Source organism: [Actinomadura] parvosata subsp. kistnae, from assembly GCF_900323885.1.
In the GTDB taxonomy this organism is placed as follows: domain Bacteria; phylum Actinomycetota; class Actinomycetes; order Streptosporangiales; family Streptosporangiaceae; genus Nonomuraea; species Nonomuraea composti.
Map to the genome: position 1 here is coordinate 281,190 of NZ_OOHJ01000005.1, position 56,980 is coordinate 338,169.

The 56,980-nt window shown below is 74.2% G+C and carries 49 protein-coding genes and 4 pseudogenes (2 of these 53 only partly in view); 28 read left to right on the plus strand and 25 right to left on the minus strand.

Annotated features, from left to right (window positions below):
* Together KIS93_RS02645 and KIS93_RS02650 are read right to left on the minus strand one after the other, a co-directional pair.
* Positions 1–754 carry the 5' portion of a 6-phosphogluconolactonase gene (locus tag KIS93_RS02645; RefSeq protein WP_222107184.1) on the minus strand. 68 nt of this gene lie to the left of the window's left edge, so 754 of the gene's 822 nt are visible here — the first part of the coding sequence; its start codon is at positions 752–754; its stop codon lies beyond the left edge, outside the window.
* An 80-nt stretch (positions 755–834) separates the two neighbouring features.
* Entirely contained in the window at positions 835–2,073 is a 1,239-nt protein-coding gene (locus KIS93_RS02650) for an RNA polymerase sigma factor (protein ID WP_080037900.1), read from the minus strand.
* A 232-nt stretch (positions 2,074–2,305) separates the two neighbouring features.
* On the opposite strand from KIS93_RS02650, the gene KIS93_RS02655 reads away from it, so the two are divergent.
* Positions 2,306–2,764, plus strand: coding sequence for a cupin domain-containing protein (locus tag KIS93_RS02655; protein WP_080037901.1), 459 nt, complete (start codon positions 2,306–2,308; stop codon positions 2,762–2,764).
* Here the strand turns inward: KIS93_RS02655 and KIS93_RS02660 are convergent.
* Entirely contained in the window at positions 2,761–2,988 is a 228-nt protein-coding gene (locus KIS93_RS02660) for a hypothetical protein (RefSeq protein WP_080037902.1), read from the minus strand. The two genes, KIS93_RS02655 and KIS93_RS02660, sit on opposite strands and share 4 nt — an antisense overlap.
* 158 nt (positions 2,989–3,146) lie before the next feature.
* On the opposite strand from KIS93_RS02660, the gene uppS reads away from it, so the two are divergent.
* From uppS to KIS93_RS02675, 3 genes and pseudogenes are all read left to right on the plus strand, one after another.
* The gene (gene uppS / locus KIS93_RS02665; RefSeq protein ID WP_240974106.1) at positions 3,147–3,866 is read left to right on the plus strand and encodes a polyprenyl diphosphate synthase; all 720 of its coding nucleotides are present in this window, start codon (positions 3,147–3,149) and stop codon (positions 3,864–3,866) included.
* A 67-nt stretch (positions 3,867–3,933) separates the two neighbouring features.
* Positions 3,934–4,704 carry a GNAT family protein gene (locus KIS93_RS02670; RefSeq protein ID WP_080037904.1) on the plus strand — a complete coding sequence of 257 codons (771 nt, stop codon included), beginning with the start codon at positions 3,934–3,936 and terminating at the stop codon, positions 4,702–4,704.
* A 69-nt stretch (positions 4,705–4,773) separates the two neighbouring features.
* Positions 4,774–5,550 (plus strand): annotated as a pseudogene (locus tag KIS93_RS02675) (pentapeptide repeat-containing protein); the annotation flags it as partial.
* Between the two features lie 432 nt (positions 5,551–5,982).
* On the opposite strand, the gene KIS93_RS02680 reads toward KIS93_RS02675, so the two are convergent.
* Positions 5,983–6,486: a MarR family winged helix-turn-helix transcriptional regulator gene (locus tag KIS93_RS02680; protein ID WP_155126826.1), complete on the minus strand. Its 504-nt coding sequence runs from the start codon at positions 6,484–6,486 to the stop codon at positions 5,983–5,985.
* Positions 6,487–6,577: 91 nt separating this feature from the next.
* Between KIS93_RS02680 and KIS93_RS02685 the strand changes: the two genes are divergently transcribed.
* Positions 6,578–7,540 (plus strand): EamA family transporter, encoded by a 963-nt coding sequence (locus tag KIS93_RS02685; RefSeq protein WP_080037906.1) that lies wholly within the window; start codon positions 6,578–6,580, stop codon positions 7,538–7,540.
* 3 nt (positions 7,541–7,543) lie between these two features.
* Here KIS93_RS02685 and KIS93_RS02690 read toward each other — a convergent pair whose 3' ends face one another.
* From KIS93_RS02690 to KIS93_RS02705, 4 genes are all read right to left on the minus strand, one after another.
* Positions 7,544–8,860, minus strand: a complete 1,317-nt coding sequence (locus tag KIS93_RS02690) for a family 43 glycosylhydrolase (RefSeq protein WP_080037907.1) — start codon at positions 8,858–8,860, stop codon at positions 7,544–7,546.
* Positions 8,861–9,156: 296 nt separating this feature from the next.
* Positions 9,157–9,705 carry a nucleoside deaminase gene (locus tag KIS93_RS02695; RefSeq protein WP_230466086.1) on the minus strand — a complete coding sequence of 183 codons (549 nt, stop codon included), beginning with the start codon at positions 9,703–9,705 and terminating at the stop codon, positions 9,157–9,159.
* Between the two features lie 285 nt (positions 9,706–9,990).
* Positions 9,991–10,710: a hypothetical protein gene (locus KIS93_RS02700; protein WP_155126829.1), complete on the minus strand. Its 720-nt coding sequence runs from the start codon at positions 10,708–10,710 to the stop codon at positions 9,991–9,993.
* On the minus strand, positions 10,688–10,951 hold the full coding sequence (locus tag KIS93_RS02705; protein ID WP_155126832.1) for a hypothetical protein: 264 nt from the start codon (positions 10,949–10,951) through the stop codon (positions 10,688–10,690). Before KIS93_RS02705 ends, KIS93_RS02700 begins: the two co-directional genes overlap by 23 nt.
* Before the next feature lie 177 nt (positions 10,952–11,128).
* On the opposite strand from KIS93_RS02705, the gene KIS93_RS02710 reads away from it, so the two are divergent.
* The 4 genes and pseudogenes from KIS93_RS02710 to KIS93_RS02725 all read left to right on the plus strand — a co-directional run bounded on the left by KIS93_RS02710 (position 11,129) and on the right by KIS93_RS02725 (position 16,845).
* Entirely contained in the window at positions 11,129–11,821 is a 693-nt protein-coding gene (locus tag KIS93_RS02710; protein ID WP_206068859.1) for a response regulator transcription factor, read from the plus strand.
* A gap of 50 nt (positions 11,822–11,871) precedes the next feature.
* Positions 11,872–12,255, plus strand: a complete 384-nt coding sequence (locus tag KIS93_RS02715; protein ID WP_186403547.1) for a response regulator — start codon at positions 11,872–11,874, stop codon at positions 12,253–12,255.
* Positions 12,225–14,732, plus strand: coding sequence for a sensor histidine kinase (locus KIS93_RS02720; protein ID WP_080037911.1), 2,508 nt, complete (start codon positions 12,225–12,227; stop codon positions 14,730–14,732). Before KIS93_RS02715 ends, KIS93_RS02720 begins: the two co-directional genes overlap by 31 nt.
* A 434-nt stretch (positions 14,733–15,166) precedes the next feature.
* Positions 15,167–16,845: pseudogene (locus KIS93_RS02725) on the plus strand (SpoIIE family protein phosphatase).
* A gap of 122 nt (positions 16,846–16,967) precedes the next feature.
* Here KIS93_RS02725 and KIS93_RS67225 read toward each other — a convergent pair.
* Complete coding sequence (locus KIS93_RS67225) at positions 16,968–19,688, minus strand: helix-turn-helix transcriptional regulator (RefSeq protein WP_080037913.1); 2,721 nt, start codon at positions 19,686–19,688, stop codon at positions 16,968–16,970.
* Between the two features lie 188 nt (positions 19,689–19,876).
* Here KIS93_RS67225 and KIS93_RS02735 point away from each other — a divergent pair, with 188 nt between their 5' ends.
* Complete coding sequence (locus KIS93_RS02735; protein WP_155126835.1) at positions 19,877–22,828, plus strand: ATP-binding protein; 2,952 nt, start codon at positions 19,877–19,879, stop codon at positions 22,826–22,828.
* Between the two features lie 6 nt (positions 22,829–22,834).
* Here KIS93_RS02735 and KIS93_RS02740 read toward each other — a convergent pair whose 3' ends face one another.
* A complete protein-coding gene (locus KIS93_RS02740) occupies positions 22,835–23,590 on the minus strand; it encodes an SDR family oxidoreductase (RefSeq protein WP_080037915.1) in 756 nt (251 codons plus the stop codon).
* 199 nt (positions 23,591–23,789) lie between these two features.
* Between KIS93_RS02740 and KIS93_RS02745 the strand changes: the two genes are divergently transcribed.
* From KIS93_RS02745 to KIS93_RS02760, 4 genes are all read left to right on the plus strand, one after another.
* Complete coding sequence (locus KIS93_RS02745; RefSeq protein WP_080037916.1) at positions 23,790–24,545, plus strand: SDR family oxidoreductase; 756 nt, start codon at positions 23,790–23,792, stop codon at positions 24,543–24,545.
* 49 nt (positions 24,546–24,594) lie between these two features.
* Entirely contained in the window at positions 24,595–25,491 is an 897-nt protein-coding gene (locus tag KIS93_RS02750) for an SDR family oxidoreductase (RefSeq protein WP_080037917.1), read from the plus strand.
* Between the two features lie 19 nt (positions 25,492–25,510).
* Complete coding sequence (locus KIS93_RS02755) at positions 25,511–26,533, plus strand: DUF4331 family protein (protein WP_080037918.1); 1,023 nt, start codon at positions 25,511–25,513, stop codon at positions 26,531–26,533.
* A gap of 116 nt (positions 26,534–26,649) precedes the next feature.
* Complete coding sequence (locus tag KIS93_RS02760; protein ID WP_080037919.1) at positions 26,650–27,561, plus strand: dioxygenase family protein; 912 nt, start codon at positions 26,650–26,652, stop codon at positions 27,559–27,561.
* A 13-nt stretch (positions 27,562–27,574) separates the two neighbouring features.
* Here the strand turns inward: KIS93_RS02760 and KIS93_RS02765 are convergent, their stop codons facing one another.
* A complete protein-coding gene (locus tag KIS93_RS02765; protein ID WP_080037920.1) occupies positions 27,575–28,588 on the minus strand; it encodes a zinc-dependent alcohol dehydrogenase in 1,014 nt (337 codons plus the stop codon).
* A gap of 202 nt (positions 28,589–28,790) precedes the next feature.
* Here KIS93_RS02765 and KIS93_RS02770 point away from each other — a divergent pair, with 202 nt between their 5' ends.
* Entirely contained in the window at positions 28,791–30,500 is a 1,710-nt protein-coding gene (locus tag KIS93_RS02770) for an IlvD/Edd family dehydratase (protein WP_080046625.1), read from the plus strand.
* 10 nt (positions 30,501–30,510) lie between these two features.
* On the plus strand, positions 30,511–31,053 hold the full coding sequence (locus tag KIS93_RS02775) for an SDR family oxidoreductase (RefSeq protein ID WP_080037921.1): 543 nt from the start codon (positions 30,511–30,513) through the stop codon (positions 31,051–31,053).
* Between the two features lie 28 nt (positions 31,054–31,081).
* On the opposite strand, the gene KIS93_RS02780 is transcribed toward KIS93_RS02775, so the two are convergent.
* Positions 31,082–31,663 carry a helix-turn-helix domain-containing protein gene (locus tag KIS93_RS02780; RefSeq protein ID WP_080037922.1) on the minus strand — a complete coding sequence of 194 codons (582 nt, stop codon included), beginning with the start codon at positions 31,661–31,663 and terminating at the stop codon, positions 31,082–31,084.
* 118 nt (positions 31,664–31,781) lie between these two features.
* Here KIS93_RS02780 and KIS93_RS02785 point away from each other — a divergent pair, with 118 nt between their 5' ends.
* From KIS93_RS02785 to KIS93_RS02815, 7 genes and pseudogenes are all read left to right on the plus strand, one after another.
* Positions 31,782–32,618 carry an EamA family transporter gene (locus KIS93_RS02785; protein WP_080037923.1) on the plus strand — a complete coding sequence of 279 codons (837 nt, stop codon included), beginning with the start codon at positions 31,782–31,784 and terminating at the stop codon, positions 32,616–32,618.
* Between the two features lie 238 nt (positions 32,619–32,856).
* Positions 32,857–33,525: a TetR/AcrR family transcriptional regulator gene (locus KIS93_RS02790; protein WP_230466087.1), complete on the plus strand. Its 669-nt coding sequence runs from the start codon at positions 32,857–32,859 to the stop codon at positions 33,523–33,525.
* Positions 33,525–34,340, plus strand: a complete 816-nt coding sequence (locus KIS93_RS02795; RefSeq protein ID WP_080037925.1) for an SDR family NAD(P)-dependent oxidoreductase — start codon at positions 33,525–33,527, stop codon at positions 34,338–34,340. The genes KIS93_RS02790 and KIS93_RS02795 overlap by 1 nt, the downstream gene beginning before the upstream one ends.
* A gap of 135 nt (positions 34,341–34,475) precedes the next feature.
* Positions 34,476–35,330, plus strand: a complete 855-nt coding sequence (locus KIS93_RS02800; protein ID WP_080037926.1) for a universal stress protein — start codon at positions 34,476–34,478, stop codon at positions 35,328–35,330.
* A gap of 37 nt (positions 35,331–35,367) precedes the next feature.
* Positions 35,368–36,195: a universal stress protein gene (locus KIS93_RS02805; protein WP_080037927.1), complete on the plus strand. Its 828-nt coding sequence runs from the start codon at positions 35,368–35,370 to the stop codon at positions 36,193–36,195.
* A gap of 10 nt (positions 36,196–36,205) precedes the next feature.
* Entirely contained in the window at positions 36,206–36,994 is a 789-nt protein-coding gene (locus tag KIS93_RS02810) for an SAM-dependent methyltransferase (protein WP_080046626.1), read from the plus strand.
* A 21-nt stretch (positions 36,995–37,015) separates the two neighbouring features.
* Positions 37,016–37,415 (plus strand): annotated as a pseudogene (locus KIS93_RS02815) (aldehyde dehydrogenase family protein); the annotation flags it as partial.
* A gap of 63 nt (positions 37,416–37,478) precedes the next feature.
* Here KIS93_RS02815 and KIS93_RS02820 read toward each other — a convergent pair.
* Positions 37,479–39,518 carry a SpoIIE family protein phosphatase gene (locus KIS93_RS02820; RefSeq protein ID WP_186403548.1) on the minus strand — a complete coding sequence of 680 codons (2,040 nt, stop codon included), beginning with the start codon at positions 39,516–39,518 and terminating at the stop codon, positions 37,479–37,481.
* A gap of 352 nt (positions 39,519–39,870) precedes the next feature.
* Here KIS93_RS02820 and KIS93_RS02825 point away from each other — a divergent pair, with 352 nt between their 5' ends.
* Complete coding sequence (locus KIS93_RS02825) at positions 39,871–41,262, plus strand: sensor histidine kinase (RefSeq protein WP_080037929.1); 1,392 nt, start codon at positions 39,871–39,873, stop codon at positions 41,260–41,262.
* A gap of 54 nt (positions 41,263–41,316) precedes the next feature.
* Positions 41,317–41,607, plus strand: coding sequence for a winged helix-turn-helix transcriptional regulator (locus tag KIS93_RS67230; RefSeq protein ID WP_268966944.1), 291 nt, complete (start codon positions 41,317–41,319; stop codon positions 41,605–41,607).
* A gap of 41 nt (positions 41,608–41,648) precedes the next feature.
* On the opposite strand, the gene KIS93_RS02835 is transcribed toward KIS93_RS67230, so the two are convergent.
* From KIS93_RS02835 to KIS93_RS02855, 5 genes and pseudogenes are all read right to left on the minus strand, one after another.
* Positions 41,649–42,278: a response regulator gene (locus tag KIS93_RS02835; protein ID WP_080037931.1), complete on the minus strand. Its 630-nt coding sequence runs from the start codon at positions 42,276–42,278 to the stop codon at positions 41,649–41,651.
* Positions 42,275–43,630: a sensor histidine kinase gene (locus tag KIS93_RS02840; RefSeq protein WP_080037932.1), complete on the minus strand. Its 1,356-nt coding sequence runs from the start codon at positions 43,628–43,630 to the stop codon at positions 42,275–42,277. Before KIS93_RS02840 ends, KIS93_RS02835 begins: the two co-directional genes overlap by 4 nt.
* A gap of 3 nt (positions 43,631–43,633) precedes the next feature.
* The gene (locus KIS93_RS02845) at positions 43,634–44,374 is read right to left on the minus strand and encodes an ABC transporter permease (RefSeq protein ID WP_080037933.1); all 741 of its coding nucleotides are present in this window, start codon (positions 44,372–44,374) and stop codon (positions 43,634–43,636) included.
* A 73-nt stretch (positions 44,375–44,447) separates the two neighbouring features.
* A pseudogene (locus tag KIS93_RS02850) lies at positions 44,448–45,355 on the minus strand (ABC transporter ATP-binding protein).
* Positions 45,356–45,713: 358 nt separating this feature from the next.
* Positions 45,714–46,478 carry an HAD family hydrolase gene (locus KIS93_RS02855; RefSeq protein ID WP_080037935.1) on the minus strand — a complete coding sequence of 255 codons (765 nt, stop codon included), beginning with the start codon at positions 46,476–46,478 and terminating at the stop codon, positions 45,714–45,716.
* A 427-nt stretch (positions 46,479–46,905) separates the two neighbouring features.
* Here KIS93_RS02855 and KIS93_RS02860 point away from each other — a divergent pair, with 427 nt between their 5' ends.
* On the plus strand, positions 46,906–47,679 hold the full coding sequence (locus KIS93_RS02860) for a DUF6544 family protein (protein ID WP_080037936.1): 774 nt from the start codon (positions 46,906–46,908) through the stop codon (positions 47,677–47,679).
* Positions 47,680–47,894: 215 nt separating this feature from the next.
* On the opposite strand, the gene KIS93_RS02865 is transcribed toward KIS93_RS02860, so the two are convergent.
* From KIS93_RS02865 to KIS93_RS02875, 3 genes are all read right to left on the minus strand, one after another.
* Positions 47,895–48,920: a hemolysin family protein gene (locus tag KIS93_RS02865; protein ID WP_080037937.1), complete on the minus strand. Its 1,026-nt coding sequence runs from the start codon at positions 48,918–48,920 to the stop codon at positions 47,895–47,897.
* A complete protein-coding gene (locus KIS93_RS02870) occupies positions 48,917–50,257 on the minus strand; it encodes a hemolysin family protein (protein ID WP_080037938.1) in 1,341 nt (446 codons plus the stop codon). The genes KIS93_RS02865 and KIS93_RS02870 overlap by 4 nt, the downstream gene beginning before the upstream one ends.
* Positions 50,258–50,417: 160 nt before the next feature.
* Positions 50,418–51,701, minus strand: a complete 1,284-nt coding sequence (locus tag KIS93_RS02875; protein ID WP_080037939.1) for a hemolysin family protein — start codon at positions 51,699–51,701, stop codon at positions 50,418–50,420.
* A gap of 351 nt (positions 51,702–52,052) precedes the next feature.
* Between KIS93_RS02875 and KIS93_RS02880 the strand changes: the two genes are divergently transcribed.
* A complete protein-coding gene (locus KIS93_RS02880; protein ID WP_080037940.1) occupies positions 52,053–52,502 on the plus strand; it encodes a hypothetical protein in 450 nt (149 codons plus the stop codon).
* Between the two features lie 116 nt (positions 52,503–52,618).
* Here the strand turns inward: KIS93_RS02880 and KIS93_RS02885 are convergent, their stop codons facing one another.
* The 4 genes from KIS93_RS02885 to KIS93_RS02900 all read right to left on the minus strand — a co-directional run bounded on the left by KIS93_RS02885 (position 52,619) and on the right by KIS93_RS02900 (position 56,235).
* Positions 52,619–53,485, minus strand: coding sequence for a TauD/TfdA dioxygenase family protein (locus KIS93_RS02885; protein WP_080037941.1), 867 nt, complete (start codon positions 53,483–53,485; stop codon positions 52,619–52,621).
* Positions 53,486–53,560: 75 nt separating this feature from the next.
* Positions 53,561–54,340: an ABC transporter ATP-binding protein gene (locus KIS93_RS02890; RefSeq protein WP_080037942.1), complete on the minus strand. Its 780-nt coding sequence runs from the start codon at positions 54,338–54,340 to the stop codon at positions 53,561–53,563.
* Positions 54,324–55,352, minus strand: a complete 1,029-nt coding sequence (locus tag KIS93_RS02895; RefSeq protein WP_080037943.1) for a taurine ABC transporter substrate-binding protein — start codon at positions 55,350–55,352, stop codon at positions 54,324–54,326. The genes KIS93_RS02890 and KIS93_RS02895 overlap by 17 nt, the downstream gene beginning before the upstream one ends.
* Before the next feature lie 31 nt (positions 55,353–55,383).
* Complete coding sequence (locus KIS93_RS02900) at positions 55,384–56,235, minus strand: ABC transporter permease (protein WP_230466088.1); 852 nt, start codon at positions 56,233–56,235, stop codon at positions 55,384–55,386.
* Positions 56,236–56,401: 166 nt separating this feature from the next.
* Here KIS93_RS02900 and KIS93_RS02905 point away from each other — a divergent pair, with 166 nt between their 5' ends.
* Positions 56,402–56,980: the 5' portion of a hypothetical protein gene (locus tag KIS93_RS02905; RefSeq protein ID WP_080037945.1), read on the plus strand. Its footprint extends 411 nt past the window's final position; 579 of the gene's 990 nt are visible here — the first part of the coding sequence; its start codon is at positions 56,402–56,404; the stop codon falls past the right edge of the window.

Below are 56,980 nucleotides of genomic sequence, written 5' to 3' on the forward strand. Positions count from 1 at the left end.
CGGCGCAGTCGCTGAGGACGGTGGCGGGCCAGCCGGGGTCGTAGCGGTCGGCGGCGGCGAGGCGGCGCGCTGTCGCGGCCTTGTCCGCGCCGTGCACCACCATCACCACCTGCTTCGACAGGTCGCGGATGGTCGCCACGCCCACGGTCACGCCATGGCCGGGCACCTCCTCCAGCCCGCCGAACGTCGGGAAGGTGGCGAGGTTGTCGCGGCGGGTGCGCTCGGCGAGCGCCACCACGCGGGTGCGGGCGTCCGCCGGGGTGCCGGCGGGGTTGAACGCGATGTGGCCGTCGCCGGCGCCCGAGGCCAGGATGAACAGGTCGACGCCGCCGATGCCGGCGATCCGGCGGTCGTACTCGCCGGGATCGGCGGGGTCGGGCACCCAGAACCGGTCGGGGGTGATGCCGCGGCCGGGGCCGGCCGCGGCGTTCAGCGGCTCCACGATCTCGGCCCGGCCGAAGCGCACGCAGCTGTGGGGCAGGTCGGGGTCGATGCGGCGGAACCGGCCGGTTTCGGGCGCGCGCACGACGTACTCGTCCATCATGACGATCACGACGTGGCCCAGGCTCAGCCTCCTGGCCGCGACCTCGCGGGCGAGCGCCGCGTACGTGCTGCGCGCGCTGCGCCCGCCGGGGCAGCCCAGGACGTACGGCCGGCCGTCGCGGGCGGCGTCCGCGATCTCCGTCGCGATCCGTGCGGCGAGGACGTGTCCCAGGGCTTCGGGATCGGGGAAGACGGTGGGCCGCACGCGCACGGGCAGACTCCTCTGCAGACCAGTTGTACCAGTCAGCGTAATCGGGTGCTGCCGGCTCGGGCAATGCCCGTCCGCGGGCGCTACCCCAGCTCGTCGCGGCGGCGGGTCAGGTAGGCGGTCTCGGCGGTGTTGCCCGCCAGCTCGATGGCCCGCTCGTACGCCGCACGCGCCTCCTGCCCCCGGCCCAGGCGGCGCAGCAGGTCGGCGCGGGTGGCGTGGTAGGCGTGATAGCCGGACAGCGTCTCGGCCAGCCGGTCCACGACGGCCAGCGCCACCTCCGGGCCGTCGAGCTCGGCCACGGCGACGGCCCGGTTGAGCGCGATGATCGGGGAGGGGTCGAGGCGGGCGAGCCGGTCGTACAGGGCGAGGATCTGCGACCAGTCGGTGTCGCGGATGTCGCGGGCGGAGGTGTGCACGGCGTTGATCGCCGCGAGGATCTGGTAGCGGCCGGGGACGGCCCCGGCCACGGCGGCGGCCAGCCGCTCGCGTACCAGCCGGTGGCCCTCGGCGATCAGCTCCGCGTCCCAGGCGGCGCGGTCCTGCTCGGCCAGGGGCACCAGCTCGCCGCCGGCCGAGACGCGCGCGGCCCGGCGCGCCTCGGTGAGCAGCATCAGCGCCAGCAGCCCGGCCACCTCGCCGTCGTCCGGCAGGAGGGCGCGGATCAGGCGGGTGAGCCGGATCGCCTCGCCGGTCAGGTCGTGCCGCACGGGGTCGGTGCCGGGCCCGGTGGCCAGGTAACCCTCGTTGAAGACGAGATAGAGGACGGCGAGGACACCCGAGACGCGCGCCGGCAGGTCGCCGGCGGACGGCATCCGATAGGGGATGCGCGCCGCCTTGATCTTGGCCTTCGCGCGGGTGATGCGCTGCCCCATCGCGCTCTCGGCCACCAGGAACGCGCGCGCGATCTCCGGCATGGTCAGCCCGGCCACCATGCGCAGCGTCAGCGCCACCCGCGCCTCCATCGCCAGCGCCGGATGGCAGCAGATGAAGATCAGGCGGAGCCGGTCGTCGTCGATGACGCCCAGAGACTCGGGCGGGTCGTCGTAGGACATCAGCGCCTTCCTGTGCTTGTCGTCGCGTTTGCTCTCGCGCCTGATCCGGTCGATGGCCAGACGGGTGGCGGTGGTGGTCAGCCAGCCGCCCGGGTTCGGCGGCACGCCGTCGGCCGGCCACCGCTGCACGGCGGTCGCGAACGCCTCGGCCGCCGCCTCCTCGGCGATGTCGAGATCGCCGAACCGCCTGGTCAGGGCCGCGACCACGCGGGCCCACTCGTCCCGGTGCGCCCGGGTGACGGCCTCATGGGCGTCGATCGTGCTCACCGGACCGCCCGCACCTCGACGGTGGCGCCGTCGGCCTGGTGGTGAATGACGGAAATCAGATACCGCATCCGAGGATCATCTCCTGGGGTGTCAAGGCGGTGCGCGAGGATCGCGGGCGCGCGTCCCCACCTCTGCTACGAACACCCCCGCCCCGATCCGACACCACTTCCCGAAAACCTCGGCCCGGGACGCCCTGCTGCGAGATATGGCCTGTTCAGGGTAGGGGCCCGGCATGATTCGAGCACGATTCGCCGGCAGCCTCCTGGTTGCGGGCCTGCTGGCCGCGTCCACCTCCTGCGCCCCCGCGGCCCCACAGGCCGCCGGCCGGATACCGGTGACCGCCGTCACGGCCTCGCAACCACCGTCCGAGACGCTGTCACCTCTCCTGGAACAAGCGCTCCCGAACGTCAAGGGCAAGACGTTCACCTCGGCGATCGTCAGCTTCCCGCCCGCCGCCCGCGCCGCCCCGCACCGCCACGGCGACGCCTTCGTCTACGCGTACGTCCTCGCGGGCACCGTACGCAGCCGCCTCGGCGGCGAACCGGTGCGCACGTACCGGCAGGGCGAGAACTGGGTGGAGCTCCCGGGCGCCCATCACGTGCTCACCGAGAACACCAGCCGCACACAACCGGCGAAACTGCTGGTCATCTTCGTCTCCGACACGGGAGCCCAGCTCAAGGTCGACGATTAGGGGTTCACCGTCTCGGAAGCGGGCAGACGACGTCCGGCAGCCCGCGGGGGAGGGCCCGGCGCTCGTCTCGGCGAGGTCGCCGCCATGAAGTACTGTTCGCGGGCGAAGGTGTAGGTGGTCACGTCCACCTGGCCCGAGTCGTTCACGCGCAGGAAGCGCGCAGAATGCCCGAAGGCGAGGCGCACGGCGCGCAAGGTGCGATCGGCGGTCAGCGTGACCTGCACGTAGCCGCGTCATGGCTCGGCAGGGAAGAGGCCGGAGAGCTTATGGGTCAGAAATCGGGAAAGATCAGGTTCCGGGCCGCCGTCCGCGCCATCCTTGGAACGTGCAGACGATCGACCTCCTTCACTCCCTCTACGCCCGGCGGTTGCGCCGTCAGGTGATGGCGGGCCCCCTGCCCCGCCACGTCGGCCTGATCATGGACGGCAACCGGCGCTGGGCCAAGCAGATGGGCATGGCCAACCCGAGCATGGGCCACAAGTACGGCGCCGACCACATCGAACACGTGCTGACCTGGTGCGAAGGGCTCGGCATCCAGCATCTGACCGTGTTCCTGTGCTCGACCGAGAACCTGCAGCGGCGCGGCGACGAGGAGGTGGCGTTCCTGCTGAGGGTCATCGAGCAGATGGTCGCCGACCACTTCGACCGGCCCGACGCGCGCTGGCGGGTGCACGTGGCCGGGATGCTCGACATCCTGCCCGACACCACCGCCCGCGCGCTCAAGAGCGCCGTCGAGGCCACCCGTACCTGCGACACCGGCTTCCACCTCACGCTGGCCATCGGGTACGGCGGCCGGCAGGAGGTCATCGAGGCGCTGCGCGAGCTGCTGTACGAGCGGGCCGAGGCCGGCCAGTCCATGGTGGAGCTGGCCTCCACGCTGACGGTGGACGACGTGGCCCGCCACCTCTACACGGCCGGGCAGCCGGACCCCGACCTGGTCATCAGGACCAGCGGCGAGCAGCGCATGTCGAACTTCCTGCTCTGGCAGTCCGCCTACTCCGAGCTGTACTTCTGCGAGGCGTTCTGGCCGGCGTTCCGGGAGATCGACTTCCTGCGCGCGTTGCGCAGCTTCGCGGCCCGGCAGCGGCGTTACGGGAGCTGAGAGGCGAGCCCCTCACAAGCGACAAAACCGGTTGCCGGGGGAGTGGCGCCGGTGGTGGGGTGTCCCGGTGAATCGTGATGAGGTGCTGGCCGCGTTCGATCGGGAGCTGCGGCGCGAGGCCGTCGCGGGCGAGCCGGGGGCGGCGATCGAGCGTGACGGGGGCGTGGTCCGGCAGGTGGGGCCCGAGGACGGCTGGAACGGCGTCCTCTGGTCCGGCCTGAGCACCGGGCAGGACGCCGACGCCGCCATCGCCGCGCAGGTGCGGCGGTTCGGGGCGCTGGGGCGTTCGTTCGAGTGGAAGCTGTACGGGCACGACCGGCCCGCCGACCTCGGCGACCGCCTGCTGGCCGCCGGGTTCGTCCCCGAGCCGGCCGAGACGCTCATGGTGGCCAGGGCGGCCGACCTGCCCGCCGCGCCCGCCCTCGACGGGATCCGGCTCGTCCCGGTGACCGATCAGGACGGCGTCGAGCTGGTCGCCGACGTGCACGACGCGGCCTTCGGGGGCGCCGCCCGCGTCCGCATCAGGGAGCGGCTGCTCGCCCAGCTCGCCGCCGGGACCGTCGTCGCGGTCGTCGCCATGGCCGGCGACGTGCCCGTCAGCGCCGCCCGCATGGACCTGCACCCGGGCACCCGGTTCGCCGGCTTGTGGGGCGGTGGCACCGTGCCGGAATGGCGCGGCCGGGGCGTCTACCGGGCGCTGGTCGCCTACCGGGCCCGCGAGGCGGTGGCGCGCGGCTACGAGTATCTGCAGGTGGACGCCTCCGACCAGAGCCGCCCCATCCTGCTGCGGCTGGGCTTCGCCGAGCTCACCACGACGACGCCGTACGTGCATCCTTGAGTACCCTTGGTCTGCCCGTCCGCGCGAAGGAGCGAGAAGGAGTACGTCACGAACCCGCGAGAGCTCGGCCTGCTGGCCGACTGTGAGAGCTGCTTCGGCCTGTGCTGCGTCGCGCTGCCGTTCGCGGCCTCGGCCGACTTCGCCGTGGACAAGGCCGGCGGGCAGCCCTGCCACAACCTGCGTGACGACTTCCGCTGCTCCATCCACGCGCAGCTCAGGGAGCGCGGGTTCCCCGGCTGCACCGTCTTCGACTGCTTCGGGGCCGGGCAGAAGGTCTCGCAGATCACGTACGAGGGGCGGAGCTGGCGCGAGGAGCCGGCGACGGCGCGGCAGATGTACGCCGTCTTCCCCGTCATGCGGCAGCTCCACGAGCTGCTGTGGTACCTCGCCGAGGCGCTGACCCTCGAGGCGGCGCGGCCGTTGCACGACGCGCTGCGGGGTGCGCTCGACGAGACCGAGCGGCTCACCCGGCAGGGCGCCGACGCGCTGGAGAAGCTCGACGTCGCCGCCCACCGGGGCGAGGTCAACGAACTGCTGCTGCGGGCGAGCGAGCTGGCGCGGGCGGGGCTCAAGGGCAAGGAACGCCGGGGGGCCGACCTGATCGGCGCCCGGCTGAAGGGGGCCGACCTGCGCGGGGCCAACCTGCGCGGGGCGTACCTCATCGGGGCCGACCTGCGGGGCGCCGACCTGCGGCAGGCCGACCTCATCGGGGCCGACCTGCGCGGCGCGGACCTGTCGGGGGCCGATCTGACGGGCTCCGTCTTCCTGACGCAGGCGCAGGTCAACGCGGCCCGTGGCGACTCCGCCACCCGGCTGCCCGGCTCGCTGTCCCGGCCCGCCCATTGGACGGACGGCGCCGGAGGAGCGGGGGAACGCCGACCGGCCGGCACCGGACGGCCCACCCAAGGCGCGAGCCGAGGCAAGGCCGCGAGCGGGGGCAAGGGCGCGAGCGGGGCCGGGGTCAGGGGCGGGCCGAGGCCAGGGCGGAGGCCAGGGCCGGGGTACGGGCCGTCGGCCGCGCTGACGTCGCGTCGCCTAACGCGGCGCCACGGGCTGCCCACCGCGCTGACGCCACGTCGCCGACCTGCGACGCCACGGGCCGTCGGGCGCGCTGACGCCACGTCGCCGACCACGTCAGGGGCCGCCGGCCGCGCTGACGCCACGCCGCTGACCCGCGACGCCAGGGGCCGCCGGCCGCGCTGACGCCACCTTGCCGAGCGCGGCGCCACCGGCAGCGCCCTCGCGGCGCCTCCGGCCCGTCGCCCGGCATGCGGCGCGTCAGATCGGGTCCGTCGTGTCGCCCAGGGATTCCAGCAGGTCGCGCAGCGTTCCGGCGAGGGCTTCGCGTCGTTCCGGGGCCAGCGCGGCCAGGACCCGGTGCTCGGTCTCGATGTGATCGGGGAGCACGCGTTCGATCAGCGCGTACCCCTCCTCGGTCAGCGTCACGTGGACGACGCGCTTGTCCGACGCGCTGGGGCTGCGCGTCACCAGGCCGCGCGCCTCCAGCCGGTCGAGGCGTTGCGTGACCGCGCCCGAAGTGATCATGGAGGCGCGCATCAGCTCGGCGGGCGTCAGCCGGTGCGGCGGGTGGCTGCGGCGCAGCGTGGCCAGGACGTCGAACGAGGCCCGGTCGAGGCCGTGCGCCGCGAACGTCCGGGACAGCTCGGCGTCGATGAGCCGGTGCAGCCGCGACAGCCGCCCGATCACTCCCATGGGGGAGACGTCGAGGTCGGGGCGCTGGTCGTGCCACTGCTTCAGGACGAGTTCGACATGATCGGCCACCACCCCAGCCTACCGATGTCTTAGCGGTGAGGTAAATCGCGTGACAAATACCTTAGCGTTGAGATATTTTGTCTTAGTGCTAAGAAATCGCATGGGCCTCGTCCTCGTGACCGCGCTGACCCCCGCCATCTGGGGCACCACCTACCTCGTCACCACCGAGCTGCTGCCGCCCGGCCGCCCCCTCCTGGCGGCGGTGCTCCGGGCACTGCCCGCCGGCCTGCTGCTCGTCGCCCTCACCCGCCGCCTGCCGCAGGGCGTCTGGTGGTGGCGGGCGCCGGTGCTGGGCGCGCTCAACATCGGGGTGTTCTTCGCGTTGCTGTTCGTGGGGGCGTACCGGCTGCCCGGAGGGGTGGCGGCCACCGTCGGCGCCGTGCAGCCGCTGCTGGTCGCCCTGCTGTCGGCCGGGCTGCTCGGCGAGCGGCTGACGGTGCGGACCATGGTGGCCGCGGTGGCTGGCGTGGCCGGGGTGAGCCTGCTCGTGCTGCGCGCGGACGCCCGGCTGGACGTGCTCGGCGTGGCCGCCGCGCTCGGCGGCGCCGCCGTCATGGCGGCCGGGGTCGTGCTGAGCAAGCGGTGGCAGTCGCCCGCGCCGCTGCTGGCCACCACCGGTTGGCAGCTCGTCGCCGGCGGGCTGCTGCTGGTGCCCGTCGCGCTCGCCGTCGAAGGGGCGCCGCCCGCGACGCTGAGCGGCGCGAACCTCGGCGGGTACGCCTACCTCTCGCTCGTCGGGGCGGCGCTGGCCTACGCCCTGTGGTTCAGGGGGCTGCGGGTGCTGTCGGCGACCAAGGTCACCTTCCTCGGCCTGCTCAGCCCGGTCGTGGCGACCGCGCTGGGGTGGATCGTGCTCGGCCAGGAGCTGACCGCCGCGCAGGCGCTCGGCGCGCTCGTCGTGCTGGCCGCCCTGGTCGCCGCCCAGCTCCAGCCCTCCCGGCGACGGCGGGCCGCAGCCGCGCCGCCCGTACCGGCGAAGGAGCGACAGCGGGCCGCCACAGCCGCGCCGCCCGAGCAGCCCGAGCAGCCCGAGCAGCCCGAGCTCGCCGGGAAGGCGACCTGAGCGTTACTTCCGGCGCTGCACGTACAGGCGGTTGCCCTGCGGGCCGGTCCACTCCAGCCGCACCACGCCCGCCACGGCGGCGTCGCCGACGCGCGCCGGATCCGCCCAGTAGCCGAAGTTCGGGTTGCGGAAGAACGTGGCCCACAGGTGGCCGCTGTGGTCGACGAAGAAGTTGTTGTGTCCGGCGCCGACGCCCGCGGTCCAGCGCTCGGAGTACGGCCCCTCGAACGTGTCCGACACGGCCACGACGGCGTCGTACTGGTACTGCGTCCGGCCCGCGCCGGCCGGGTCGTAGGCGTAGCGCGTGCTGCCGTCGGCGTTGACCGACGACCGGTTCCAGGCGGCGTGCAGCAGGTAGTACTTGCCGCCGTACTTGAAGACATAAGCCCCTTCGAGGTACGGCTCGGGCGCGTACGGCGTCTGCCGGAACGTCGGCAGGTTCGTCGCCGGGACGATGTCCTCCATGTCGTCCCTGAACTTGGCGTACAGGTTGTTGTGCAGCACCAGCCACGCGTCGTCGCCCTCGGTGTAGAGGCTGCCGTCGATGTGGTGGTAGGCGCCCGGCTTGATCCAGCCGGGCCCGCCGATGAACGGGTCGCCGAACGGCTTGTCGTGGTTGCCCTCCACCAGCCGGTACGGGCCCTCCACCCCGCCCTCGCTCACCAGCATGAACGAGCCCACCTTCTGCGAGTGGTCGCCCATGCAGGCCACGATGTACCACTTGCCGCGGAAGTAGTGCACCTCGGGCGCCCACGCGTTGCCGCGCTTGCCGAACTGGCCCTCGTCGGTCCAGTACTCCTGCCACGGCGCCACGACCACCCGCCCCGGCCGGTTCTCGCCGGCGAACTCGGGCGACCACACCTTGCCCTTGGCGGCGTCCGGCCGGATCCGGGTGGTGTCGGCCAGCCGCCACGGCCCGCGCAGGGACCTGGCCGTCCACACGTAGATGCCGTCGTTCCAGGGCCCGGCGGCGGGGAGCCCGGCGACGCGGGTGGTGCCGGTGGCGACGTAGAGCGGTCGGCCGCCGACGCGGAAGCAGTTGACGTAGGTGTCGCGCATCCAGACCCGGCCCAGCTCCTCGTCCTGCGGGCGCAGCTCCAGCGGCAGGACGAAGGAGTTGTCGTCGCGCGGCCACAGGTCCTGCCGGGTGTCGGCGAGCCCGTACGGCTCCGGCTCGGGCCAGTTGGCCGGATAGCGCCCCGCCGTCTCTGACGTGGCGGCCTGGGCGGCGCCCGCGGGCAACGCCGCCGCTCCCAGGAGGCCCGCCACGCCGGTCAGCAGGGATCGCCGGTCGAACGACCCGTTGTCGGAACCCGTCATCGATCATGTCCTTCCACGTCGGCGCAGCCCGGCGCGCCCCAGGGCAGGACGGAGCGTCCCTGCCAACGGCTGGGGGGTCGCCGTTGTGCGGCAATGCGGAGAGTCTGCCCAGGCGGCTTTATTTCGTCAATAACCCGGAAGAAATCTCCCGCCGACCCCGCGAGCAGGCATGGAAAGGTGAAAGCGCAGGTCAAGTGGTCGTGAACGCGTTCGGCGCCGTGTACTCGCCGTAACGTTCCGGTAACGGGCTTGCCAGAGCGGGCGGCCGCGCGGTCAGATGGCGTCCGTGATCAGGCTCACTGGTAGTAGCCCTCAACCGGTACGCGTGCCTCCTCCCACAGGGCTGGCCCCTCCGCCGGCACCCGCGGGAAGCCCGAGCCGGCCGGCTTGAGCGTGTTGAGCTGCTCGGACGACAGCGCGAACACCACCCGCCCGAGCCCCGACCGCTCGATCGCCCCCGTGCACATGCCGCAGGGCTGGCAGCTCGTGTACATGGTGGTCCGCGCCGCCGTGTCCTGATCCAGCTCGCGGGCCGCCCAGCGGGCCAGCTTCAGCTCCGGGTGCGCGGTGATCTCGTCGTCGGTGAGGCTGGTGTTGCCCGCCTCGGCCGGCACCGTCCCGTCCGGGCCCACCAGGAGCGAGCCGAACGGCGGGTTGCCGCCCGCCCGCGCCTTGGCGGCGGGGCGCGGCCAGGGAGGGTTGGCGGGGGGCGACGCCCAGCAATCGCGGCGGACGGGAAGGGCCGTCCGCGGCGTCAGCCGGCTCCTGCGCCACCGCGGCTCACCCCGTGAGGCGAGCGGCGGGCGGGACACTGGCGTGAACGTCGCCCATAGCTTGGACAGCACATCCCCACCCGCCGGTTCCATCCACAGCCGACCTCTTCGCCCGGAAACGCCGGGCTCTGCCTCTGCCCTGGAACGCCGGGCTCTGTCCCGGGCGCGTCGGCGACCCGTCCGGGAAACGCCTGCCACCTCTCCGGAAACGCCGGCCACCCGGACGGGACCGCACCCGTCCGGGTGGCCGGAGCCTCAGGGCCCGGGGCGGCCCGGTGGCCCCGGAGTGCCCTGAGGCTGGGAGCGGCGGGAGGCTCGGGTGGCGTGAGCCCCTCCGCCGCGAGTGATGGGGCGGGGTCAGCCCGGCAGCCGCTCCAGCGGGCGCTTCCCGCCCTGCTCGCCGTCGTCGCCCCACGTCCCCGCCCCAGGCCCTGACATGTCTCCAGCCTCCGGGCCCGTCACGCCGTCCACCAAACCCGAGCCCGGCGCGCCGTCCACAAAACCCGTGCCCGGCGCGCTCTCCATCGCGCCCGCGTCCGGCGCGGCGCCCCGCCGCACGATGTCCACCGTGACGAACTGCGCCCGGTGCGGGTGCCGCCGCACCCGCACGGAAGCCGCGCAGCACGCCGCCGCTATTTCCGCCCCGAACGCCTCGAAGTCGTCCGCGCAAATCCCGGCCCGGAGCAGAATGTAGGCCCTTTCCCCGAACGCGGTCGGCGTTATCCAGAGGATCAGCGGAATTCGCCCCGCCCGCGTGTGCATGGACGTCTCCGAGCACACCCGCTGCAGCCGGTGCCGCGAGAACAGGCACCAGAAGTGCCGCAGAATCCATTTCCGCCCGGCCGGCACGGTGGCGGGCACGGAGACGGTGCCCGCCAGCGCGGCCGTGGCCCACCACATGCCCTGCCCCGCCGCCGTGACGATCGTGACCGCGGCCCCCACCGCGAGCACGAGCAGCACGATCTCCGTACGCCACCGCCACAGCCGTGTGAGCGGCCCCGGCCCCGGCTCCAGGAGCAGGTCGTCGACCGGCAGGTACGGGTTGTGGCGCGGATTACGCGGGAACATGGCGATCATCTCCCACCCCTGCCGGCTCGCCGGCGGCCCGCAGCTCGGCGAGCCGGGCCGCCTTGAGCGCGTCGAAGCGCGGGTCGCGGTAGCGCCGCGAGCCGAACCCCGTCTTGGTGACCGTCCACCCGTACTGGCGGGCCCGCTCGTCCTGGTCCGCGCACAACGCCCGGTCGGCGCGCGCCAGCCAGCCGCTGACGCAGGACCTGATTCGCGATACTCGCTCGGTGACGTGAAGCATTTCGGCCACCACTCCCCCTCCGTTTTTGTTCTTGTGAAACCCCTCATATCCGTTCGCAGGTTCGCTGCCGATAGGGCCAGTTTGCGCCGCCCCCGGCATTGCGGCGATAAAGCTGGCTCCCGAGTCGTTGGTTCGGTTTTCCGCACCCGTTGAGCGGGCGTGGGGCGGCGGGCTACCGTTTGCCACGTGACGTCCTTCCGGGTGGTGATCGCCGAGGATCACCTGCTGGTACGGGCCGGGATCGAGGCACTGATCGCGACCGAGTCCGGGGCCGAGGTGGTCGGCGTCTGCTCGGGTTACGAGGCGCTGATGGAGTGCGTCGACCAGGAGAAGCCCGACGTCGTCGTCACCGACATCCGCATGCCGCCGACGATGAGCGACGAGGGCATCAGGGCGGCCACGGCGTTGCGGGCCGGCCATCCGGACGTGGCGGTGCTGGTGCTGTCGCAGTTCCTCGACCCGACGTACCTGCTGGCCCTGATCGAGCAGGGCAGCAGCAGGCGCGGCTACCTGCTCAAGGAGCGCATCGCGGCGCCCGGCGAGCTGATCTCGGCGGTGCGCACGGTGGCGTCGGGCGGCTCGTTCATCGACCCGGTGGTGGTCGAGTCGCTGGTGGCGGCCAAGGCCCGCAACGACGCCGGCCTGCTGCGGCACCTGACGCCGCGCGAGCGCGAGACGCTGGCGGAGGTGGCCGCGGGCCGGTCGAACCTGGCGATCGCGACCGCGTTCAACGTCTCGGAGCGGGCGGTGGAGAAGTACATCAACTCGATCTTCGTCAAGCTCGGCCTGCGCGGCGACCGCGACACCAACCGGAGGGTCAAGGCGGTCCTCATGTTCCTCGACTCGGGCCCGGGAGGAGGAGAAATCCGCCCGCGATAGTGATGGTGGCACCACCGACACGGCGCCGGTCGAGTGCGACGATCAGCGGTGTGGAGCAACACCTCGTGCGCGTTCTGGTGGTGGACGACCTGCCCTCGTTCCGCCGGGCCGTGACCGGCGTGATCGCGGTGGTGGACGGCTTCGAGCTGGCGGGGGAGGCGGCCAGCGGCGAGGAGGCGCTCGACTTCCTCCGGGACCACGCCGTCGGGATGGTGCTGATGGACGTGAACATGCCCGGCATGGGTGGGCTGGAGGCGGCCAGGACGATCAGGTTCCGCCATCCGGACGTGAAGGTGGTGCTGCTGTCGGTCAACAACACAGAGGATCTGCCTCGTGACGCGATGGTGATGGGCGCTCATTATCGGCACAAGGACCGCTTCGGCCCCGACGAACTGGAGGCGTTGTGGAGCGACGGGGGGCCCGCGGGCTCGTAGCCGGCCTGCGGGGGCACGAGATCATCGAGATCGGCGCGCCGGAGTGGGAGCGGCTGCGCACCTACATCCAGGCGGACCTGGTCGGCGTCGTGGTGGCCGCCGTCTGGATGGCGGTCCTGTGGGCGGGGGTCCGGAGGGAGGGGTGGCTGCTCGCCATCGCCGCGCTGCTGCTCACGCTGGCGGCGTTCCTGCTGCGCGCCATCCACCTCATCCACCGCTACCGGCGCTTCGCCGCCGTCGTCGTCTTCGCGCTGGCGAACTGGATCGTGGCCGTGGCGGTCACCTCGGCGGTGCCGTTCGCGCTGGGCACGCTGGCGCTGGCGGTGCTGCTGCCGGTGCTGGTGGCCGTGCAGCACATGAACCACGAGCGGCTGTCGGCCATGCTCGGCGCGACGATGCTGGTCGGCACGGTGCTGGTGGTCGTGGGCAGCGTGACGCCGGGGGTCGGGCTGGAGCGGCTGATGCCGAAGTCGGTGACGGACGCGCTGGCGATCGCGTTCATCCCGTTCATCACGATTTTGGTGTCTCTGGCCGCCTGGCAGAACCACGGCATGCTCGTCGCCAGGACGGAGGCGCTGCGCGAGTCGCGCGCCCGGCTGGTCGCCGCCGCCGACCGCGAGCGCTGCCAGATCGAGCGCAACCTGCACGAGGGCGCCCAGCAGCGCCTGGCCGCGGCCGCCGAGCAGGCGCGCGAGGCCCGCCGGCTCCTGGACGACGACCCGCGGCGGGCCGGCCCGCTGCTGGCCCGCCTGTCGGACGACCTCCAGGAGGCCAGCGCCGAGCTGCGCGGCCTGGCGCACGGCATCTACCCGCCCCAGCTCGGCCAGTACGGCCTGGAGACGGCGCTGCGCGCGGCCGCCCAGCACGCCCCGATCCCCGCCACCGTGCACGCCAGCGGCATCGGCCGCTACCCGCCCGAGATCGAGATCAACATCTACTTCTGCCTGCTGGAGGCCCTGCGCAACGCCGTCAAGCACGCGGGGGAGCGGGCCACCGTCGTCATCACCCTCCAGGACCGCAACGGCCTGTCGTTCGACTTCCGCGACACCGGCGCCGGCTGCGACCCCCGCCTCGTCCACACCGGCGCCGGCATGATCAACATGAACGACCGTCTCGGCGCCATCGGCGGCACCCTCACCGTCGACACCAGGCCGGGCGGCGGGCTGCGCCTGCACGGGCACCTGCCGCGGTCGGTGCTGGAGAGCGCCGGCGTGGAGCGCTCCAGCCAGGAGCCCGGCAGCGCGCTGCGCGGCGCGCTGCACGCCGTCTGGCACCTCATCGCCCGCCTCTACACGATCCTGCAGCGCAGCACCCACCCGCACCCCCAGCAGTACATCGTCACCGGCCTGCTGGCGATCATGGGCGTCGCGCTCGGCGCCGGCGCGGTCGCCGCCGCCGTCTACGCCGGCGCGCACCGCATCTGGCTGCTCGCCCTGGCCGGCGGCTGCGGCCTGGTGACCGCCCTCGTCGTGGCGGCGCTGCGGGTCGTGCGCCGCCACCGCATCGAGCACGCCATCGGCCTGTCGGCCGCGATCACCTGGTGCTACGCGCTGACGCTGACCGCGATGGTGCCGGCCGCGCTGCCGTACGCGACGCTGGTGAGCGTGTCGCCGGTGCTGCTGTCGGTGGCGTTCCTGCCGCGCCGGCGCTTCAAGGTCGTCATGGCCGGTACGGTCGCCGTCGCCGTGGCCGTCACGCTCGCCGGCCGCCTGAGCCCCGGCATCGGCCTCACCCCCACGTGGCCGGTCACCGCCGTCGTCGCCGCCCTGGTGCTGCTGGCCCTGACGCGGGCCTCGTACCTGGCCTGGCACAACCACGTGATGCTGGTGGCCAGGGCGGAGGCGCTGCAGGAGTCGCGGGCCCGCCTGGTGGCGGCGGCCGACCGGGAGCGCCGCCAGATCGAGCGGAACCTGCACGACGGCGCCCAGCAGCGGCTCGTCGCCGCGGCCGTGCAGTCGAGGGTCGCCCAGCGGCTGATCGACGGCGACCCCGGCCAGGCGGTCCCCGTGCTCGCGCAGCTCTCGTCCGACCTGAGCGAGGCGCAGGCCGAGCTGCGCGACCTGGCGCACGGCATCTACCCGCCGCAGCTCGCCGAATCCGGGCTGGAGGCGGCGCTGCGGGCCGCCACCCGGCACTCGCCGCTGCCGACCGAGATCCGCGCCGCCGGCCTCGGCCGGTACCCGCCCGAGATCGAGATCAACGTCTACTTCTGCCTGCTGGAAGCGCTGCAGAACGCCAGCAAGCACGCCGGCGAGCAGGCCACCGTGACCATCGACCTGCACGAGCGGGACGGGCTCTGCTTCGACTTCGCCGACACCGGCATCGGCTGCCACCCCGGCCTGATCCCCACCGGGCACGGCATCACCAACATGTACGACCGCGTGGGCGCCATCGGCGGCACCCTCACCATCGAGACCAGCCCCGGCGCGGGGCTGCGCCTGCACGGCCGCGTCCCGGCCGCGGCCCACCGCCCCTGAAGGCGGCTCCGAGTTCGTGCCACACCATCCCTGGGTAGGCCAGAGAGAGCTTGTGACCGTCGGGGGAGGTCACGATGGAGGTCGCAGATCGCGGGAGCAGCGGGCTCACGTTCGGCATGCTCGATCCGGCGCCGGTGGCGGTGGCCGTGACACAGGGCCCGGAGCACCGGCTGATCTACAGCAACGCGCTGTACCGGTCGATGGTCAGCGACCCACGCGGCGGGGCGCCCGTCGAGGAGGCGTTCACGGAAAGCGTGCTGCCGCACTACCGCGCCCTGTTCGACCACGTGTACGCCACGGGCGAGCCGGCCACCAGCAGCGCCCAGCCGTCCATGCCCATCCCCGGCAGCCGCGCGCCGGGAGAGCGGTTCTTCTCCTTCAGCCTGTCGCGGGTCGTCCTCGGCCCCGGCGAGCACGGCGTGCTCGTGGTCGTGATGGACGTCACCGAGCAGACCCACGCCGCCCGCCGGCTGACGGCCGTCGCCGAGGAACGCCTGCGCATCCTGCGCCGCTACGAGAGCCTCATCCGCGTCAGCGCCGACATCGTCTGGGTGACCAGCGGGGACGGCTTCGTGTCCGAGCCCAGCCCGAGCTGGGAGCGGGTCACCGGGATGCCGTGGGAGAAGTACCAGGGGCAGGGCTGGCTGCGGGCGGTCCACCCCGAGGACCGCCCGGCCACCGTGAGGTCGTGGGCGCGGGCCGTCAAACGGGTCACCGAGATGTGGGAGCACGTCTACCGGCTGCGCACCGCCGACGGCAGCTACCGGCACTTCCAGCTCCGCGCCGTACCGATCTGCGAGGACGACCAGGTGGTCGAGTGGGTCGGCGCCAGCATCGACATCGAGCAGCAGTGGCAGGAGCAGCGGCGCCAGCGCCTGCTCGACCGCGCCGCCACCGCCACCGCGCAGCTGCGCGGCCTCGACGAGATGCTCGGCGCGCTGACCGGCGTCATCGTGCCCGAGCTGGCCGACGGCTGCGGCGTCTACCTCGTCACCGACCTCACCGACGAGCGGCACAGCGGCGCGCCGTTCATCGTCGAACGCCTGGCCACCGCCGCCCGCCCCGGCCTGAAACGGCTGCCCCCCTACAGCGAGGAGCAGCTGCGGGCCGGCAACACCTTCGTCAAGGCCGTGCGGCGCCGCCGCCCCGTCCAGAAGAGGTTCCCGGCCGGGTCGCCGCCGCCGGACGTCGCCCCCGCCGGCACGCTGCCGTGGCTGACGGCCAACGACGCCAACAGCGTGCTGGTGCTGCCGGTCGTGGTCGACGGCACCGTGCCCGCCGTCGTCTGCGCGGTGACGTGCGGCGACCGGCCGCCGATCAGCCAGGCCGACATCGGCCTGCTGAACCGCATGTTCGACCACGCCCACGACGCCCTCAGCCGGGCCATCCGCTACCAGCGCGCCCAGCAGATCGCGCTCGCCCTGCAGTACAGCCTGCTCGCCGAGCCGCCCCGCCTGCCCGGCCCGCGCATCGTGGCCCGCTACCGCGCCAGCCCCGCCGCCGCCGAGGTCGGCGGCGACTGGTACGACTCCTTCGTCCTGCCCGACGGCGTCCCCGTGATGGTCGTCGGCGACGTCGCCGGGCACGACCTCGGCGCCGCCGTGGCCATGAGCCAGCTGCGCAACATGCTGCGCGCCCTCGCGATGGACCGCCGCGAACCGCCCGGCGAGATCCTCACCCGCCTCAACATCGCCATGGAGTCCCTGTCGGACGACGTGACCGCCACCTGCGTGTACGCCCGCGTGGAAGCGGTCGGCGACGGCTACCGCCTCGAGTACGCCACCGCCGGCCACCCGCCGCCCCTGCTCGTCACCCCCGGCGACGGGGCCGCTTCCTGGAGGGCGGCGTCAGCCCGCTGCTCGGCTTCCCCCACTCCGGGGCGCGCCTGTCGGCGGTGGAGCCGCTGCCACCGGGCAGCACGCTCCTCCTCTACACCGACGGCCTCGTCGAACGGCCCGGCGAGCACCTCGACGAGGGCCTCGGCCGGCTGCTGCACCTGGCGGAGTCGCTGGCCGGCGAGCCGGTGGACCGCTTCTGCGACACGGTGGTCAGCGGCCTGCCCACCAGCGGCCTGGACGACATCGCCGTGATGGCCCTGCGCGTGCCGTCGTGAAACCCGCCCTCGCCGAACGCGCTCGCCGAACGCGCCCTTGCCGAGCCCCGCGCGCCCTCGCCGACCCGCCCCTGCCGAGCCCACCCTCGTCGAGGCCGCCCTCGCCGCCCTGACCTGGCGCGTCAGCCGAGCGCGTTGTGCAGCTGGACCCGGGACGTGGCGCCCAGCTTGGCGTAGATCTTCGCCAGGTGGGCGCCCACCGTCCGGTGCGAGATGTACAACCGCTTGCCGATCTCCCTGTTGGTCAGCCCCTCGGCCGCCATCTGCGCGATCTGCAGCTCCTGCGCGGTCAGCAGCTCGCTCGTGGCCGCCTGCCGCTCGCTGCTGCGCTCGCCGGCCGCGCGCAGCTCCCGCCGGGCCCGCTCGCCCCACGGCGAGGTGCCGAGCGCGTCGAACAGGTCACGGGCCGCGCGCAGGTGCTCGCGGGACTCCGTGGCCCGCCGCTGCCGGCGCAGCCACTCGCCGTACGCCAGTGCCGTGCGCGCCCGCATGAACGGCCGCCGCGTCAGGTCCGCGGCCAGCGCCGTACGGAACAGCTCCTCGGCCTCGTCGTGGCCCGCCAGCACCGCCCTGGCCAGCCGCAGCCCGTCGTGCAGGGACGGTGACGTCGTGGCCAGCGCCGCCGCCTCCAGCCGGGCCAGCACGCCCGCCACGTCCCCGGGCCGCTCGCTGTGCAGGGCCGCGTCCGCCAGGTCGGCGACCGTGTGGCAGCTCAGCGCGAGCTGGTAGGCGGGGTCGGTGACGTCGTGCATGCGCAGGAGCCGGGCGAGCGCCTGCGGATGGTCGCCCTCCGCCAGCGCCGCCAGGGCGCGCGCGTGCTGCGCGGTGGCCAGCACGTTGCGCGCCCCGACCCGCGTGCCCAGCCGCTCCGCCTCCGCCGCCAGCTCGCCGGCCCGGTCGACCTGGCCGCGCAGCGCGGCGATCTTCGCCTGCGTGGCCAGCACCAGGCCGAGCAGGAACGGCTGCCCCGTCTCTTCGGCCAGCCGGCCCGCCTCCTCCGCCGCCGGCAGCGCCACCGTCAGATCGGCCAGCTGCGCCGCCGCCCACGCCTGCGCCGCCAGCGCGCGGGCCAGCAGCTGCAGGCGGCCCTGGTCGCGCAGCCCCGCCAGGGACGCCGCCGACTGCTCGATCGCCACGTCGAACGTGCCGACGAGCACCGCGACGCTGCCCACCAGCCGCGCCGTCCGCGAGTCGAGGACGGCCCGCGCGAGCAGCCGCCGCGAACGCTCGATGACCACCGCCCCCCGGGCGACCGGAGCCGCGTACCCCAGGATGGCGATCAGCCGCGCGTCCAGCGGATCGAGCGGCAGCCGCTCCGCCACGTCCACGATCCGGTCCCTGGCCGGCATCCCCGGCTCCGTCCAGAAGCACCGCAGCGCCGCGCTCCACAGGATGCGGACCGCGAGATCGACGTCCCCGTCCCCGGCGACGGACTCGGCCAGGTCCGCGAGGGCCGAGGCGTCCATGCCGCCGCCCCGCAGCCCGTCGTCGAACGCCGCCCGCACCCACGCCAGCCGGGCCCGCCGCCGGCGCGACAGCTCCAGCTTGCCCGCCTCGCCGAGCAGCCGGTCGACGATCTCCGGACGGCCCAGCTCGACCGCGCCGTCCGCGGCCCGCAGCAGCCGGTCGGCCCGCCGGTCCGGATCCTCGCTCAGCCGCGCCGCCTGCTCCAGCGCCGCCACCACCGCCTCGCCGCTGCCCCGGCGCTGCGCCCGCGCCGCCACCGCTTCCAGCGCGGTCGCGATGCCCTCGTCCGGCCGGTCGCCGGCCGCCGCCAGATGCCACGTCCGCCGATCCGGCCGCTCGGCCAGCACCGCCGCCAGCGCCCGATGCACCTCACGCCGCCGCACGGGACCGGCCGCCTGGTGGATGGCGGAGCGGATGAGCGGATGATGGAACGCCAACCGGCTCTCGCTCACGGTCACCAGGCGAGCATCGACGGCCGGCACGAGCTCGGCGGCCGTCACGGGCCGGCCCACGAGCGCCTGCGCGGCCGCCAGCGCCTCGTGCGGATCGGCGCTGTCGTTCAACGCGGCCACCTCCAGCACCGCCCTCGTGACCGGGGGCAGCACGGCGAACCGCCGCGTGAACGCCTCCTCCAGCCTGGCGGTCAACGGCAACCACGACCCGGCCACGACGTCCGGCCCGGTCACGACATCCGGCCCGGCCGCAGGCAGCTCGATCAGGGCCAGGGGGTTGCCTCGCGCCTCCGACAGCAGCCGCCGGCGCACCGCCGCCGGCAGGTTCTTGGCGTGGGCGTCGAGCAGCGCGGCCGCGTCCTGCTCCGACAGCGGCGGCACCACCAGGTCCGGCAGGCCCGCCCCGTCCAGCCACGTCGCCATGCCGGTGCGGGCCGAGGCCAGCAGCAGGATCGGTTCCGACTCCAGCCGCCGCCCCAGGAACGCCAGCACCCCGGCCGTGGACGGGTCGAGCCAGTGCGCGTCCTCGGCGATCAGCACGATCGGGCCGTGCTCGGCGGTCTCGGCCAGCAGGTTCAGCACGGCCAGGGCGACCAGGTAGTTGTCCGGCCCGCTCGACTCGACGAGGCCGAGCGCGGCCCGCAACGCCTGGCGCTGGCTGGGCGGCAGCACGTCGAAGTGGTCGCGGATCGGCCGCAGGAGCTGGTGCAGCCCGGCGTACGGAAGGTGTGCCTCGGCCTCCACCCCGGCCGTCGCCAGCACCCGCAGACCGGACCGGCGGGCGATCGCGGCGGCCTGCCCGAGCAGGGCCGACTTGCCGATCCCCGGCTCACCCAGCAGCACCAGCGCCGCACCACGCTCCGGGAGCGCCCCGATCAGCCCTTCGAGCCGGCCGATCTCCCGGTCCCTTCCGATCAGTCCCACAGTGCACAGGCTAACGAGCCGCCCCGATCCGCCCTGACCTGGCCCGATACGGGGCCGCGTCTGCCGGTGCGGCCCAGGCATGGTCACATGACCGATGCCTTGGAGGCCCGCCCGGCCGTAGCGTCGATGCCATGTCCGGGACCGCGCATTCCGGCACATTCCTGGCAGGGCGGAAGAGGAGGACTGCGATGCCCGCGACCACCGGCACGACCACCGCCACCCCGGACGGCCCCGCGCCGCGTCCCGGAACCTCGACCCCGCCCACGCCTGCCTCGCGTGCCACGGTCCCGCCCGCCACGGCCCCGGCCGCTCCTGGTGGCGCGTCGTCTTCGCACGTCGCCGACCTGGTCGCGCACGGCGGCGGGCCGGGTGCGGGCGGGCCGGATGCGGGCGGGGCGGGGGAGGGTCGGCGGCTCTACGGGCGGGACGCCGAGCTGGGCGTGCTGGCGGACCTCGTCGCCCGCGGCCTGGCCGGCGCAGGGGGCGCGCTGCTGCTGCGCGGCGAGGCCGGCATGGGCAAGACCGCCCTGCTCGGCGCGGCCAGGGACGCCGCCGTCGCGCAGGGGGCACGCGCGCTGTCGGCGGTCGGCGTGCAGTCGGAGGCGTCGGTGCCGTTCGCCGGCCTGCACCAGCTGCTCCGGCCGGTGCTCGACCGCGCCTCGGCCCTGACGACCCGGCAACGGCGGGCGCTGCTCGCGGCGTTCGGCATGGGGGAGGACACCGCGCCGGAGCTGTTCGCGGTCGGGCTGGCCTCGCTGGAGCTGGTCAGCGGCCTGGCCGAGAGCGCGCCGGTCGTCCTGGTCATCGACGACGCCCAGTGGATCGACCGGCCGAGCGGCGAGGTCCTGACCTTCGTCGCCAGGCGGCTGGGCGCCGAGCGGGCGGTCATGCTCCTCGCGGCGCGCGACGGCCACGACGGCGTGCTGGGTGACGTGGGGCTGCCCGAGTTGCAGCTGGGGCGGCTCGGTGACGAGGCGGCGGGCGAGCTGCTGGCCGCGCACGCCTCCGGCCTGGGCCAGGCCGTCAGGGAGCGGCTGCTGGCGGAGGCGGCGGGGAACCCGCTGGCGCTGGTGGAGCTGCCCACCGCGCTGAGCGGGGACGGTGCCGGGCAGGTGGCGGCGCCGTGGCTGCCCGTGACGCGCCGTCTGGAGCGCACGTTCCTGTCGCGCGCCGCGAACCTGCCCGCCCCGGCCCGGACGATGCTGCTGGTCGCCGCGGCCGACGACGAGGGAGACCTGGGCGAGATCGTCAAGGCGGCGCAGCTCCTCGACGGCACGGACCTGACGGTCGGCGCGCTGGAGCCCGCCGTCAAGGCCGGCTTGATCGAGGTGCACGGGTACGACGTGCGGTTCCGCCACCCCCTGATCCGTTCCGCGATCTACCAGGCGGCGGCCCCGTCGCGGCGGCTGGCCGCGCACGCCGCCCTGGCCACCGCGCTGGAAGGCCACCGGGAACGCCGCGCCTGGCACCGGGCGGCCGCCTGCGCGGGCCAGGACGACGCGGCGGCCGTCGAGCTGGAGGCGGCCGCGCGGAAGGCGCTCGGCCGGGGCGCCCCGCGCGCCGCGGCGGAGGCGCTGCGCCGGGCGGCGCGGCTGAGCGCGGACGACGGGAACAGGGGCCGTTTCCTGCTGCGGGCCGCGGAGATCGACTTCGAGCTGGGCGACGCGGACGCGGCCCGCCGCCAGCTGGCCGAGGCGAGGTCCGCGAGGCTGGAGGAGGGGGAGCGGCTGCGCCTGATCCTGTGGACGGAGGCGCTGAACGAGGAGAGCTGGTACAGCCCGGAGCGGGTGCGGGTGTTCGCCGACGTGGCCGACCAGCTGGCCGGCAGCCAGAGCGACGGCGCCGCGCTGGCGTTGCGGGCGTTGTGGCCGTTGTCGATCGGCTGCTGGTACGGCAATCCCGCGCAGGAGACGCGGGACCTGGTCGTCAAGACGGCGCGGCGCCTGCAGCGGGGCGACGGCGACCCGATGGTGCTGTCGGTCGCGGCCTGCGCGGACCCGGTGAAGGAGGCGGCGTGGGTGCTGGGCGAGCTGCGGGACGTCGTTCCGGAGTCGGTCGCCGACCCGGCGGAGCAGCACGCGCTGGGCGCCTCGCTGACGGCGATCTGGGCGTTCGACCTGTCGTGGCCGTTCCTGTGCGCGTCGGTGGAGGGGCTGCGCGGGCAGGGGCGGCTCGGGCTGCTCGGCGAGGCGCTGGCCTCGCAGGCGTGGGCGGCCATCCACCTGGGCAAGCACCGGCTGGCGGCGGCCGCCGCGGACGAGGCGGCCCGGCTGTCGCGCGACACGGGCCGGCTCCGGTGGGCGCTGGTGGCCGATCTGGCGCTGGCGACGCTGGCCAGCGAACGCGGCGAGCAGGAGCGCGCGAACGAGCTGATCCGGGCGACGGAGGCGGAGCTGCTGTCGGTGGGCGCCCAGTCCATCCTCGGTTTCGCCCAGTTCGCGCGGGCCAGGCACGCCCTGGTCAGCAACCAGCACGGTGACGCGTACGAGCAGCTGGCCAGGGTCCTCGACCCGTCGGACGTCGCCCATCACCCGCACGTGGGCTATCTCGGCATCGCGGACCTGATCGAGGCGGCGGTGCGCACCGGCCGGGACGAGGCGGCGCGCGACCACCTCGCCCGGCTCGACGCCCTGGCCGGGCGGACGGGCTCGCCGTACCTGAAGGCCATGGCCGCCTACGCGCACCCCCTGGTCGCGCCCGACGACGCGGCCGAGCCCCTCTACCGGCGGGCGCTGGACGGCGGGTTGTCGCGCTGGCCGTTCCACCGGGCGCGGCTGCTGCTGGCCTACGGCCGGTGGCTGCGGCGCCGGCGCCGCCTCGTGGAGTCGCGCCCGCCGCTGCGGGCCGCGATGGAGAGCTTCGACGCGCTCGGCATCAGGGCGTTCGGCGAGGACGCGCGGGCGGAGCTGCGCGCGGCCGGGGAGGCGGTGGCCCGGCCGGCGCCCGACACCCTCGACCGGCTCACCCCGCAGGAGCTGCAGATCGCCCGGCTGGCCGCGACCGGGCTGACCAACCGCGAGATCGGCACGCAGCTCTTCCTGTCGCACCGGACCGTCGGCTTCCACCTGTCGCGGATCTTCCCGAAGCTCGGCATCACCTCGCGCAACCAGCTCCGCCTGGGCGACCTGGGCGGCGACTGAGACCGGTCAGCGGGTGGAGAAGCCGCCGTTGAGGAAGACGGTCTGGCCGTTGAGCCACCAGCCGTCGGTGAGCAGGAACCGCACCCACGGGACGACGTGCTCGACCTTGGTCAGCTCCCCGTACGGCGTCTGCGCCCTGGAGTACTCGGCCTCGCCGGGAGCCGCCGCGTCCCAGAAGAACGAGGTGTCCATGGGGCCGGGGGCCAGGTTGTTGACCGAGACGCGGCGCCCCGCCAGCTCCTTCGACAGCGCCCGGGTGAAGTGCTCCACGGGCGCCTTGCTGCCGGCGTACACCGAGTAGCGGCCGGTGTAGGCCGCCAGCAGGGACGAGACGAACGTGACGATCCGCCCACCGTCGTCGATCCGCCTGGCGGTCTCGGCCATGAGGAAGAACGCGGCCTTGGCGTTGACCGCGAAGTGCGCGTCGTACTCGTCCTCGCTGACCTCGGTCATCGGGTTGCCGCTGGCCAGGCCCGCCGTGTTGACGGTGGCGTACAGGGCGCCGTACCGGCCGAGCACCGCGTCGAGGACGCGGCGGATCTCGGCCACCGACGTCAGGTCGGCCTCGACGGCGAAGGCGTCGCCGCCGGCGGCGACGCACGCGGCCACGGTCTCCTCGGCCAGGCCCTTGCCGGCGCGGCTGTGGTAGTGGACGGCGACGCTCGCCCCGGCGGCGGCGAGGTCGCGCGAGATCGCGCCGCCGAGGTTCTTCGCCCCGCCCGTGACCAGGACGGTCTTGCCCTTCAGCGTGGTGTCGGACATGGGAGGTGCCCCCTCCTTCGTGTTGCCTGCAGATCCGGCCTCATCGTGGCCGGGCCGCCGCCGTGTCCTCTTCCGTCGTCCGACCTGTTCGCGGCGCGCCTCACCTGACCGGTGCCCGACCCGGTCATATGACAGAAGCGGGCCCGTGACCTGCCCGAACACGATGGACGGGTTCGCAAGCGACGAAGGAAGGCGACCGATGGCCGATCAGCAGGAAGCAAGCCCGGCAGGAGGCCGGGTGGCGGTGGTGACGGGCGGCTCGGGCGGGATCGGGCAGGCGATCTGCCGCCGCCTGGCCGCCGACGGGCACGCCGTCGTGATCAACTACGCGGGCCGGCCGGCCGAGGCCGACAGGCTGGCCACGGCGATCAACGAGGGCGGCGGCCGGGCCGTCGCCGTGCGGGCCGACGTCGGGGACGAGAACGACGTCGCCGCGCTGTTCGAGGCCGCCACGTCGGCCTTCGGGGGCGTCGACGTCGTGGTCAACACGGCCGGCATCATGCTGCTCGCGCCGGTGGCCGAGCTCGACCTCGCGGTCCTCGACCGCATGCACCGCATCAACATCCGCGGCACGTTCGTCGTGGCCAGGGAGGCGGCCCGCCGGGTCCGCGCCGGCGGCGCGATCATCAACTTCTCCTCGTCGATGGTCAAGATCGCGCTGCCGACGTACGCGGCCTACGCGGCCAGCAAGGGCGCCGTGGACGCGCTGACGCTGATCCTGGCCAGGGAGCTGCGCGGCCGGGACATCACCGTCAACGCGGTCGCGCCGGGCCCGACCGCCACGCCGCTGTTCCTCGACGGCAAGGACCAGGCGGCCGTGGACCGCCTGGCCGCGATGGCGCCCCTGGAGCGCCTCGGCGTGCCCGGCGACATCGCCGAGGTCGTCGCGTTCCTGGCCGGCCCGGCCCGCTGGGTCAACGGCCAGGTGCTGTACGCCAACGGCGGCGTCATCTGAGCCGCCGCCCCCTCAAGCGACCACGAACCACACCAGAAGGAGCAGCACGATGCCGTCCAAGAAGATCATCCTCGTCACCGGCGCATCCAGCGGCTTCGGCGCCATGACCGTCCGGGGCCTGGCCGACGCCGGGCACGTCGTCTACGCCGGCATGCGCGACATCACCGGCCGCAACACCGCCGCCGCCGGCCAGGCCGCCGAGTACGGGCAGGCCCACGGCGTGGACCTGCGCCCCATCGAGATGGACGTGTCCAGCCAGGAGTCCGTGGACGCCGCCGTCGCGGCCGTCGTCACCGACCACGGCCGCATCGACGTCGTGGTGCACAACGCCGGGCACATGGTGCTCGGTCCGCTGGAGGCGTTCACGCCGGAGCAGCTGGCGAGCGTCTACGACACCAACGCCGTCTCCACGCAGCGCGTCAACCGGGCCGTGCTGCCCCACCTGCGCCGTCAGCGGGACGGGCTGGTGGTGTGGGTGGGCTCCAGCAGCACCAGGGGCGGCACCCCGCCCTACCTGGGGCCGTACTTCGCGGCCAAGGCCGCGGAGGACTCCCTCGCCGTCTCGTACGCGGCGGAGCTGGCCCGCTTCGGCATCGACACCGTGATCATCGTCCCGGGCTCGTTCACCACCGGCACCAACCACTTCGCCAACGCCGGCCACCCGGCCGACCCGGAGGTGGCCGCCGCCTACGAGGCGGTGTACGGCGACCTCATGGGCCAGGTCGCCGGCAAGCTCGCCGAGCTGGCCCCGGCCGACGCCGACCCGGCGGAGGTGGCCCGCTCGATCGTGCGGGTGGTCGGCACGGAGAAGGGCCGCCGGCCGTTCCGGGTGCACATCGACCCGGCCGACGACGGCGCCGAGACCGTCAACCGTGTCGGCGACCTGGTGCGGCGCGACTTCTACCGGCGGGTCGAGCTGGAGGACCTGCTCGGCCCCGCGCAATGAGACAACGAAGGAGCATCCCATGTCCCACCATCTCGACACGCCGCTGGCGGCGCGGACCGGCCAGCTCTTCATCGACGACCTGTACGTGTTCCCCGGGCAGGGCGGCACGGTGCTCGTCATGGACGTCAACTCCGACATCACCGGCTTCCACGCGCAGCCCGGCTTCCACCCCGAGGGGCGCTACGAGTTCAAGGTGCACTTCGACGGCGCCGCCGAGGAGGAGCTGACCTACCGCGTCTCGTTCGGCGCCCCTGACGGGGACGGGCGGCAGCCGCTGCGCCTGGACGTGCTCACCGGCGCCGCCGCCCGCGACGACGCCGCCCCCGGGGAGACGCTGCTGGAGGGCAGGACCGGGGAGCCGTGCGCCGGCAACGGCGTGCGGCTGTGGGCGGGCCGCGCCGTCGACCCGTTCTACATCGACCTGTCGCTGCTGGCCGTCGTCAACGGCGCCGTCGCCAAGGGCGCCGCGCCCGACCTGGCCTCCTGGGACCCGGAGGGCGCCCAGAACAGCTTCGCCGGGACGACGGTGCAGTCGATCGTGCTGGAGGTGCCGCACACGGACGCGCTGCTGCGCCCCGGCGCCCGGACCGGCGTGTGGTGCGCGACGAAGCTCGCCACCGACGCGGGCGGCTGGCGGCAGGTCAACCGGGGCGGCCATCCCATGATGTGGCCGATCTTCTGGCCGGGCGACACGCACTTCACCAACCCGGCCAACACCCGGCACCCGTCGCAGGACTTCGCGGCCGACGGGGCGTACCTCGCCGGCCAGGTGGCGGCCGTCGTCCGCGCCTCCGGCCGCGCCGGCGACCCCGACGGGTACGGCGAGACGGTGGCCGGGCAGCTGCTGCCCGACGTCCTGCCGTACGTGGTGGGCGCCCCGGCGACGTACGGCTTCGCCGGGCGCAACGGCCGGCCGCTGGCCGACAACGCGCCCGAGGTCATGCTGTCGCTCGTCACCGGCACGGCCGTGCCCTCGGGCCTGACGCCGGCCGTCGCAGCGGGGCAGCGCAGCGGGGCCTTCCCGTACGTGATCCCGGCCTGACCGGGCAGCACGGCGGGGCCTTCCGTACGCGACCCCGGGCACGCCGGCGGGGACCACCGTCACGTCGGGTACGGGTCTCGGGCACACTGAAGCGACACCAGCACCAAGGAGTCGCCATGATCCTGCCCGACCCGTCCCCGACCGAGATCGCGGACGCCCGCATCCCCGCCGCGCATCCCTTCTCCACGCACCTGCGGTGGGCCGCCGCGCTCGACGCCTTGGAGCCGCACCGGCCGTGGACGCCCGAGGACGGCCCGCTGCCCAGCCTCTACCTGTCGCACGGCGGCGGCCCGCTGCCGTTCGAGAGCCCCGAATGGCTCACCCCGCTGCACGACTGGGCCCGCTCCCTGCCCAAGCCGAAGGCGATCCTGGTCGTCTCCGCGCACTGGGAGTCGGCGCCGCTGTCGGTGAGCGCCGACCGGCCTGCCGAGCTGGTGTACGACTTCGGTGGCTTCGACCCGCTCTACTACACCTTCCGTTACGACACCCCCGACGCCGGCGAGCTGGCCCGGCAGGTGGTGGGGCTCATGCCGGACACCGAGCAGGTGCACCGGCACGCCGGCCGCGGCCTCGACCACGGCGCCTGGGTGCCCCTGAAGATCATGTATCCGGCGGCCGACGTCCCGGTGCTGCAGCTCAGCCTGCCCACCGAGGACCCCGACCGGCTGCTGGCCATCGGCGAGCGGCTGCGCCCGCTGCGCGAGCAGGGCGTGCTGGTGATCGGGTCCGGGCACATGACGCACGGGCTGCCGTACCTGACGCGGGAGATGTTCCAGGAGAACAAGGTGCCGGGCTGGTCGGCCGACTTCGACGCCTGGGCCGCCGACGCGCTGGCCCGCGGGGACGTCGCCGAGCTGGCCCGCTTCCGCACCGCCGCCCCCGGCATGCCGTACGCGCACCCGACGGTGGAGCACTTCACCCCGCTGTTCGTGACGCTCGGCGCGGCCACCGACCCGACCGCGCCGGTGGTGACCAGGCTCGACGGGTACGGCGTCGGGTTGTCCCGGCGCTCGTTCCAGGCGGCCTGAGCGCCGGGGCTGCTCAGCGGCGCGGGTCGATGTGGATCTTGGGTCCTGGGCCCGCGCCCTCGGGGCGGCGGCCCGCAAGGACGGCGGCGGTGCCGGCCAGGCCGGCCGTGGCCGCCACCAGCGGGCGTGCGTCCACCGAGCCGTCGGCGTACGCGGCGATGGCCCCCGCCAGCCCGGCCGAGCCGCCCAGGATGCCGATGGCGGTGACGTCCTTGAGCACGAGGTCGCGGGTGTCGAGGGTGGAGGGGGTGCCGGCCAGGCCGATGTAGACGGCGCGGCGGGCGGGCTCGACCAGGTCGAGCGCGAGGGCGGGCAGCTCGGCCGCGTTGGAGGCGTCCACCACGGCGTGCCACGGCAGGGACGGCAGCGTCTCCCGGGTCCAGGCGTTGCCGAGGCCGAGGCTCCTGGCCAGCGGCAGGGCGTCCGCGTCGCGGCCCATCACGTGCACGTCGAGCCCCTGGGCGCGGCCGAACAGCGCCACCAGCAGCCCGATCGTGCCCGTGCCGAGGACCAGCAGCCGCTCGCCCGGCTCCAGCGCGGCGGCGCGGACGGCCCGCAGCGCGTTGCCGCCCGGCTCGGCGAGCGCGCCGAGCGCGGGGTCGAGGCTGTCGGGCAGCCGGTGCAGGGCGGTGGCGGGCACCGCGATCCGCTCGGCCAGCGCGCCGGGGCGGCCCCGGCTGATGCCGATCTCGGCCAGCTCCGCGCAGACGTGGTGCCGGCCGTGGCGGCAGCGCTCGCACCGCCCGCAGCCGAGCATGGTGTCGGCGGTGACGCGGCGGCCGAGCCACGCCGGGTCCACGCCGTCGCCCGTGGCGCCGACCACCCCGCACCACTCGTGGCCGGGCCGCAGCGGGTACCAGGAGCGGCCGGTGTGCAGATAGCTCATCGCGCCGGTGAACAGCTCGACGTCGGTGCCGCACACGCCGGCCCGCTCGACGTCCACGATCACCTCGCCGGGCGCGGCGGCGGGCGGCTCGACCTCGCGGACCGCGGCCTCGCCCGGGCCGGTCAGGACGAGGGCGCGCATTCAGCGCGGCCCGGGGTGGGGGAGCGGCACGATGGTTCCTCCGTCCAGCGAAGCATGGGGGCATTCCGGAGATTAGACCATCGTTCCGCCAAACGGAAGTTATCCTCATGAAGGGCTTCCCGGCGGGGACGTGGTCGGCTAGTCTCGCAGCGAGCTGGGGCTCATACGTATGTGCTGACCGACGGGAAGCGTGGTGGTCCTCATGACGGCGAGCCGGAGCGCTCAGTGGTATCGCGGCACCGACCGCAACGCCTACATCCACCGGGCGTGGATGCGGCGCGGCCTGCCGTCCGACGCGTTCGACGGCCGCCCGCACATCGCGATCGCCAACACCGCCTCCGACCTGACCCCCTGCAACATGCACCTGAACGAGGTGGCCGAGCACGTCAAGCACGGCGTGTGGGAGGCAGGCGGCGTGCCGCTGAACCTGCCGGTGGTCTCGCTCGGCGAGACGAACGTGCGCCCCACCGCGATGCTCTGGCGCAACATGGCGGCGATGGCCATCGAGGAGATGCTGCGCGCCAACCCCATCGACGGCGTGGTGCTGCTCGGCGGCTGCGACAAGACGATCCCCGCGCTGCTCATGGCCGCCTCCTCGGTCGACCTGCCCGCCGTGGTGGTGCCCGGCGGGCCGATGCTCACCGGCACGTTCCGCGGCGCGCCGCTCGGCTGCGGCACCGACGTGTGGAAGCTCAGCGAGGAGGTCCGCGCCGGCACCCTCAGCGAAGCCGACTTCCTGCGCTCGGAGTCGTCCATGATCCGCAGCAAGGGCCACTGCAACACCATGGGCACCGCCTCCACCATGGGCCTGCTCGCCGAAGTGCTCGGCATGACCCTGCCCGGCCTGGCCGGCACCCCCGCCCCCGACAGCCGCCTGCTCGAAGGCGCCCACGAGACCGGCCGCCTCATCGTCTCGATGATCGCCGACGGCCGCCGCCCGTCCGACGTCATGACGCGCGGCTCGTTCCTCAACGCGATCGTCGCGCTGGCCGCGCTCGGCGGCTCCACCAACGCCGTCGTGCACCTGCTCGCCATCGCCGGCCGGCTCGGCGTCGAGCTGACCCAGGACGACTTCGACCGCACCGGCTCCGGCGTCCCCCTCCTGGTGGACCTGCAGCCCGCCGGCCGCCACCTCATGGAGGACCTGTACCGGGCCGGCGGCCTGCACGCCGTGCTGAACGAGGTACGCGACCTGCTCGACCCGGCCGCGATCACCGTCACCGGCCGCCCGCTCGTCGAGACCCTGGGCGAGGCGACGGTCCACGACCGCGACGTGATCCGCTCCAGGAGTCAGCCGCTCCAGCAGGACGCCGGCATCGCCGTCCTGTACGGCAACCTCGCCCCCGACGGCGCCGTCATCAAGCCCGCCGCCGCCTCGCCCCACCTGCTGCGGCACCGCGGGCCCGCCGTCGTGTTCGACTCGATCGAGGACCTGCACGCCCGCATCGACGACCTCGACGTCACCCCCGACACGGTGCTGGTCCTGCGCGGCTGCGGCCCCAAGGGCTACCCGGGCATGCCGGAGGTGTCCAACATGCCGCTGCCGCCCAAGCTGCTCGCCCAGGGCGTACGGGACATGGTGCGCATCTGCGACGGCCGGATGAGCGGCACCGCCTACGGCACCGTCGTCCTGCACGTCGCCCCCGAGGCCGCCGCCGGCGGGCCGCTCGGCCTCGTCCGCACCGGAGACACGATCATCCTGGACGTGCCGGCCCGGCGGCTGGAGCTCGACGTCCCCGCCGAGGAACTGGCCGCCCGCGAGCCGTCGCCGGAGATGACCGCCGCGTTCGCCCGCCCGTCGCGCGGCTGGCAGCGCCTCTACGTCGAGACCGTCCAGCAGGCCAACACCGGCGCCGACCTCGACTTCCTCACCGGCTCCAGCGGCGGCCACGTGGCCCGCGAATCCCACTGAAAGGACCCGCATGCCCCGCGCCGCCCTCATCACCGGTGGCGTCAGCGGCCTGGGCAGGGCCGCCGCCATCCGGCTGGAGGCCGACGGCGTCAAGGTGATCACGCTCGACGTCGCCGACGGGGCCGGCCTGGTCGTGGACGTCACCGACCCGGACGCCGTGCAGGCCGTCGCCGACGCGGCCGGCCCGATCGACGTCCTCGTCAACTCCGCCGGCGTCGTCGGGCCCAGCGTGCCCCTGTGGGAGGTGCCGATCGACGGCTGGCGGCGCACGTTCGAGGTGAACGTCAACGGCACCTTCCCCACCTGCCGCGCCTTCGTGCCCGGCATGCGCGAGCGCGGCTGGGGGCGCGCCATCGCGCCCGCCGTCATCGAGACGCCGATGAACGCCGGCACCGCGCCCGACGCCCTGGCCCACCTCACGAGCCCCATCCCGATGCGGCGGGCCGGGAAGGCGGCGGAGGTGGCCGAGCTGATCGCCTGGCCGGCCTCGGACAAGGTCAGCTTCTCCACCGGCGCCGTCTACGACATCAGCGGCGGCCGGGCCACGTACTGAGCGTGCTCCAGCTCACGTGCTTAGCGCCTTACGACGACGCGGCGCCGGGCGGGAGCTGGACCGTCATGATCATGGTGCAGGTCTCGGGGCCGGAGCCGCGGTAGGAGTGCGGGACGTTCCCGTCGAAGGTGGCGGTCTGGCCCGCCTCGACGGTGTGCTCGGCGCCGTCGAGGACCAGGGTCAGGCGGCCGGCGGTGACGCTGATCGTCTCCACCACGCCGGCCTGGTGGGGCTGGCTGGCGTACTCCTCGCCCGGTTCGAGCCGCCAGCGCCAGACCTCGACCGGCGCCCGGCCCGAGGTCGTCAGCATGAGCCGGGCCTCGCCGCCCTTCTCGCCGGTCCACAGCGGCGTCACCTCATCGGCCGCGACGATCCGGACGCGGCCCTCGGGCGGCCCCTGCATCAGGGCGGACACCGAGATGCCGAGGGTGTCGGCCAGCCGCACCAGCGTGGTCAGATTGGGGTTGCCCTGGGCCTTCTCCAGCGCCACCAGGGCGCCCTTGCTGACCTGGGCGCGCCGGCTGAGCTCGTCGAGGGTCAAACCGGCGCGGGTACGGGCGGCGCGGACATTGTGCGCGACCGTCCGCAGGGCGGTGGCCGTCTCGGCCATCTGTGATCACCAGTCCTCACGTTCAGACCACTTCAGTGCACCGTGCGGTCGTTCTGATTAACTCTAGCCGGTCGTTTCAGTGTACTTTCTGGTCGATGTACCGATACAGGGAGGACTTGTGATCGCTCTGCTGCTGGCCTTGGGCAGCTCGCTCGCCTACGGGTGCGCCGATTTCCTCGGCGGCCTCGGCGCCCGCAAGGCACACGTGCTGCGGACCGTGATGATCGCGGCTCCGGCCAGCCTCGCCGTCGAGCTGCTGCTGTGGCCCCTGCTCGGCGCCTCGTTCGGCGCGGGCGCCCTCGCCTGGGGCGCCGCCTCAGGGGTGGCCTCGGCCGCCGCGTTCGCCCTGCTCTACCGCACGCTGGCGATCGGACCCATGAACGTGCTGTCGCCGATCACCGCGCTGGTCTCGGCCGTGCTGCCGGTCGGCGTGGGGCTGCTGCAGGGCGAGCACCTGTCCGCCGCCGGGCTGGCCGGGCTGCCGCTCGCGCTCGTGGCGGTGGTGCTGGTCAGCGCCGGGCACGGGGCCGGCTCGGCGCGCGCCTCGCGTACCGCGCTGCTGCTGGCCTTCGGCGCCGGCGCCGCCATCGCCCTGCAGCTCGTCTTCCTGCACCAGGCGCCGTCCGACAGCGGCGTGGCGCCGCTGATCGTGGGCCGGGCGGTCTCCTCCGCGCTGACGCTCGCCGCGGCGGGCCTGCTGCGCCGCAGGCTCGGCCCCGAGCGGCCCGCGTACGCGCTGTCCGCCTCGGCGGGCGTGCTCGACTCGCTGGCGAACCTGCTGTTCCTGCTCGCGGCCCGCGGCGGGGACCTGGCCGTCGTCGCCGTGATCGTCGCCCTCTACCCGGCCGGCACGGTCCTGCTCGCCCGCGGCGTGCTCGCCGAGCGCATCGGCCGCGGCCAGCTCCTCGGCCTCGGCACCGCCGCCCTCGCCGTCACCCTCCTCGCCTTGACCTGACCTGCTCGCCGTCCCCCTCCTCGCCCTCACCTGACCTCATCGCCGTTACCCTCCTCGCCCTGACCTGCTCGCCGTCACCGGCTTCGCCCTCGCCTTCCTCGCCCTGACCTGGCCTCCTCGCCGTCAGCCGCCTTCCCGCTCGCCTGCCCCGAGGGCCTGCGCGCCCTCTCCCGGTGCGGCGTTAAGCGACAGGTGCAAGTTTTCTTGCACCTGTCGTTTTATGGTTAGGATGGCCCGCGTGGCGACCACCAGAAAGAGCACCGCCCCGTCGAGTGACCGGCGCGTGCGCCGCACCAGGCTCGCCCTGGCGCGGGCGCTGATCGAGCTGGCCGAGGAGCGCGAGCTGTCCAGGATCGGCGTCTCCGACGTGGCCGAGCGGGCGGAGGTGAGCCGTTCGGCGTTCTACGACCACTACGGCGACGTGCACGAGCTGGCCGAGGACGCCTGCACCGCGATGATCGACGAGCTGATCGAGTCGCTGCCCGGCCCCGCCCTCGACTCGGCGGACCTGGTGCGGGAGGCGATCGAGTCGCTGACCGCGTTCTTCGGCAGCCTGGCCGGGCACGCCGGGCTGTACCACGCGCTGCTGGGCGCGCAGGGCAGCGCGCGCGTCGCCGGGCACATCCGCCGCCGCGTCGCCGCCGTCATCCACGAGCGCCTGCGGCAGGCCGACGCCGGCGCCTGGCCGGAGCGCGTCCCGCACGACGTTACGGCCGCGTTCACCGCCGGCGCGCTCATGGGCGTGGCCACCGACTGGCTCGAACGCGGATGCCCCCGGCCGCCCGCCGAGATGGCCGCGATCACCTGGCCCCTGCTGAACGCGCACTACCGCGTCAGCGAGGGCGGCGCCGCGCCGGCCCGGGACGTTCCTCCCGGCGCCGTCCCCTCTGAAGAAGGAGAGCACTGATGTCCACAGCCGACGTGTCGGGCAAGTCCCTGGCCGAGCTCGTCTCCCTGCAAGGGCGCCGGGCGGTCGTGACCGGCGGCGCCCGGGGCCTCGGCAGGGCCATCGCCGCCCGGCTGGCCGAGGCCGGCGCCGAGGTGCTGCTCGGCGACCTCGACGGCGACCTGGCTGTGGCCGCCGCCGGGGAGCTGTCGGAGCGGCACGGGGTGCGCGTGGCGGGCGCCGCGATGGACGTCACCGACGCCGCCTCCGTCGCCGCCGTGGCCGACCGCGCGGTCTCCGAGCTGGGCGGCCTGGAGATCTGGGTGAACAACGCGGGCATCTTCCCGGCCGTGCCGCTGCTGGAGATGAGCGAGCGGACGTGGGACCAGGTGTTCGCCGTGAACGCGCGCGGCGTGTTCGTCGGGGCCCGCGAGGCGGCGCGGCGCATGTCCCGGGCCGGCACGGGCGGCGTCATCGTCAACATCGTCTCCACCGCCGGGTTCCGCGGCAGCGCGCCGGGCCTGGCCGCGTACGTCGGCTCCAAGCACGCCGCCCGCGGCCTGACCCGCGAGCTGGCGCTCGAACTCGCCCCGATGGGCATCCGCGTGCTGGGGGTGGCGCCGAGCTTCGTGCCCACCGAGGGCAACCTGGCGATGGCCGCGGCGGCGGGCGTGAACCTGGCCGACCTGCCGCCGACCGGTCTCATGCTGAACAGCCCCATCGGCCGGGTCGGCACGCCCGACGACATCGCCCGCGTCGCGCTGTTCTGCGCCTCGGACCTGTCGGCCTTCATGACCGGCAGCACCCTGCTCGCCGACGGCGGCGACACCGCCTGAGCCGCTTCCCAGCGCCGGTAACGCCCGCCCCACAGGGGCGGAAAATCCTCGCCTCTTGTCCGATTCGTCGGCTTTGAGGTGGTGGCGGCCGGGGGAGGGGGAGTGGAGGGCACGATGACGTGCGAGGGGGTTGCCATGACCGGTCAGGTCATCGTGGGCGCCGACGGCTCGGCTCCGGCCACCGCCGCCGTCGCCTGGGCCGCCGACGACGCCGCCCGCACCGGCGCCGGCCTGCGGATCGTCTACGCACTGGAACGGCTGCCGCACAACCCGGTCGGGGTCGCCGCGCTCGCCCAGGACGACCTGTCGCTGTGCGAGGCGACCAAGGTGCTGGAGGCGGCCGAGGCGGCCGCGCGTTCCCGGCAGCCCGCGGTGCCGGTGGTGACCGAGATCGCCGAGGGCCCGCCCGCGGCCGTGCTGGAGGAGCAGACCCGGCGCGCCGGCGAGCTGGTCATCGGCAACCGCGGGATGGGCGGCTTCACCGGCGCGCTGCTCGGCTCCGTGACCATGCGGGTGGCGGGGCGGGCGCACTGCCCGGTCGTCGTGGTGCGGGCCGACCCGCAGGAGCCGGTCGGCGTGGTCGCGGTCGGCGTCGACGACTCCGGCACGTGCGAGCCCGCCCTCGGCTACGCCTTCGAGCAGGCCCGGCTGCGGCACGCCGTCCTGCGCCTGATCCACGCCTGGCAGCTGCCGGTGCACGCGTTCGCCCCCGAGATCTTCCTCGACGTGGAGGAGACCCGCGCCGGCCACCACCGCATGCTGAGCGAGCGGGCCGCCGGCTGGGCGCCGAGATATCCGGACGTGACGGTGGTGGCGGACGTCCAGAACGCGCACCCCGTGGCCGCGCTCACCGGCACCGCCTGCGACCTCCTGGTGGTCGGCACCCACGGCCGGGGCGCGCTCGGCGCGCTGTTCCTCGGCTCGGTCAGCAGGGGCGTGCTGCACCACGCGCGCGGCCCGGTCGCGGTGATCCGCGAGCACGAGCCCTGAGAACCCGCGGCTCGCCGGCGGGGGAAGGAGGCCGATCATGAACGCACCGATCGTCGTGGGGATCGACGGCTCCCGCGCCGCCTGCCCCGCGCTCGACTGGGCGGCCGACGACGCCGCGCGCCGGGGCCTGCCGCTGCGCGTCGTCCACGTGCGCGAGCCCTGGAAGGCCGAGCACGCGCTCAGCACCTCCACCGACGAGGAGTGCACGACCGTCCGCTGCGACCGGATGCTCGCCGGCGCGGCCGAGCGCGCCCGCGCCCTGGCCCCGGAGACGCCGATCTCCACGGCCCTGATCACGGGCGCGGTCCTCGAACGGCTCAAGGACGAGTCCGAGCGGGCGGAGACCCTGGTCGTGGCGGTGCCCGGCCCGGTCGCGCTGGGGCTGGCCGGGCACACGGGCTGCCCTCTGGTCGTCGTCCGGACGTTCGTCCGTGGCGGCGGCGGCGAGGTCGTGGCCGGCTACGACGGCTCCCCGTGCGCGGACCTGGCCCTGGAGTACGCGCTGACGCAGGCGACCGCCCGCCACGCCACCCTCCGCGTGCTGCACGGCGACCGCTACCCGATCATGACCCCGCATCCCGTCGGCTACGGCCCGCTGCCCGTGGACGAGACGCCCGAGCTGCGGCTGCGCCTGGACGCCTGGCGGGAGCGGCACCCGGGAGCCCGCCTGACCGACTCGGTCGTCCGCGACCACCCCGTGCCCGCCCTGGCCAGGGCCTCACGGACGGCCGAGCTGGTGGTGGTGGGATCGCGCGGCATCGGCGGGCTCACCGGCCTGGTGCTCGGCTCGGTCAGCCACGGAGTCCTGCACCGGGCGCACTGCCCGGTGGCCGTGATCGGCATGACCTCCGCCTGTATCCACTAATGTCATGATCATGACCTTCGATGGACCCCCTTCCGGTGTCGACCCGAACGTGCCGAGCATCGCCCGCGTCTACGACTACTGGCTCGGGGGGAAGGACAACTTCGCCGCCGACCGGGAGATGGGCGAGCGCGTCAAGGCGGTCGTGCCCGAGCTGCCGCTGATGGCCTACCACAACCGGTTGTTCCTGGGCCGCGTGGTGCGCTTCCTGGCCGGCGAGGCGGGCATCGGGCGCTTCCTGGACCTGGGGGCGGGGCTGCCGACGATGGAGAACGTCCACGAGGTGGCGCAGAAGGTCCGCCCGGACGCCGAGGTCGTCTACGTCGACAACGACGCCGTGGCGCTGGCGCACGCGCGGGCGCTGCTGGCCACGACCGGCAACACGCACGTGGTGGACGGCGACCTCTACCGCCCGGAGCCGATCCTGGCCGAGGCGGACGCCCTGATCGGCCTCGACCGGCCGGTGGCGGTCATGATGCTGGCGATGCTGCACTTCGTGCCGGACGAGGACGCCGGCCGGATCGTGCGCACGGTGCTGGACGCGGTGCCCTCCGGGTCGTACCTGGTGATCAGCCACATCGGCGACTCGCCCCAGCTCAGGAAGGCGGCCGAGTTCTACCGCGCCTCCGGCACGGGAGTGGTGCTGCGCTCGGCCGAGCGGATCGCGCGGTTCCTGGACGGGCTGGAGCTCGTCGCGCCGGGAGTGGTGCCGCTGCCGGAGTGGCGCCCGGACGGCTCCGTCCCGGCGCTGGACCTCATGGCGGGGATGGCGGCGTTCTGCGGGGTGGGCCGGAAACCCTGACGCTCGGTCGCCGCCGGGTCGCTCGCGTGGAAGGTCGCCCCCGCGCTGGCCACCGGCAACACCGTCGTGCTCAAACCGGCCGAGACCACGCCGCTGACGGCGCTGGCGTTCGCGCAGATCTGCCAGGAGGCCGGGCTGCCGCCCGGCGTCGTCAACATCGTCACCGGCGCCGGCGACACCGGCCGGGCCGTGGTCGCGCACCCCGGCGCCGACAAGGTCGCCTTCACCGGCTCCACCGAGGTGGGCCGGGAGATCGCCCGCGCCGTCGCCGGCACCCGCAAGCGGCTCACCCTGGAGCTCGGCGGCAAGGGCGCCAACATCGTCTACGACGACGCCGCCATCGACCAGGCCGTCGAAGGCATCGTGACCGGCATCTTCTTCAACCAGGGCCACGTCTGCTGCGCCGGCTCGCGGCTGCGGCCCGAGGACGACTGGACCGACCCCGACCCGGGCCTCACCCGCACCCGATCGGCCGCTGACCGGCTCAGGAGGGCGGCGCCGCCGTCGACGGGTCGTGCTTCAGCAGCAGCACGGCGATGTCGTCGGCGTGCCGCTGGTGGCTCGACGGGGCCAGGCCGAGCAGCGTGTCGGTGAGCTGCGGCAGCGGCTCCGTGCAGGCCCGCGCCAGGTGCTCGGTGAGTGTGTCGATGCGGTGCTCCAGGTCGGTGCCGGGCACCTCCACCAGACCGTCGGTGTAGAGGACGAGGATGGCCTCCGGCGGGAACGGCGCGTTCAGCGTCGGGTACTCCGCGTCCGGGTCGATGCCCAGCAGCGGGCCCGCCGGCACGTCGATGACGTCCGTGTGCCGCTCCGGCACGCACAGCAGCGGCGGCGGGTGGCCGGCGCTGGCCGCGCAGAAGGTGCGCAGCCGCAGGTCCACGTGGGCCAGCAGGCAACTGGTGAACAGGTCGGTGCCCAGCTCGATCAGCAGCCGGTTGGCGTGCCGCAGCACCTCGCCCGGATCGGCGCCGGTGCCGGCGAAGGCGCGCACGGCGGTGCGCACCTGGCCCATGAGGGCCGCCGCCGTCATGTTGTGGCCCTGCACGTCGCCGATGACGGCCGCGATCGACCCGTCCTCCAGGGCCATGAGGTCGTAGAAGTCGCCGCCGATGCCGACGCCGCGGGTGGCGGGCACGTACCTGGCCGCCGTGAGCAGCCCCGGCACCTCGGGCAGCGCGACCGGCAGCAGGGCGGTCTGCAGGGTGTGGGCCAGGCGGTCCTTCGACTCGTACAGCAGCGCCCGGTCCAGCGCCTGCGCGATCAGGCCCGCCAGCGCGCTCAGCGCGGCGCGTTCGCCCGCGCTGAACCGGTGCGCGTGCGCGAACCCGAACACGCACGTGCCGATCCGCTGCTCGGACACCGTGAGCGGCAGCAGCGCCCAGGCGGCGGTGTCGTCGGAGCGCGCGAAGCCCGGGTCCTCCTGCCGCAGCTCCTCGGGGGAGCCGAAGAACAGCGGCAGCCCCGTCCGCATCACCCGCTCCACCGGCGTGGGCGCGGTGACGGGCCGGCCGTTCAGGTGGTCGAGCACCTCCTGGGCGCAGCCGTGGGCGCCGGCGATGCGCATCCTGCCGCCCTCGGCCACCAGCAGGGCCATGGCGCGCACGCCGTAGACGGGGGCGACGTGGTCGGCGACCAGGTCGACGACCTCGCCCACGTCGAGCGCGCGGGTCAGCGTGGAGGCCACGTGCAGGAGGTTGCGGGAGTCGGTCAGCGGCGCCCCGTCGGCGGGGACCGGGTCGCCGTGCCCGGGCCCGCCCGTCTCGGCCGGGGTGAGGTGCAGGCTGATGCCGGTCGGCGTCGGGTACAGCCGGATCCGGATGAGGCGGCCGTCGGGATGGCTCGCGAGGTGGTCGGCCGGCTGCTGGCCGATCGACGCGGCGCGGCAGCGATCCTCGAACATGGGGTCGCGCAGCCACGGCACCCGGTCCCACAGCAGGCAGCCCTGCATCGGCGTGCCGTCCAGGCCCAGGAGCTCGGCCGCGGCGGGGTTGCAGAACGTGATGTGGCCCTCGATGTCGATGGCGGCCACGCCGTCGGTGAAGCGGTCGAGGCAGTCGAGCGCGGCCGGGGCGCGCTGGTCGTCCTGGTGGGCGGGCGGGAGCGGGGCGAGGGCGCGCGGCTGGCCCACGGCGCGGATCGGGCGGCCGTTCGCCTCCGCCTCCTCCAGCGCGCGGCCGATGCGGTGGCTGGTGCGGTTGATGACGGTGAGCTCCCCGGGGGAGAGGTCTGCGGGGTGGGCGGCGGGCCAGGTCAGGGCCCACACGCCGCGGACGCGCCCGCCGGCGTGGATCGGCGCGGCGGCGACGGCGTAGGGGTAGGGGACGGCGAGCGCCGTGCCGGGGAACTCGCGGGCCATGGCGTCGGGGCCGGGCACCCAGATCAGCTCGTCGCGGCGGACCGCGGCGACCACCGGGGCGTCGGCGCCGAGCCTGATGCGCGTCCACGGCCTGGAGCCCCAGGCCGGCAGCCCGAGCCCGGCCTCCATGAGCAGCACGTCGTCGCCGTCGTGCAGCAGGTAGAGCACGGCGAGGTGCGCGCCGTCTCGGCCGCCGCCTCGACCAGGGCCTCGTCGACGGCCGCCACGTCTCCTGCGGGGGTCATGGGACGGGGTGCGTCCCGACCGGCACGGACGTCCGGCGTCGGCCCTTCCGCTGTCAGCCGATGCGACATACGTCAACGGTACGCAGCCCAGATGGGGGCATATCTCGGTATTTGTCCTCTTTGGGGGTCTTTGAGGGGAGGCGGTTGCCGCTTGGAGGCCGTCCGATGACCGGAGGACGCCGGATCTGGCCTCCCCTTGGGGCGTGTCCCCGCAGGTCGCGGGCAGGAAGACGGGATGGGGTGTTTCCGCGGGGCGGACGAGGGGACGGCGGATCATGAAGGGTCTGCTCCGGCCGCTCCTGCGCCTCGCCCGCCACCTGAGGCGGGCGGAATGGTCCATCAGGGCCCGCATGACCATGCTGGCCACCATGGTCGGGGTGGTGCTGTGCGCGATCACGGTGTCCCTGATCCTCAGCCACCGGCACAACCATGAGACCGACCACCGGCTCAGGCACGTCTACGGGGCCGACCTGGAGCTGGTGCACCGGTTCGCGCACCGCCCCGTGCCGCCGGTCATCGAGGCGGAAAGGGTGGCCGCGACCCAGCTCGTGCACCCGTCCGGGCAGGTGGTCTCGGCCAGCCCGCGGGTGCTCGGCCAGCCGCGGATGGCCACGTTCGTGCCGTCGCGGCGGCCGTCCTTCACCGACCGGCGGCTGTGCGACGTGCCGGGCTTCCCCGGCCGGTGCATGCTCGTCGCCGCCATGTGGGTGCCCGGCAGCCACACCGGTGACCTGATCGCCTACAGCGCGCTGCCCGACCCGCCCTGGTACGTCAGCGAGGCGCTGCTCGCCCAGCTCCTGGCCGCCTCGGCGATCATCCTCGCCATCGTGGGCCTGACCACGTACCACCTCGTCGGCCGGACCCTGCGCCCCGTCGAGGCCATGACCGCCGAGCTCGCCGAGATCACCGCGACCGACCTCGGGCACCGCGTGCCCGTCCCGCCCCACCACGACGAGATCCGCTACCTCGCCACCGTCGTCAACGACACCCTGGAGCTGCTGGAGGCCGCCCTGCAACGCGAGCGGCGCTTCACCTCCGAGGCCTCCCACGACCTGCGCACCCCCATCACCGGCGCCCGCCTGCGCCTGGAGGAGGCGCTGATGGACCCGGACGTGGTCGACTGGCCCGGCATGGCGAAAGACCTGCTCAACGACGTGGAACGGCAGCAGGCCATCGCCGACGACATCCTCACCCTGGCCCGCCTCGACGCTGACCGCACCGCCGAGCACCAGCGCACCGACCTGGCCGCGCTGGCCCGCGCCGAGATCGGGCGCCGCCCGGCCGGCCGCGTCCCCGTCCACGCCGACCTGGAGCCCGAGGTGTTCGTCGCGTGCGACCGGCTGCTCATGGGCCGGCTCCTGACCAACCTCCTGGACAACGCCCAGCGGCACGCCACCACCGCCGTCACCGTCGCCGTCAGGGCCGAGGACGGCAGCGGCGTGCTGGTGGTCGCCGACGACGGCGCCGGCATCGCGCCCGAGCACCGCGAGCTCGTCTTCGAACGCTTCGCCCGCCTGCCGGAGTCGCGCGCCCGCGACCCCAAGGGCACCGGGCTCGGCCTGGCCATCTGCCGCGAGATCGCCCGCGCGCACCACGGCTCGCTCACCGTCGAGGACCTGCCGCGCCGGGGAACGTGCCTGGTCCTGCGCCTGCCCCTGGCGGACTAGGCGTCGGTTACCTTTGGTGACCGATGGGCCATGCGAGAACCAGGAAGGGGAGCCATGTCGCACCAGACCGAGGCGGACCGGGTGCCGCGTTCGCTGGGCCACAGCGCGTGCATCGAGCGCATCTCCCGCCGCATGCTGTCGCTCACGCTGCGCAACCTGGAGCGCGACGGGCTCGTCACGCGCGAGGTCTTCCCGGAGATCCCGCCCAGGGTCGAGTACGAGGTCACCCCCTTCGGCCGCACCCTGTCGGAGCCCGTCCTGGCGCTCGCCCGGTGGGCGGCCGACCGCCAGGACACCATCCGCGCCAACCGCCGCGCCTTCGATCAGGCGGCCGGCCTCGGCTGAAGGGTGCTCCAGTCGGCCGGCCTCGGCTGAAGGGTGCTTCTTCAGTGGCGGGGTGACAGGTAGCCGCGGGAGAAGGCGGCCGCCACGGCCGCGGCCCGGTCGTTGACGCCGAGCTTGGCGTACACGTGCAGCAGGTGCGTCTTGACCGTCGCCTCGCTGATGAACAACGCCTTGGCCGCCTCCCGGTTCGTCGAGCCCCGCGCGATCAGCTCCAGCACCTCCAGCTCGCGCTGCGACAGCGGCTCCGAGGCCGGCTGGCGCATCTGCCCCATGAGCCGGGTCGCCACGGCCGGCGACAGCACCGCCTGCCCGCGCGCCGCCGCCTCCACCGCGTGGAACAGCTCCTCCCGCGTCGCGTCCTTCAGCAGGTAGCCGGTGGCGCCCGCCTCGACGGCCGGCAGGACGTCGCTGTCGGTGTCGTACGTGGTGAGCACCAGCACCCGCGCCGGCACCCCGCGCCGCGCCAGCTCCTTGATGGCGCTGACGCCGTCGGCGCGCGGCATCCGCAGGTCCATGAGGATCACGTCGGGTCGCAGCCGCTCCGCGACCGCGACGGCCTCCGCGCCGTCACCGGCCTCGCCCAGCACCTCGAAGCGCGGGTCGGCGCTGAACATGCCGCGCAGCCCGTCACGCACCACCGGATGATCGTCCACGATCAGCAGCCCGATCACGCGCCGCCTCCCGCGGGGACCGCCGGAACCGCCACCGCCGTGCCGTCGCCCGCCGGGATGGCGGGCACCGTCACCGTGCCGCCGCTTGCCGGGATGGCGGGCACCGTGGCGGAGATCGCCGTGCCGCCGCCCGGCTCCGACTCGATGTCGAGGCGGCCCGCCAGGCGCTGCACCCGCTGCCGCATGCCGGCCAGCCCGAACCCGCCGTCGCCGGAGCCGGCCGCGCGCCTGGCGTCCGTCTCGAACCCCACGCCGTCGTCACGCACGTCGAGCGTCACCAGATCCTCCATGTACGACAGGGTCAGGCCCACCCGCCCGGCCCGGGCGTGCTTGGCCACGTTCGCCAGGGCCTCCTGAGCGGTGCGCAGCAGCGCCACCTCGACGTCGGTGTGCATCGGCCGCGCGTCGCCCGTGGTGGTCAGCACCACCTCCACGTCGTTCACCTCCGCCCAGCGCCGCGCCACGTCGCCGATCGCGTCGGGCAGCCGGGCCTCGGCGAGCATCGCCGGCTCCACCGCGTGGACCGAGCGGCGGGCCTCGGTCAGGCTCTCGCGGGCCAGCGTCATCGCGTTCGTCACGTGCCGCCGCCACGCCGGCGGCTCGCCCATCGTCTGCTCGGCCGCCTGGAGCTGGGTGAGGATGCCCGCCAGGCCCTGCGCGAGCGTGTCGTGGATCTCGCGCGCCATCCGCTGCCGCTCGTCCAGCACCCCGGCCTCGCGGGCCTGGACGAGGAGCTGGGCGTGCAGGGCGGCGTTCTCCGCCAGCGCCGCCTCCAGCTTCACGTTGGCCTCGTGCAGCTCGGTCAGCGCCTGCTTCTGCTTGAGTATGCGCCGGTCGGCCAGCTCCGCGAAGTAGAAGAACGCCCCGGCCAGCAGCATGACGATCACGCTGAGGCCCAGCCACGCCCACCATTCCTCCTCCTTGATGCCGGCCGCCCCGCCCATGTACGACATCGCCGCCACCATCGCCGTGGCGGCGACCCCCACGTAACGCCAGCGCCCCTTCAGGTACTGGAAGGCGTGCGCGTAGCCGAGGAAGGCGAAGAAGCCGAACCACGGCGTCAACGCCACCAGGCAGGCGCTCAGCGCCACCACGCCCACGTAGTACACGCCCATCAGCGGCCCGCTGCCGTGCCGGCCCGGCCACAGCGTGTGGAACCAGAGCACCCAGACCGCCGCGACGGCCGACAGCCCGAGCACCGCCGGGACGTGCACCGGCACGCCCCAGAGCGGCTGCAGCAGCGTGATGACGGTGCTCAGCGCCAGCAGGATGTACGGAAGCACCTTCAGCACCGCGCTCTCGGTGTGCTCCCACCGGTCGAACTCCGCACGCAGCTCGGCCTCGATGCTCACGACCTACTCCCAGCGGAAATACCGTGCGGCCAGCCCCCCGGCCACGAGCGTCCAGCCCAGCATGACGGCCAGGTGCAGGAGCTGCGGCCACTGACCGGCTGTGGCGTCCTGCCATGATTGCACGCCGGCACCCAGCGGGGTGAAGTCGCTGATCGTCCGCAGGATGTCCGGCATCTTGTCGCGCGGCACCCACAGCCCGGCGAAGAACACCGTCGGGAAGAACACCACCGTCCCCATCGCGACCGCGCTCTTGCCGGTCGGCGCGAGCGAGGCGACGAGCAGGCCGATCGCGAACATGGCCAGCGTCCCCAGCAGGTAGCCCACCACGTACCCCGGCAGGTGCCGGGGCAGGGCCACGCCGAACGCCAGCCGGCCGATGGCGAGCAGCGCCAGCGTCGCCACCGCCGACAGGACCGTCGACATCAGCAGCTGCGCGCCGAGCAGGACGCCCGGTTTGACCGGGGTGGTCCGCATGCGCCGCAGCACGCCCTTCTCCCGGTAGAGGGCCAGGAGCTGGGGCAGGCTGTTCAGCGCGAACATGGACAGGGTCATCGCGACGATGATCGGCACGTACACGCTGATCATCCGCGCCCCGCCGAACTCCTCGGCCGGCTCCCGCATGGCGGGGATCGCACCGAGGATGACGAGCAGGATGGGGGAGAACGCGAGCGTGAAGAACACGATCATCGGCTCGCGGAAGAACAACTTGGTCTCGGTCGTGGTGAGCCGCAACAGCGCGGACATGGTCATCTCCTTTTCGACTTGGGGCTCAGGGATCAGCTCAGGAGCCGGCCCAGTAATCGGCTCAGTAGCCGGCTCAGGCATCGGCGCGGCGGCCGGTCAGCGCGACGAACGCGTCGTCCAGCGTGGACTGCTCGACCCGCAGGTCGGCGGCGACGACGTCGTGCCGGGCGAGCGCGGTGGTCACGGCGAGCAGCAGGTTCCCCGTCCCGACACGACGAGCTGGCCGCCCGCCCGCTCGACGGCGGTCACCTCCGGCAACGCGCTCAGCACGGCCGGGTCCAGCGGTGCGGACGGACGGAACCGGATCCGCTGCCCGTGCTCGACCCGCGAGACCAGCCCCGCCGGGGTGTCGAGCGCGACGACGCGGCCGGAGTCGATCACCGCCAGCCGGTCGCAGAGCCGCTCCGCCTCCTCCATGAAGTGCGTGACCAGCAGGATCGTCACGCCCCTGTCGCGGACGCCCTCGATCAGGTCCCACGCGTCGCGCCGCGCCTGCGGGTCGAGACCGGTGGTGAGCTCGTCCAGCACCGCCACCCTCGGGGCGCCGACGAGCGCCAGCGCGATCGACAGCCGCTGCTTCTGCCCGCCGGACAGCCGCCGGAACTGCGTGTCCAGCTTGTCGGTGAGGCGCAGGGTGGCGATCAGCTCCCGCCAGTCCGCCGGGCGGCGGTAGAAGGAGCTGTAGAGCTCCATCGCCTCGCCCACCTTCAGCTTGTCGGGCAGCTCGCCGGCCTGGAGCTGCGCGCCGAGCAGGTGCCGCAGCTCGCCGGAGTCGTCGCGCGGGTCGATGCCGCAGACCCGGATCGTGCCGCCGTCACGAGCGCGCAGCCCCTCGACGCACTCGACGGTCGTGGTCTTGCCCGCCCCGTTGGGGCCCAGGATGCCGAAGATCTCGCCCTGCTCGACGGCGAAGCTCACACCGTTCACGACGGTGTGGTCGCCGTAGCGCTTGACGAGGCCGTCCACCTCGATGATCGTCATGCGACCAGCGTCCCGCCGGGCAGGGCTGCCGCGAATCGACCACGCGGCCAGGAACGGCGGCCGGCGCGGCGGACCCGCGCATCAACCGATCGGTTGATGCGCGGATCCGCTCCTTCATGCGGACGTACGAGCGTGAGCCTCCCACCTGGAAGGAAACCGGTTCTGGCGGCATGGGCGGGCCTTGACACACGCTGGGCGACATGGCGGACCACCCCACCCCATGCCGTCGCATCGCCCCGGCCATGGCTGCACGTCTTGCGCGCCGCCGCCGCCCTGGCCGCCGGGTACTCGGCCGGCCAGATCCTCGGCCCGCCGGCCGCCCTCGTCCTGCGCCGCGGCTACCCCGACCAGCCAGGCGTCACCGCGCGTGATGCGCGAACAGCGGCACCCGCCCGACCACGCGCACGGAGGTGAGATCGTCCACGGCACCCGCCGCCACGCCGGACGCCGCCTCACCGGACGTGGGGGACGGACGGCGCAGGGGGATCACGAGGCCGAAGCGGGCGTTCGCGGCGGCTCGCAGCGCGGGCGCCGTGCAGGCGACCACCACGCTCTCGTACGGCTCCGCGCCCAGCCGCCGGGCGGCCTCCAGCAGGACGGCCGGGTCCGGCATCGGGGCCAGCCCCGCCTCGGCGGCGACCACCCCGTCCACCCGGGCGTCCACCATGCCGGACAGCCCGGCCCGGCGCAGGATCTCGGCGCAGTTCCGGCTCGCCGAGACGGCGGCGACGCGGGCGCCGTGGCGGCGCAGCTCGTGCAGCAGGGAGACGGCGGCGGGGAAGGGCGCCACGCCGTAGTTGCGGATCTCGGCCAGGAAGAGGCCGTCCTTGAGGCAGGCCATGCCGGTCAGAACGTCGTGGTCCTTCTCCGGGTCCAGGACGATGCCGCGCGAGGCCAGGAAGTCCCGTGCCCCGTCGATCCTGGGCTTGCCGTCCACGTGCCGCAGGTAGTCGCCGGGGATCGCGAACGGCTCCCACGGCGTGCCGGACCGCTCGGCGTGCCGGCGCAGGTAGGCGTCCAGGACCCGTTTCCAGACGGCGGCGTGGACGCGGGCGGTGTCGGTGAGCACCCCGTCGGTTTCGAAGATCACCGCTGTGCTGCGGTGGAGGTCGATCACGGTCATGACGTCCTCCTCCAGAGATCGTGATGTCCATGCTGCCCGGCCAGGAGGAACCGAATCAGGGGCGAACGGCCCTGATGACGCCGCGTCCGTCACCGGCAGCCGTTCGCCGGAGGGAAGGGGCCGAAGGTCCCGGTGCGGCAGGCCGTACGGCACTGCCCGGCGGCCGTCCGGGACGGTGTGCTGGACAGGTGCGCGAACCTCCGCAAGAGCCGTCGGCGGCCACGGCCGTGAGCGTGCCGCGGTGGCGGGTTGTGCGCGGGCACGTGCGGGCGGCACCGCGATGGGTAGTCGTGTCGGGCGACTCCTGGCTCATCACGCCGGGCGCGCTCACCGGGGCCGCGATGGCACGGCTGCTCGCCCCCCATGTCCGGCGCCGAGGAGGGCCCATGAGGATCACGACAGGAACCCGCGTACCCAGGAGGCGATCATGACCGTCGTCGTCGCGCCGCCGCACCTCACCGAGCAGGCCCGGCGGGACTGGGACCTGCTGCAGTCCCCGACCCGGCGGGCGCCCGCGTTCGACCCCGAGCAGGCCGGCCTGCTGCCCGAGCCGGCCCGGCGCTGGCTGCTGCACGCCATCGCGCCGGGCACGCCCCTGCGGCGGGCGGTCGTGCTCAGCATGCGGGGCATGATGAGGATCGGCGAGTGGCGCCGCTTCCACGCGAACCAGGCGCTGCTGCCGCTGGAAGGGTACGTGTGGGCGGCGGGCACCCGGCTGGGGCCGGCGCCGGTGCACGGCTTCGACCGTTACCGCGCAGGAGCGGGCGAGATGCGCTGGCGGCTGCTGGACGCCGTGCCCGTCATGTCGGGCTCGGGGCCGGACCTCACGCGGAGCGCCGCCGGCCGGCTGGCCTGCGAGTTCGTCCTGGCGCCCGCCGCCGCGCTGGACCCGCGCGTCCGGTGGAAGGCGCTCGACGACCGCCAGGCGGTCGCCACCCTCCCGATCGGCGGCGAGGACCACGAGGTCACCCTGGACATCGCGCCGGACGGGCGGCTGGAGCGCGTCTCCATGGACCGCTGGGGCAACCCGGACGGCCAGGCCTTCCGCGAGCACCGGTTCGGCGTCGAGTGCGTCGAGGAGGGCATGTTCGACGGGTTCACCATTCCCGTTCGCGTCGTGGGCGGATGGTGGCCGGGCACCGATCAGCGGGTGGAGGGCGAGTTCATCCGCTACGCCCTCGACGACGCACTCTTCAGATGAGCGCCGCCGACGGTTCGGGACCGTCCGGGGGCGAGTCGGACGGGCCGTAGGGCTGCTGTGGCTGATGGCCACCGTGCGGCACGCGATCATGCCGGCCGAGACGGAGGTGCCCAGGTGAGAGTCGGGGCTGAAGACACCTCGGCCGAGGGGGGCGTCAGGGGATGGGCAGGCCGTGCCGATCGGCGGGGGCTTGCAGGGCGCGCCGCTGACCCCGGTCAGGCGGGGACCAGGAGTGTCGTCAGCAGGTCGTCGAGGGCGATCAGCCCCGCCACCCGCCCGTCCTCGTGCCGGACCAGGGCGATCTGGCTGCGTGCCGCGCGCAGCCGCGCCACCGCGTCGGAGACGGGCAGCTCGGGCGGCAGGACGGGCAGGCGATAGGCGAGGCTCCCAGCGGTGGCGGTGATGGTGCCGCGGCGGTGGGCGAGGTAGGCGTCCCTCAGGTGGACGACGCCGGTCGGGGCGCCGCCCGGGTCGGCGGGGCCGACGAGCAGGCGGGAGCGGCCGGCGCGGATCGCCGCGTCGATGATCTCCTGCGGGCCGGCGCCGGCGGGCACGGTCACGATCCGCTCGGGCGGAGTGATGAGCGCGGTGATGGGCGCGTGCGGAGCCTGGAGCGCCTGGCTGAGCACGGCGTGGTCGTCGGCCTCGATGAGCCCGAGCCGCCGCGACTCCTCCACCAGGTGCTGGAGCTGGGCGGGCGTACGGGGATTGTCGCCCGCGCCACGCGGCCGCACCTTGACCAGGCGCAGCAGCCCGTTCGTGATGGCGTTCAGCGCGCTGATGACCGGCCGGACCAGCAGCGTGAAGCCCCGGAACGGCAGCGCCAGAATGGTGGCGGAGCGCTCCGGGTGGGCGATGGCCCACGACTTGGGCGCCATCTCGCCGAGCACCATGTGCAGGAACGTCACCAGCGCCAGCGCGATCACGAACGCCACCGCGTGCGCGCCCGCCTCCGGCAGCCCGAGGGCGTGGAAGAGCGGCGCGAGCGTCCCGGCGATCAGCGGCTCGGACACCACGCCGAGCCCCAGAGAGCACAGCGTGATGCCGAGCTGCGCCCCGGCGAGCATCAGCGACAGCTCCTTGATGCCGGACAGCGCCGCGGAGGCGGCCCGGCTGCCCTGGGCGGCGGCCTTCTCCAGGCGGTGACGTTTGGCGGCGACCAGGGCGAACTCGGCGGCGACGAAGAAGCCGTTGCCGGCCAGCAGGAGCAGCGTCAGGGCCAGGCCGGTGGTGAGGCTCACGGCTGCTCCTCGCGGCAGGGGGTCAGGCGGACCCGTTCGGGAACGTGGCGGTCGAGCGTGAGGACCTCGACGCGGGCGTGGGTGGGCGCGCCGGGGTCGAGGGTGGCGGGCAGCTCGACGGTCAGGACGTCGCCGGGGACGGCGAAGCGGCCGAGCCGATGCAGGATGAGCCCGGCCAGGGTGTCGTACTCGTCCTCGTCGGGCAGGTCGAGGTCGGTGGCCAGGGAGATCTCGTCGATGCGCAGCCCGGCGTCCAGCTCCCACGCGCCGCCGTCGAGCCGGACGAGGGAGGGTTCGTCGCGGTCGTTCTCGTCGGCGATCTCGCCCACCAGCTCCTCGGCGACGTCCTCCCAGGTGATGAGCCCGGCCAGGCCGCCGTGCTCGTCCACGACGCAGGCGACCTCCTCGCCGCGCTCGTGCAGCTGGCGCGCCAGCTCGGGCAGGGCGAGCGAGAACGGCACGACCAGCACGTCCCGCGCGATCCCGGCGACCCGCGTCTGCGCGGCCTTCTCCGTCGGTACGGCGGCGGCGTCGCGCAGGCTCACCACGCCGGTCACGTCGTCGAACGTGGCGCCGAGCACCGGGTAGTGGGTGTGGCCGTGGGCGGCGATCAGCTCGTCGAGGTCGGCCACGGTGGCGTTGCCGGCGATGGCGACGACGTCGGCGCGCGGCACCATGACCTCGTCGGCGGTGTGCTCGGAGAAGGCCAGCGCCCGCTCCAGCACGTCGGCCTGGCTGCCGGGCAGGTGGCCGTGGGCCTCGGACTCGCCGATGATGTGGCCGAGCTCCTCCAGCGTGGCGCCGTGGTGCAGCTCCTCGACGGGCTCGATGCCGACCAGGCGCAGCAGCCGGTTGGCCGCGGTGTCGAACAGCTTGACCACCGGCCCGGCGATCGTCAGGTAGACGAGGGTGGAGCCGGCCAGGGCGCGGGCCAGCGGCTCGGGCCTGGCCAGGGCGAGGTTCTTGGGGGCCAGCTCGCCCAGCACCATCTGGATGATCGTGGCCAGGGCGAACCCGACGGCCAGCGCCACCGCGCCCACCATGCCGGCGGGCAGGCCGAGCGCGGCCAGCCCCGGCGCGATCAGCTCGGCCAGCGCCGGCCGCGCGATGAACCCGACGACCAGCGCCGTCACGGTGATGCCGAGCTGCGCCCCGGACAGCATGAACGACAGCCGCTCCATCACCCGCACGGCCTTGGCGGCCTTGCGGTCACCGGCGGCGGCCTGCTGCGACAGGGCCAGCCGGTCGGCGCTGACGTAGGCGAACTCCTGGGCGACGAAGTACCCGGTGGCCGCGGTGAGCAGGAAGACGGCCAGCAGGCCGAGCGCCACGCTCACCGGGGACGCCCCTGCGGGCGGGTCAGGTTCACCGGCACCTTAGGTCCCCTCGGTCGTGCGGAGGCGCCCCGGCGCGAGCCGCGGCTTCCCGTCCCTGACAATGATCGGCCATCCGCCCGCACGCCGCCGCACGGGGTCCCGGAGAGGGCGGGCGGACGAGTCACGGCGCCACCTGGGCCGCCGGGCGGACCCGGAGGCCGGTGATCGCGTGCCGCTCCACGGCCACGATCTCCAGCTCCCACCCGCCCGCCGTGACCCGGTCGCCCGCCGTGGTCGGCACCCGGCCCAGCAGGGTGAGGGCGAGGCCGGCGACCGTGGTGTAGTCGCCGTCCGGGCGGCCCTCCAGGTCGATGTCCAGGTCGGTCAGGTCGTGGACGGGGAAGTCGCCGGGCAGCAGCAGGCTGCCGTCGGGCTCGCGCCGGACGCTGACCACGTCGCGGTCGGTCTCGTCGTAGATCTCGCCGACGACCTCCTCCAGCAGGTCCTCCAGGGTGACGATGCCGTCGACCGCCCCGTGCTCGTCTAGGACGAGGGCGAACTGCTGGCGTTCGCTCTTGAAGCGGCGCAGCGCGTCCGAGACGGGCAGGCTGTCGGGCAGCAGGAGCGGCGGCCTGGCCACGTCGGCGGCGGTGCGGGCGGTCGCGTCGGTGAGCAGGTCGCGCAGGTTGGCGACGCCGACGGTGTCGTCGAGGCCGCGCCCGCGCAGCACGGGCGCGCGGGAGTGGCCGGAGCCGGCCAGCAGGTGGCGGGCCCGCTCGGCGGGCGTGTCCGCGTCGAGGGTGAAGACCTGGCGGCGGGGGACGAGGACCTCGCGCAGCACCCGCTCGGTGATCTCCACGGCCCCGGAGATGATCATGCGCTGTTCGGGCGTGAAGCCGCGGTGCGTGGCGACCAGGTCGCGGATCTCCTCCGGGCTGATCTCCTCGCGGTGCCGGGCCGGGTCGCCGCCCATCAGGCGGACGGCCACGTCCGTCGACCTGGCCAGCGCCCACACCACCGGGCGGGACAGCGTCGCGATCACGCTCAGCGGGCGGGCCATGAGCAGCGCCCACGTCTCGGCCCGCTGCATGGCGACCCGCTTGGGCGCCAGCTCCCCGAACACCAGCGTCAGGAACGTCAGCACGATCGTCACCACGACGATCGCGACCGGCCCCGCGGCGTCGCCGAGGAAGCCGAGCAGCGGCACCAGCGGCTCCGACAGCGTGACGGCCGCGGTGGCGGAGGCCAGGAAGCCGGACAGGGTGATGACGAGCTGGATGGTGGCCAGGAACTGGTTCGGGTCGCGGGCCAGGCGCACCACGAGGCGGCCGCCCGCGCTGTGCCGCTCCAGCCGCCGTAGCTGGCCCTCACGCAGCGAGATCAGCGCGAGCTCGCTACCGGCGAACACCGCGTTGAGGATGACCAGGACCACGACGAGGGCGAGCTGAACCCCATAGCCGTCCACGGCAGAACATGCTCCTTGCGACAGAAGTGCGAATGAGAGAGGACGCGCGGGCGGGCCGCGCGCAAGGGAACGGCAGGCGTAGGAAAGGCCCGCCGGGAAGGACGGTGCACGTCAGTGGCGCGCGCCCGCGCTCGTGAAGGGGATGCCGGGACGGGGCCCGGCCTGGTACTGCACTCCTCCACAGAGGGCTCGCTGCTCCGTTTCGTGTTCGTACGACGGCACCGGTCACCAACGCCAACGAGCGGCCCGCCCGCCAGGTTCCCGGCCCGGCCGATCGAAGGCCCAGGTCAGGGTTCCGCGGCCCTGTCGCGGGGGACGATGTCAGCGGGGCACCCGGGGTGAGGGAGGAAAATGGGGCTGGTGATGCGGCGGCTCGCACCGGTCGCAGGCACGATGGTCGTCGTCCTGGCGACGATGCCGCTGCTCGAAGCCGGAGCCCACGCTCTGGCGCCCCCGTTGCCGGCGCCCGCGTACCTGGCGGAGCGAAACCACAGGGAGGGCCCCGATGACGACGACGCCCTCTTCCCCGACGACCCGCACTGCTGGGAGCCGGACACGATCACCGGCCGCATCCAGGAGTGCGACGACGCCGCCGGCGCGAAGACCCCCGGCCGCGGCTCCGCCCCGCCGCAGCGCGTGCGGGCCGACGGCAAGGCGGGCCTGCTGACGCTGGCCGCCATCGGCGGCGCTCTGGCGGTCTCCGGAGCCGCGTGCTGGATGACGGCGCGGCTCACCTCGCAGCCGCCGCCGGAGCCCGCCAAGCGCGAGGACGACGACGAGGGCGCCGCGGCGACCGCGTAGCGCCTTCAGCGGGGCATTTTCAGCGGGGCGCCTTCCGCGGGCGTTTTCAGCGGGGCTTTTCAGGACGGAGGCGCGGGGCGGCGATGCGTGGCCGGGACAGCGTGACCGGTGCCGTCTCAGGGGCGGATGGGCCCGAACGGGCGGTCGCCGCGCAGCGTGATGCGGTGCATGACCCGGTGGGCGGTGCCGTAGTCGCGGTTGGCGTAGTGGGCGGTGCTGCGGTTGTCCCACATGGCGACGTCGCCGAGGCTCCAGCGATGGCGGACGATGTGCTCCGGCTTGGTCAGGTGGGCGTAGAACAGGTCGAGGAGGTGGCGGCTCTCGGCCTCCGAGACGCCGACGATGTGCGAGGTGAAGCCGGGGTTGACGAACAGGCCCTTGCGCCCGGTCTCCGGGTGGACGCGGACGACGGGGTGCTCCACCGGGTCGAGGCGGGTGACGACCTCGCCGTCCCAGACGCTGCCCCGGCCGCCGCGCCGCTGGGCGAGGTAGTAGCCGAACTCGCGGTTGCCGTCGTGCACGGCGGTCAGCTGGTCGGCCAGCTCGCGTACCGGGGCGGACAGGGAGTCGTAGGCGAGCTGGCTGTCGGCCCAGCTCGTGTCCCCGCCGGTGGGCGGCAGCGTCACGGCGCGCAGGATCGAGCCGAGCGGCGGGCGGGGCATGAAGGTCACGTCGGTGTGCCAGACGTCGGCGAAGCCGTTGTCGGCGCTGTCGAGCGCGTAGATCTCCGGGTGGTCCTCGTCCACGCCGCCCACGACGGGGTGGGAGGCGGTCAGCTCGCCGAGGCGGCGGCCCAGCGCGACCTGGCCGTCCTCGTCGAGGGTCTGCCCGGAGAAGAAGAGCACCTTCCGCTCGACGAGGGCGGCCCGGACGGCGGCCAGTTCCTCGTCGCCGGCGGTCGCCAGGTCGAGCCCTTCGACGCGCGCGCCGAAGTGCGGGCCGAGCGGGCGCAGGGTGAGCTCGGTGGCCAGGGGTGTGGACATGGGCGCTCCTTGTCGTGCGGTGGTCAGCCTTGCGGAGTGGTCGGCCTTATGGGGTGGTCAGCCTTGGTGTGGTGGTCAGCCGGCGGCCTCCCGGACGGCGTGGCCGACGGTGGCGCGCAGGGCCGCGTACTCGGGCAGGGCACGCAGCTCGTCGGGCTCCAGGCCGTCGCGGGGCAGCGGGATGTCGAGGTCGAGGGCGATCTGGCCGGGCCTGCTGGTCAGCACGACGACCCGGCTGCCGAGGAAGACGGCCTCCTCGACGCTGTGGGTGACGAACACGGACGTGCGTCCCGTCTGCTCGCTGACCCGCCGCAGGTCCTCCTGCAGCCGCTCGCGGGTGAGCGCGTCCAGAGCCGCGAACGGCTCGTCGAGCAGCAGCAGCGGATCGTCGCCGGCCAGTGCCCTGGCGATGGCCACCCGCTGCTGCTGGCCGCCGGACAGCTGCCACGTCCGGCGGCGGGTCACGTCGTGCAGGCCGACCCGGTCCAGCAGCTCGGGCACCCGGCGGGCGCGCTCCTCGCGCGGGACGCCGGCGTAGCGCAGGGCCAGCTCCACGTTGCCGCCCACGCTCTTCCACGGGAACAGCCGGGGCTGCTGGAAGACGATCCCGGCGCCGGTGCCGGGCACCGGCGCGGCTCCGGCGGTGCGGACGATCCCGGCGGTGGGCCGTTCGAAGCCGGCGATCAGGCGCAGCAGCGTGCTCTTGCCGCAGCCGGACGCGCCCACGATCACGAGGAACGAGCCGCGCGGCACGTCGAGCGAGATGGGGCCGAGCGCGGTCACCATGTCGGATCCGGTCCCGTACACGTGGACGACGTCCCGCACGTGCACGGCGCTGTCAGGGGGCGAGGACATCGGGCAGCCCCTTGGTGTAGATGGCGTCGCGCACGGTCGCCAGGTCGGGTACGGCGTCGATCTTCTGCTGGTCCTTGAGGAACCGCGCGGCGCTGACGAGGCCGGCGGCCAGGGCGCCGGGCCGTTCGGGCGTGCCGAGCCATTCGGGGGAGGCCAGGTCGGCGGGTTTGAGGAAGACGCCCTGGCCGAGCTGCTCCTCGGCGTCCTGCGGGGTGAGGTTGAGCTCGGCGGCGACGGCCGCGGCGGCCGCGGCGCGGTCGTCGGCGATCAGCTGCAACGCTCTCGCCTGGGCCTTGCGCCACGCGTCCACCGCCTGCGGGTGCGCCTTGATGAAGGCGGTGGAGACCACCCCGAGGTCCAGCGTGGGCTTGCCGGCCGTGGCCAGCTCCCGGCTGGCGACGAGGACCTTGCCGTTCTTCTTCAGCTCCTTGAGCGTGGGCAGCCAGGTGTAGGCGGCGTCGATGTCGCCGCGTGTCCAGGAGGCGAGGATGTCCTGGGGTTCGAGGTCGACGATGGTCAGCTCCGACTCGCGGATCCCGGCCCGGTCGAGCGCGGCCAGCAGGCTGTAGTGGGCGGTCGAGGCGAACGACGTGGCGACCTTCTTGCCGCGCAGGCCCTCGATGGAGGACACGCCGCTGTCGTTCCTGACGACCAGGGCCTCGTTGTCGCCGGCCACGTCGAGCACGAACGCCACCTGGTACGGGATGTTCAGCGGCGCCGACAACCCGCGGGCGACGGGGCTGGAGCCGATGGCGGCGATGTCCACGCTGCCGGCCACGAAGGCGGTGTTGATGCTGGCGCCGGAGTCGAACTTCGTCCACTGGATCCGGTATCCGGGCAGCGCCTCCTCCAGCCACCTCTTGTTCTTGACGATGAGGTCGCCGCTGGGGAAGGCCTGGTAGGCCAGGCGGATGCGGTTCGCCGGGGCGCCGCCTCCCTGGGACGCGGTGCCGTCGCCGCAGGCGGCCAGGACGGCGGCCAGCACGAAGGTCAGCAGGATTCTCAGACGCATGGCGGCTTCCTCATGGGGGACGTGCGGCGGGTCACGAGCGGCCCCGCCAGGGGATGAGCCGTTTCTCGGCGAGCCGCAGGAGGCCGTCGATGAGCAGGCCCGACAGGCCGATGGCCAGCAGGCCCAGCACGACGACGTCGGTCTGCAGGTAACGCTGGGCGTCGCGCACCATGCCGCCGATGCCGGGCACCCCGTTGACGGTCTCGGCGGCGACGACGGAGGAGTACGCGATGCCGACGGCCAGGCGGACCCCGGTGAAGATCTCCGGCAGCGCGCTGGGCAGCACCACGTCCCTGATGACGTCGCGCCGCGAGGCGCCGAGCGCCCTGGCGGCCTCGACGAGGTGCGCCGGCGCGCCGTGCACGGCGGCGGCGGTGGCCACCGCGACCGGCGGCAGCGCCGCGATCGCCAGCAGCCACAGCTTGGGCGTCTCGTCGATGCCGAACCAGATGATGAGCAGGCTGAAGTACGCCAGCGGCGGCAGCGCCCGCACGAACGTCACCACGGGCTCGGCCACGACGCGGATCCACGGGACGGTGCCGAGCACGACGCCCGCGACGAGCCCGCCGGCCACGCCGATGGCGGACCCGATGAGGATGCGCCGCAGGCTGACGCCCAGGTGCTCGACGAGCAGGCTGCCGCTGTAGCCGCGGACGCCGTCGTGCGTCGTGGACAGCCGCAGGAGCTGCTCCCACACGGCGCCGGGGGAGGGGATGAAGGCGGGGTTGGCCGCCGCGGCGGCGGCGGCCTGCCACAGGCCGAGCAGCGCGGCGGCGGCGAGCACGCGCACCGCGATCCTGCGGGCGGCCGGACGGGCTCGCCTCGTGGCGGACGCGGGTCCGCTGCCGGGGACGGTGGTCGTGGGGGCCGCGGTCGAGGTCACCACCTCGACCGCCTGCTCGGGGGGCTCATGGGCATGAAGCTACGGCGACCGGTCCCCTGAAGTCAATATTACCTACCGGATTTACAGGTTATTCTGTTCATGATCTCTCGCGGCGGGAACGCGCCGGCGAGCCGACGGAACAGCACTCTTGCGGGGAGGACACGCGGTGGGCGCGATCGTGGTGATCGGCGCGGGACCGGCCGGGACGCACGTGGCGGACCTCGCCATGCCCCGGACAGGGCGGCAGGAGAGGGACGGCGCCGCCCGTCCCGAACCGCTCCACCTGCCCGCCGGGCCGGGCAGGGAGCGGGGCCTGGAGGACGTGCCCGCCGGCGAGCCGGTGCTGGTCCGCGGCGCGGGACGGGCGTTCGCCGACCTGCTGCCGCCGCTCACCGTCGGCCGCGGCGGCCGCTTCGCCCAGGGCCGGCGGGGCGAGCTGGTCTACCTGCCCAGCGGCCTCGAACCCCTCCTGTACGTGGGCTCGCGGCGCGGCGTCCCGCACCACGCCCACCCCGGGTACCGGCTCAAAGGGGACGCGCGGCCACGGCGGTTCCCCGGCGAGGGTGACGCGCGCACGTCGCTGGCCAAGGAGCTCGCGTACGCGTACTACCAGGAGCTCTTCACCGCCCACCCGTCCCGCACGAAGACGGCGTGGGCGGCGTTCGAGCCCGCCTTCGCCCGCGCCGAGCAGGGCGGCAAGGAGATGCGCGCCCTGGTGACCAGGTCCGTGCCGCGCTTCGCCGAC

Bases quoted from the DNA above. Each gene is read 5' to 3' on its own strand.
- KIS93_RS02895 (WP_080037943.1), bottom strand. From the start codon at position 55,352: ATGCGTCTGAGAATCCTGCTGACCTTCGTGCTGGCCGCCGTCCTGGCC.
- KIS93_RS02760 (WP_080037919.1), top strand. From the start codon at position 26,650: ATGATCCTGCCCGACCCGTCCCCGACCGAGATCGCGGACGCCCGCATC.
- KIS93_RS02735 (WP_155126835.1), top strand. From the start codon at position 19,877: ATGCCCGCGACCACCGGCACGACCACCGCCACCCCGGACGGCCCCGCG.
- KIS93_RS02860 (WP_080037936.1), top strand. From the start codon at position 46,906: ATGACCGTCGTCGTCGCGCCGCCGCACCTCACCGAGCAGGCCCGGCGG.
- KIS93_RS02770 (WP_080046625.1), top strand. From the start codon at position 28,791: ATGACGGCGAGCCGGAGCGCTCAGTGGTATCGCGGCACCGACCGCAAC.
- KIS93_RS02855 (WP_080037935.1), bottom strand. From the start codon at position 46,478: ATGACCGTGATCGACCTCCACCGCAGCACAGCGGTGATCTTCGAAACC.
- KIS93_RS67230 (WP_268966944.1), top strand. From the start codon at position 41,317: ATGTCGCACCAGACCGAGGCGGACCGGGTGCCGCGTTCGCTGGGCCAC.
- KIS93_RS02800 (WP_080037926.1), top strand. From the start codon at position 34,476: ATGACCGGTCAGGTCATCGTGGGCGCCGACGGCTCGGCTCCGGCCACC.
- KIS93_RS02685 (WP_080037906.1), top strand. From the start codon at position 6,578: ATGGGCCTCGTCCTCGTGACCGCGCTGACCCCCGCCATCTGGGGCACC.
- KIS93_RS02825 (WP_080037929.1), top strand. From the start codon at position 39,871: ATGAAGGGTCTGCTCCGGCCGCTCCTGCGCCTCGCCCGCCACCTGAGG.
- KIS93_RS02700 (WP_155126829.1), bottom strand. From the start codon at position 10,710: ATGATCGCCATGTTCCCGCGTAATCCGCGCCACAACCCGTACCTGCCG.
- KIS93_RS02740 (WP_080037915.1), bottom strand. From the start codon at position 23,590: ATGTCCGACACCACGCTGAAGGGCAAGACCGTCCTGGTCACGGGCGGG.
- KIS93_RS02780 (WP_080037922.1), bottom strand. From the start codon at position 31,663: ATGGCCGAGACGGCCACCGCCCTGCGGACGGTCGCGCACAATGTCCGC.
- KIS93_RS02885 (WP_080037941.1), bottom strand. From the start codon at position 53,485: ATGTCCACACCCCTGGCCACCGAGCTCACCCTGCGCCCGCTCGGCCCG.
- KIS93_RS02755 (WP_080037918.1), top strand. From the start codon at position 25,511: ATGTCCCACCATCTCGACACGCCGCTGGCGGCGCGGACCGGCCAGCTC.
- KIS93_RS02795 (WP_080037925.1), top strand. From the start codon at position 33,525: ATGTCCACAGCCGACGTGTCGGGCAAGTCCCTGGCCGAGCTCGTCTCC.
- KIS93_RS02655 (WP_080037901.1), top strand. From the start codon at position 2,306: ATGATTCGAGCACGATTCGCCGGCAGCCTCCTGGTTGCGGGCCTGCTG.
- KIS93_RS02745 (WP_080037916.1), top strand. From the start codon at position 23,790: ATGGCCGATCAGCAGGAAGCAAGCCCGGCAGGAGGCCGGGTGGCGGTG.
- KIS93_RS02775 (WP_080037921.1), top strand. From the start codon at position 30,511: ATGCCCCGCGCCGCCCTCATCACCGGTGGCGTCAGCGGCCTGGGCAGG.
- KIS93_RS02890 (WP_080037942.1), bottom strand. From the start codon at position 54,340: ATGTCCTCGCCCCCTGACAGCGCCGTGCACGTGCGGGACGTCGTCCAC.
- KIS93_RS02765 (WP_080037920.1), bottom strand. From the start codon at position 28,588: ATGCGCGCCCTCGTCCTGACCGGCCCGGGCGAGGCCGCGGTCCGCGAG.
- KIS93_RS02750 (WP_080037917.1), top strand. From the start codon at position 24,595: ATGCCGTCCAAGAAGATCATCCTCGTCACCGGCGCATCCAGCGGCTTC.
- KIS93_RS02845 (WP_080037933.1), bottom strand. From the start codon at position 44,374: ATGTCCGCGCTGTTGCGGCTCACCACGACCGAGACCAAGTTGTTCTTC.
- KIS93_RS02805 (WP_080037927.1), top strand. From the start codon at position 35,368: ATGAACGCACCGATCGTCGTGGGGATCGACGGCTCCCGCGCCGCCTGC.
- KIS93_RS02810 (WP_080046626.1), top strand. From the start codon at position 36,206: ATGACCTTCGATGGACCCCCTTCCGGTGTCGACCCGAACGTGCCGAGC.
- uppS (WP_240974106.1), top strand. From the start codon at position 3,147: ATGGCGGGCCCCCTGCCCCGCCACGTCGGCCTGATCATGGACGGCAAC.
- KIS93_RS02690 (WP_080037907.1), bottom strand. From the start codon at position 8,860: ATGACGGGTTCCGACAACGGGTCGTTCGACCGGCGATCCCTGCTGACC.
- KIS93_RS02880 (WP_080037940.1), top strand. From the start codon at position 52,053: ATGGGGCTGGTGATGCGGCGGCTCGCACCGGTCGCAGGCACGATGGTC.